The 57,671-nt window shown below is 64.8% G+C and carries 54 protein-coding genes and 1 tRNA gene (1 of these 55 only partly in view); 28 read left to right on the forward strand and 27 right to left on the reverse strand.

The window, feature by feature from the left end:
* Positions 1 to 202 precede the first annotated feature (202 nt).
* Complete coding sequence (locus ACL02S_RS18410; RefSeq protein ID WP_412803683.1) at positions 203 to 484, forward strand: hypothetical protein; 282 nt, start codon at positions 203 to 205, stop codon at positions 482 to 484.
* A 100-nt stretch (positions 485 to 584) separates the two neighbouring features.
* Positions 585 to 998: a hypothetical protein gene (locus ACL02S_RS18415; protein WP_412803684.1), complete on the forward strand. Its 414-nt coding sequence runs from the start codon at positions 585 to 587 to the stop codon at positions 996 to 998.
* Positions 999 to 1,231: 233 nt separating this feature from the next.
* Here ACL02S_RS18415 and ACL02S_RS18420 read toward each other — a convergent pair whose 3' ends face one another.
* The 7 genes from ACL02S_RS18420 to ACL02S_RS18450 form a co-directional block, all read right to left on the reverse strand.
* Entirely contained in the window at positions 1,232 to 2,203 is a 972-nt protein-coding gene (locus ACL02S_RS18420; protein ID WP_412803685.1) for a hypothetical protein, read from the reverse strand.
* Positions 2,203 to 3,354 (reverse strand): beta-ketoacyl synthase N-terminal-like domain-containing protein, encoded by a 1,152-nt coding sequence (locus ACL02S_RS18425; protein WP_412803686.1) that lies wholly within the window; start codon positions 3,352 to 3,354, stop codon positions 2,203 to 2,205. The genes ACL02S_RS18420 and ACL02S_RS18425 overlap by 1 nt, the downstream gene beginning before the upstream one ends.
* A gap of 634 nt (positions 3,355 to 3,988) precedes the next feature.
* Positions 3,989 to 4,064: transfer RNA gene (locus ACL02S_RS18430), tRNA-Ala, on the reverse strand.
* Between the two features lie 92 nt (positions 4,065 to 4,156).
* On the reverse strand, positions 4,157 to 5,233 hold the full coding sequence (sepX, locus tag ACL02S_RS18435; protein ID WP_412803687.1) for a divisome protein SepX/GlpR: 1,077 nt from the start codon (positions 5,231 to 5,233) through the stop codon (positions 4,157 to 4,159).
* Between the two features lie 293 nt (positions 5,234 to 5,526).
* Entirely contained in the window at positions 5,527 to 6,177 is a 651-nt protein-coding gene (locus tag ACL02S_RS18440; protein WP_412803740.1) for a GNAT family N-acetyltransferase, read from the reverse strand.
* Between the two features lie 12 nt (positions 6,178 to 6,189).
* A complete protein-coding gene (gene glp, locus ACL02S_RS18445) occupies positions 6,190 to 7,446 on the reverse strand; it encodes a molybdotransferase-like divisome protein Glp (RefSeq protein ID WP_412803688.1) in 1,257 nt (418 codons plus the stop codon).
* Between the two features lie 155 nt (positions 7,447 to 7,601).
* Complete coding sequence (locus tag ACL02S_RS18450; RefSeq protein WP_412803689.1) at positions 7,602 to 8,558, reverse strand: UTP--glucose-1-phosphate uridylyltransferase; 957 nt, start codon at positions 8,556 to 8,558, stop codon at positions 7,602 to 7,604.
* Positions 8,559 to 8,644: 86 nt separating this feature from the next.
* On the opposite strand from ACL02S_RS18450, the gene ACL02S_RS18455 reads away from it, so the two are divergent.
* From ACL02S_RS18455 to ACL02S_RS18465, 3 genes are all read left to right on the forward strand, one after another.
* Positions 8,645 to 9,235, forward strand: a complete 591-nt coding sequence (locus ACL02S_RS18455; RefSeq protein ID WP_412803741.1) for a 5-formyltetrahydrofolate cyclo-ligase — start codon at positions 8,645 to 8,647, stop codon at positions 9,233 to 9,235.
* A gap of 69 nt (positions 9,236 to 9,304) precedes the next feature.
* Positions 9,305 to 9,625, forward strand: coding sequence for an FmdB family zinc ribbon protein (locus tag ACL02S_RS18460; protein WP_412803690.1), 321 nt, complete (start codon positions 9,305 to 9,307; stop codon positions 9,623 to 9,625).
* An 87-nt stretch (positions 9,626 to 9,712) separates the two neighbouring features.
* Positions 9,713 to 10,378 carry an SAF domain-containing protein gene (locus ACL02S_RS18465; RefSeq protein ID WP_412803691.1) on the forward strand — a complete coding sequence of 222 codons (666 nt, stop codon included), beginning with the start codon at positions 9,713 to 9,715 and terminating at the stop codon, positions 10,376 to 10,378.
* A 115-nt stretch (positions 10,379 to 10,493) separates the two neighbouring features.
* Here the strand turns inward: ACL02S_RS18465 and ACL02S_RS18470 are convergent, their stop codons facing one another.
* The 6 genes from ACL02S_RS18470 to ACL02S_RS18495 form a co-directional block, all read right to left on the reverse strand.
* Complete coding sequence (locus ACL02S_RS18470) at positions 10,494 to 11,171, reverse strand: MspA family porin (RefSeq protein WP_412803692.1); 678 nt, start codon at positions 11,169 to 11,171, stop codon at positions 10,494 to 10,496.
* A gap of 65 nt (positions 11,172 to 11,236) precedes the next feature.
* Positions 11,237 to 11,911, reverse strand: coding sequence for an MspA family porin (locus ACL02S_RS18475; RefSeq protein WP_412803693.1), 675 nt, complete (start codon positions 11,909 to 11,911; stop codon positions 11,237 to 11,239).
* A 707-nt stretch (positions 11,912 to 12,618) separates the two neighbouring features.
* On the reverse strand, positions 12,619 to 13,113 hold the full coding sequence (locus ACL02S_RS18480; RefSeq protein ID WP_412803742.1) for a MogA/MoaB family molybdenum cofactor biosynthesis protein: 495 nt from the start codon (positions 13,111 to 13,113) through the stop codon (positions 12,619 to 12,621).
* A 101-nt stretch (positions 13,114 to 13,214) separates the two neighbouring features.
* Entirely contained in the window at positions 13,215 to 14,642 is a 1,428-nt protein-coding gene (locus ACL02S_RS18485) for a S1C family serine protease (protein ID WP_412803694.1), read from the reverse strand.
* Positions 14,643 to 14,939: 297 nt separating this feature from the next.
* A complete protein-coding gene (locus ACL02S_RS18490; RefSeq protein ID WP_412803743.1) occupies positions 14,940 to 16,349 on the reverse strand; it encodes a HAMP domain-containing sensor histidine kinase in 1,410 nt (469 codons plus the stop codon).
* Positions 16,350 to 16,428: 79 nt separating this feature from the next.
* Positions 16,429 to 17,115, reverse strand: coding sequence for a response regulator transcription factor (locus ACL02S_RS18495; RefSeq protein ID WP_412803695.1), 687 nt, complete (start codon positions 17,113 to 17,115; stop codon positions 16,429 to 16,431).
* Positions 17,116 to 17,466: 351 nt separating this feature from the next.
* On the opposite strand from ACL02S_RS18495, the gene ACL02S_RS18500 reads away from it, so the two are divergent.
* The 8 genes from ACL02S_RS18500 (at position 17,467) to ACL02S_RS18535 (ending at position 24,974) form a co-directional block, all read left to right on the forward strand.
* A complete protein-coding gene (locus tag ACL02S_RS18500) occupies positions 17,467 to 20,289 on the forward strand; it encodes an ATP-binding protein (protein WP_412803696.1) in 2,823 nt (940 codons plus the stop codon).
* Positions 20,286 to 20,696 carry a roadblock/LC7 domain-containing protein gene (locus ACL02S_RS18505; protein ID WP_412803697.1) on the forward strand — a complete coding sequence of 137 codons (411 nt, stop codon included), beginning with the start codon at positions 20,286 to 20,288 and terminating at the stop codon, positions 20,694 to 20,696. Before ACL02S_RS18500 ends, ACL02S_RS18505 begins: the two co-directional genes overlap by 4 nt.
* Before the next feature lie 7 nt (positions 20,697 to 20,703).
* Positions 20,704 to 21,075 carry a DUF742 domain-containing protein gene (locus tag ACL02S_RS18510; protein WP_412803698.1) on the forward strand — a complete coding sequence of 124 codons (372 nt, stop codon included), beginning with the start codon at positions 20,704 to 20,706 and terminating at the stop codon, positions 21,073 to 21,075.
* Positions 21,076 to 21,160: 85 nt separating this feature from the next.
* Entirely contained in the window at positions 21,161 to 21,733 is a 573-nt protein-coding gene (locus ACL02S_RS18515) for a GTP-binding protein (protein WP_412803744.1), read from the forward strand.
* Entirely contained in the window at positions 21,726 to 22,535 is an 810-nt protein-coding gene (locus tag ACL02S_RS18520) for an MHYT domain-containing protein (RefSeq protein ID WP_412803699.1), read from the forward strand. Before ACL02S_RS18515 ends, ACL02S_RS18520 begins: the two co-directional genes overlap by 8 nt.
* A 161-nt stretch (positions 22,536 to 22,696) precedes the next feature.
* On the forward strand, positions 22,697 to 23,740 hold the full coding sequence (locus ACL02S_RS18525; protein WP_412803700.1) for a DUF1906 domain-containing protein: 1,044 nt from the start codon (positions 22,697 to 22,699) through the stop codon (positions 23,738 to 23,740).
* Between the two features lie 415 nt (positions 23,741 to 24,155).
* Positions 24,156 to 24,410, forward strand: coding sequence for a 30S ribosomal protein S18 (gene rpsR, locus ACL02S_RS18530; RefSeq protein ID WP_011211513.1), 255 nt, complete (start codon positions 24,156 to 24,158; stop codon positions 24,408 to 24,410).
* An 81-nt stretch (positions 24,411 to 24,491) separates the two neighbouring features.
* Entirely contained in the window at positions 24,492 to 24,974 is a 483-nt protein-coding gene (locus tag ACL02S_RS18535) for a hypothetical protein (protein WP_412803701.1), read from the forward strand.
* A gap of 96 nt (positions 24,975 to 25,070) precedes the next feature.
* Here ACL02S_RS18535 and purH read toward each other — a convergent pair whose 3' ends face one another.
* From purH to sucC, 6 genes are all read right to left on the reverse strand, one after another.
* Complete coding sequence (gene purH, locus ACL02S_RS18540) at positions 25,071 to 26,642, reverse strand: bifunctional phosphoribosylaminoimidazolecarboxamide formyltransferase/IMP cyclohydrolase (RefSeq protein WP_412803702.1); 1,572 nt, start codon at positions 26,640 to 26,642, stop codon at positions 25,071 to 25,073.
* Entirely contained in the window at positions 26,639 to 27,295 is a 657-nt protein-coding gene (gene purN / locus ACL02S_RS18545; protein WP_412803745.1) for a phosphoribosylglycinamide formyltransferase, read from the reverse strand. Before purN ends, purH begins: the two co-directional genes overlap by 4 nt.
* Before the next feature lie 58 nt (positions 27,296 to 27,353).
* Complete coding sequence (locus ACL02S_RS18550) at positions 27,354 to 28,832, reverse strand: cell division protein PerM (RefSeq protein WP_412803703.1); 1,479 nt, start codon at positions 28,830 to 28,832, stop codon at positions 27,354 to 27,356.
* A gap of 76 nt (positions 28,833 to 28,908) precedes the next feature.
* Positions 28,909 to 29,967, reverse strand: a complete 1,059-nt coding sequence (locus ACL02S_RS18555) for a DUF5336 domain-containing protein (RefSeq protein WP_412803704.1) — start codon at positions 29,965 to 29,967, stop codon at positions 28,909 to 28,911.
* Between the two features lie 290 nt (positions 29,968 to 30,257).
* Positions 30,258 to 31,172: a succinate--CoA ligase subunit alpha gene (gene sucD, locus ACL02S_RS18560; protein WP_412803705.1), complete on the reverse strand. Its 915-nt coding sequence runs from the start codon at positions 31,170 to 31,172 to the stop codon at positions 30,258 to 30,260.
* A gap of 26 nt (positions 31,173 to 31,198) precedes the next feature.
* Positions 31,199 to 32,365, reverse strand: coding sequence for an ADP-forming succinate--CoA ligase subunit beta (sucC, locus tag ACL02S_RS18565; protein WP_412803706.1), 1,167 nt, complete (start codon positions 32,363 to 32,365; stop codon positions 31,199 to 31,201).
* A gap of 560 nt (positions 32,366 to 32,925) precedes the next feature.
* Here sucC and ACL02S_RS18570 point away from each other — a divergent pair.
* The gene (locus ACL02S_RS18570; protein WP_412803707.1) at positions 32,926 to 34,284 is read left to right on the forward strand and encodes a peptidoglycan DD-metalloendopeptidase family protein; all 1,359 of its coding nucleotides are present in this window, start codon (positions 32,926 to 32,928) and stop codon (positions 34,282 to 34,284) included.
* A 29-nt stretch (positions 34,285 to 34,313) separates the two neighbouring features.
* On the opposite strand, the gene ACL02S_RS18575 is transcribed toward ACL02S_RS18570, so the two are convergent.
* Together ACL02S_RS18575 and ACL02S_RS18580 are read right to left on the reverse strand one after the other, a co-directional pair.
* The gene (locus tag ACL02S_RS18575; protein WP_412803708.1) at positions 34,314 to 34,739 is read right to left on the reverse strand and encodes a hypothetical protein; all 426 of its coding nucleotides are present in this window, start codon (positions 34,737 to 34,739) and stop codon (positions 34,314 to 34,316) included.
* A 106-nt stretch (positions 34,740 to 34,845) separates the two neighbouring features.
* Positions 34,846 to 37,368 carry a UvrD-helicase domain-containing protein gene (locus ACL02S_RS18580; protein ID WP_412803709.1) on the reverse strand — a complete coding sequence of 841 codons (2,523 nt, stop codon included), beginning with the start codon at positions 37,366 to 37,368 and terminating at the stop codon, positions 34,846 to 34,848.
* A gap of 391 nt (positions 37,369 to 37,759) precedes the next feature.
* Here ACL02S_RS18580 and ACL02S_RS18585 point away from each other — a divergent pair, with 391 nt between their 5' ends.
* Entirely contained in the window at positions 37,760 to 38,053 is a 294-nt protein-coding gene (locus ACL02S_RS18585; RefSeq protein ID WP_397250305.1) for a chorismate mutase, read from the forward strand.
* Between the two features lie 47 nt (positions 38,054 to 38,100).
* Here the strand turns inward: ACL02S_RS18585 and ACL02S_RS18590 are convergent, their stop codons facing one another.
* Positions 38,101 to 39,555: an NAD-dependent succinate-semialdehyde dehydrogenase gene (locus ACL02S_RS18590; protein ID WP_412803710.1), complete on the reverse strand. Its 1,455-nt coding sequence runs from the start codon at positions 39,553 to 39,555 to the stop codon at positions 38,101 to 38,103.
* A gap of 267 nt (positions 39,556 to 39,822) precedes the next feature.
* Here ACL02S_RS18590 and pgi point away from each other — a divergent pair, with 267 nt between their 5' ends.
* Both pgi and ACL02S_RS18600 read left to right on the forward strand, forming a co-directional pair.
* Positions 39,823 to 41,502, forward strand: coding sequence for a glucose-6-phosphate isomerase (pgi, locus tag ACL02S_RS18595; protein WP_412803711.1), 1,680 nt, complete (start codon positions 39,823 to 39,825; stop codon positions 41,500 to 41,502).
* Between the two features lie 116 nt (positions 41,503 to 41,618).
* On the forward strand, positions 41,619 to 42,356 hold the full coding sequence (locus ACL02S_RS18600; protein ID WP_412803712.1) for a helix-turn-helix domain-containing protein: 738 nt from the start codon (positions 41,619 to 41,621) through the stop codon (positions 42,354 to 42,356).
* On the opposite strand, the gene ACL02S_RS18605 is transcribed toward ACL02S_RS18600, so the two are convergent.
* Complete coding sequence (locus ACL02S_RS18605; RefSeq protein ID WP_412803713.1) at positions 42,311 to 42,886, reverse strand: dihydrofolate reductase family protein; 576 nt, start codon at positions 42,884 to 42,886, stop codon at positions 42,311 to 42,313. The genes ACL02S_RS18600 and ACL02S_RS18605 overlap by 46 nt on opposite strands.
* A gap of 343 nt (positions 42,887 to 43,229) precedes the next feature.
* Here ACL02S_RS18605 and ACL02S_RS18610 point away from each other — a divergent pair, with 343 nt between their 5' ends.
* On the forward strand, positions 43,230 to 43,976 hold the full coding sequence (locus tag ACL02S_RS18610) for a DsbA family protein (RefSeq protein WP_412803714.1): 747 nt from the start codon (positions 43,230 to 43,232) through the stop codon (positions 43,974 to 43,976).
* A 140-nt stretch (positions 43,977 to 44,116) separates the two neighbouring features.
* On the opposite strand, the gene ACL02S_RS18615 is transcribed toward ACL02S_RS18610, so the two are convergent.
* Positions 44,117 to 45,736 (reverse strand): acyl-CoA dehydrogenase family protein, encoded by a 1,620-nt coding sequence (locus ACL02S_RS18615; RefSeq protein ID WP_412803715.1) that lies wholly within the window; start codon positions 45,734 to 45,736, stop codon positions 44,117 to 44,119.
* The gene (locus ACL02S_RS18620) at positions 45,723 to 46,373 is read right to left on the reverse strand and encodes a TetR/AcrR family transcriptional regulator (protein ID WP_412803716.1); all 651 of its coding nucleotides are present in this window, start codon (positions 46,371 to 46,373) and stop codon (positions 45,723 to 45,725) included. Before ACL02S_RS18620 ends, ACL02S_RS18615 begins: the two co-directional genes overlap by 14 nt.
* A gap of 52 nt (positions 46,374 to 46,425) precedes the next feature.
* Between ACL02S_RS18620 and ACL02S_RS18625 the strand changes: the two genes are divergently transcribed.
* From ACL02S_RS18625 to ACL02S_RS18640, 4 genes are all read left to right on the forward strand, one after another.
* A complete protein-coding gene (locus ACL02S_RS18625; protein WP_412803717.1) occupies positions 46,426 to 47,199 on the forward strand; it encodes a crotonase/enoyl-CoA hydratase family protein in 774 nt (257 codons plus the stop codon).
* A 5-nt stretch (positions 47,200 to 47,204) separates the two neighbouring features.
* Positions 47,205 to 48,449, forward strand: a complete 1,245-nt coding sequence (locus tag ACL02S_RS18630; protein WP_412803718.1) for a hypothetical protein — start codon at positions 47,205 to 47,207, stop codon at positions 48,447 to 48,449.
* A 280-nt stretch (positions 48,450 to 48,729) separates the two neighbouring features.
* The gene (locus ACL02S_RS18635; protein ID WP_412803719.1) at positions 48,730 to 49,416 is read left to right on the forward strand and encodes an MspA family porin; all 687 of its coding nucleotides are present in this window, start codon (positions 48,730 to 48,732) and stop codon (positions 49,414 to 49,416) included.
* A 129-nt stretch (positions 49,417 to 49,545) separates the two neighbouring features.
* Positions 49,546 to 50,382, forward strand: coding sequence for an MspA family porin (locus tag ACL02S_RS18640; RefSeq protein ID WP_412803720.1), 837 nt, complete (start codon positions 49,546 to 49,548; stop codon positions 50,380 to 50,382).
* A 70-nt stretch (positions 50,383 to 50,452) separates the two neighbouring features.
* On the opposite strand, the gene ACL02S_RS18645 is transcribed toward ACL02S_RS18640, so the two are convergent.
* On the reverse strand, positions 50,453 to 51,145 hold the full coding sequence (locus ACL02S_RS18645; RefSeq protein ID WP_412803721.1) for a pyridoxamine 5'-phosphate oxidase family protein: 693 nt from the start codon (positions 51,143 to 51,145) through the stop codon (positions 50,453 to 50,455).
* 81 nt (positions 51,146 to 51,226) lie between these two features.
* Here ACL02S_RS18645 and pdxR point away from each other — a divergent pair, with 81 nt between their 5' ends.
* The 3 genes from pdxR (at position 51,227) to ACL02S_RS18660 (ending at position 54,722) form a co-directional block, all read left to right on the forward strand.
* Positions 51,227 to 52,597: a MocR-like pyridoxine biosynthesis transcription factor PdxR gene (gene pdxR / locus ACL02S_RS18650; RefSeq protein ID WP_412803722.1), complete on the forward strand. Its 1,371-nt coding sequence runs from the start codon at positions 51,227 to 51,229 to the stop codon at positions 52,595 to 52,597.
* Between the two features lie 84 nt (positions 52,598 to 52,681).
* Positions 52,682 to 52,927: a DUF2630 family protein gene (locus tag ACL02S_RS18655; RefSeq protein WP_412803723.1), complete on the forward strand. Its 246-nt coding sequence runs from the start codon at positions 52,682 to 52,684 to the stop codon at positions 52,925 to 52,927.
* A gap of 277 nt (positions 52,928 to 53,204) precedes the next feature.
* Positions 53,205 to 54,722, forward strand: coding sequence for a carboxylesterase/lipase family protein (locus ACL02S_RS18660; protein WP_412803724.1), 1,518 nt, complete (start codon positions 53,205 to 53,207; stop codon positions 54,720 to 54,722).
* A 153-nt stretch (positions 54,723 to 54,875) separates the two neighbouring features.
* Here the strand turns inward: ACL02S_RS18660 and cobF are convergent, their stop codons facing one another.
* On the reverse strand, positions 54,876 to 55,619 hold the full coding sequence (cobF, locus tag ACL02S_RS18665) for a precorrin-6A synthase (deacetylating) (protein ID WP_412803725.1): 744 nt from the start codon (positions 55,617 to 55,619) through the stop codon (positions 54,876 to 54,878).
* 44 nt (positions 55,620 to 55,663) lie between these two features.
* Between cobF and ACL02S_RS18670 the strand changes: the two genes are divergently transcribed.
* From ACL02S_RS18670 to ggt, 3 genes are all read left to right on the forward strand, one after another.
* Positions 55,664 to 56,491: a thymidylate synthase gene (locus ACL02S_RS18670; RefSeq protein ID WP_412803726.1), complete on the forward strand. Its 828-nt coding sequence runs from the start codon at positions 55,664 to 55,666 to the stop codon at positions 56,489 to 56,491.
* Entirely contained in the window at positions 56,488 to 56,979 is a 492-nt protein-coding gene (locus ACL02S_RS18675; protein WP_412803727.1) for a dihydrofolate reductase, read from the forward strand. The genes ACL02S_RS18670 and ACL02S_RS18675 overlap by 4 nt, the downstream gene beginning before the upstream one ends.
* A gap of 78 nt (positions 56,980 to 57,057) precedes the next feature.
* Positions 57,058 to 57,671, forward strand: partial view of a gamma-glutamyltransferase gene (ggt, locus tag ACL02S_RS18680; RefSeq protein WP_412803728.1) — the beginning only. It continues 991 nt past the right edge of the window; 614 of the gene's 1,605 nt are visible here — the first part of the coding sequence; its start codon is at positions 57,058 to 57,060; its stop codon lies off the right edge, out of view.

Consider the following 57,671-nt stretch of genomic DNA (forward strand, 5'->3'; position numbering starts at 1 on the left):
GACCCCGGTGTCACCAGCTCACCCCACAGACGGTCACGATGCGAACCTGACCGCCCTACATCGTCCCGGAGCGCTCGATGACGCACTGCCCACGGCGTTCGAGGGACTCTTTCCAAAGGTGGTCGACGAGAACGAACCCGAAAGGTTCTTCTGTGTGTTGTATTGTCCGTCACCGGAATCAGTAGATGTACGCGGGAGCATTTTGGTCAGTACCCGGAACGAGCCGGTCAGTGAACGTGAAGTCACCGAGGAAGCCGATCTGTATCCGGAACCGTTCTTCCACTATGAGCCTGCTCCCGCAGATCGCCGCAGCCGTTACGGTGAGCATGCGTTCATCACCACGACGACAGATGATCTCGACAAGTGGGCTTTGACTGCGGACGCCATGTACATCGCGATCCAGTATCGGCCGGGTGAGGTGACTCCGGAGGAACTGTGGCGGCTCGTCACCGAGATCCATATGCAGGTCCACAACGCCGGATAGCTATTACCCGAATACGAAACACCCTCCGACCTTTGGCGGGTTCATACGGTCGTCTCAACACTCTCGATTAAGAGGTTGCGGCGACCGTGTCGTTTTCAGAATGGCAGGCAACCCCTACACCGAGCAGGGTATGCGCTTGCGCATCCTTGATATGCTCGCCAACCGCGCCGACGTCTGGAACCTCGGCGATGTACTGCCCGACATCACCTCGGTACTGCGCATCCTGCTGCGGGCCCGAGACGTGGTGATGGCCGCCAACCGCGCCTACATCGCCTCAGCCGCTACCGCGGACGCTACCCGCACCACACCGCCGTTCCAGCTCCAAGGCTCCTACCGCGATCCGCGCCTTCGAAGCCACACCACCCACCGGAAATCATGCCGCCACGTACAGCTCGCGACCGAATGGTTCCTGACGACATCCTTCCCTGAACGCTATGCGGCCGACGGCGACATCACGGCCGAACCCGCCATGAAAGGAAGCCCGCCTTCTCATATCGGCGTGGGAGGAAGATAGGGAAAACGCGGCACTGCGTAAGCGAGGCCGGGCGATCTCGAAGATCGCTCGCCATACCCGGCATGACCGTAAGAGGATCCACGCTTATCTGGCCGGGGAACGAAGCCTTGGTGCGCGAAAGCAGCATCCGCCAGATCCGTTCGGCCATTCATCGAGTACGTGACGTGACTGCGCGGCTGACGGAGGCCCCGGCTGGAGCCGGCAAGATGCGCGCTGATCTGGCGAGCGCGGTGTCATGTGCGTGCCCCGATCACGCTCGTCTGTCCCAGCGCCACGGCGACCCGTGCCCGCACCGCCCGGTCGAAGCGTTCTCCGCCGATCAGCCTGGCCAGTGCAAGCACAGGCAACCCGGCGATGATCGCGATACCGAGCCAGATAACGAACGCCATGAGCATCGCGACCCGGGCAGGGGCTCCGATCAGCGATGCACGCCTGATCCCGCCACCCCACCGCCGAAACATTTTCCCCGCCATCAGATCAGCAGCAGCCAATACGGGCATGACGGGGGCGGAGTCGTTATCACGCAGGACCGCAGCGATCTCATCGGCAGACTTCTGCTCGGCGATACGCTCGCCGAGCTCGGCGAGCCTGCTCAATTCTTCTGGCCCCACACCGGCACGCCCGAACCAGCTCCCGTCACGTTTGCCGAACAGCAGCCACCGCAGCGTGCTGACAAGAGTGAGTGCATGCGCCCGCGTGTCGATGGCCGCGACCGCCCCCGCAATGCGAGCGCCCATCTCGGTGAGACGCCGATGCACCTCTACCGCCGCCGAGTACCACTTGTCCCGGCACACGACCAGAGTCAGGACCTCACGCTCAGCGAAGATATCCCGATGCCGGTTCAGTAACGTCCGGATCGGCAGCGATGGCGCCAAGTACCACACCTGATAGGCGAGTATCACCAACTCCCCAGGCTTCGAGTGTAATTCGCTGACCGGAGTAGCCAGATCCACAGTCGCGTCCTCGTCCACGCAAGCGGGGAATACACCGAAAAAACGCGGAACCGGCCAGGGAAACGGAAACGGCCGCACCGGCTCGACCGCTATCCGGCGCACTCGCCATCCGGATGTGATCAAGGGCGCTACCAGCGCATCGACCGATTCGGTCAGCTGACCTGTCTGGCTGTACTCGAATACCACTGCGGTACAAATATTCTCGCCCGCTGCCTGATCCGCCACCCGGTGCGGGGGAGTCGATTCGCTCACTATCCGACATTCTCCTGCTGCCCGATACCCGGGACCGCTGTCAAATGCATGTACGAGATGGCGAAACGACCCGATTCCGGAACCATACACAACAACTTTTCACCGGCTCGGATATAATTTTCCCGAAGCATTTCATCGAGAATGACGAACATGCTGGCACTGCCGAGATTTCCCACCCGGGTGAGATTGCTGAACCACCTCTCGGGATTTCTGATGGGAATACCCCGGCGCTTGATTTCGTCGGCGATCATCACTCTCATTCCCTCGCTCGAATAATGTGCGGGCATCCATGACAGGGTGTCGATGTCGAACTTTCCCTCACGGGAAAGTCGCTCGAACTCATCCAAACCGACCCGAACCAAATGAGGTAGCAGGGATAGTTCCTGCCGGAGCGCCACCGCACCATCGGCCACAGCCGCGAAGGCGTTCGGGTAATCGCCCGAAGTCTTCTCGCACGTGTTATCTTTACTACCGAGATACATACATGCTTTCTCGGTATTCGCATACGACGTCAGCGATATCCAATCGATGCGTAAACTCAACCGATCGGAGGCAGGCGTGTTCGACACCACCACAGCACCCGCGCCATCCGACAGCATATATCGCAGGAAAGCTGTTTCCATGGGCAGCGATCCCTGCTCGACAACTGTCCTCATATCCTTGTAACGCGTGTGTTTCATACCACGCGAGACCAGCTCACTGGCCACCGACACTGCCGTCGACTTCTCCCCGGCTTTTACCTGGAGATAGGCATTCTTCAACGCCATCATCCCCGAGCTGCAGACACCATGCGTCGTAACGATCTCCATAGGCGGGTACCCGAGTTCGCCGTGCACCATGCTGGCATGACCCGGCAGCATCAGATCGGGCATAGTAGTCGCCGCAGCGAGCATCTCCACCTGCTCCGGCTGCAGACCAGCCCGCTCCACCGCGTCCCGAACCGCGCGAGCAGCCATGGCCGTGTTCGAATAGACCGTCTGCTGGTGCTTGTCTATGGCGTAGTACCTGGTCTTTATCCCACAGTTCTGCAGGACCTGATCCTTCAGAATGGACGAAGCCCGACCGACCTTGCCGATGTAATCGTCGATCTCATCGTTGGTAATGGGCTCACCTGGCAGAAAACGTCCAGTTGCCGTGATATAGGCATCCATAGATGCACACTTCCTCGGAAAACCTTCCAACAGTTTACTTATAACGCGGATCCGGTAGCTGCAGGCGAATCAGGTCCATCATATCCGATATTGCACGTACCGAGGCCACACTCTCGATACCTGAGAGTGTACGCACCGAGGCTATACTCTCGTTGCCGAGATATCCCGTATCATTTTCGACAAGATCGGCAATCGACGCCACACTCGGCGGATGCAGCCCACGGTCCTCTATGACGGTATCCATCGGAACGGTAATCAGCTCTATATCTACATATCGCGATGAATTCGCAAGAGTTGGGTGACGCCATCGGCATCGAGGAATCACCGGATAGGATCAACCTTCACACTTTCTTTATATTTCCGCATGATAATGCGATCGGGTAACGAACCAAACCTGACAATCAGGAACATGACCCCGCCTGCAACAACAGGATCTACATACCCCGATCGATGAACACTGCTCTGCCGATGCCATGCCAGGGACCAGGTGGCCGAGCACGATCCCTACACTGCCGGGGCACCGACCCATGTCATATGGATAAAGTCCACCACCAGAAATGTGGTGGTGGACTGTTGAGATTACTCGAAGCCCTGAACTACGGACTCGCCAGAGCGGGCTCGAATAGGAACGATCTGGTGGAGCTAAGGGGAATCGAACCCCTGACCTTCTCGATGCGAACGAGACGCGCTACCAACTGCGCTATAGCCCCGTGCGATTCCCTGGGGAACCGCGCTGTGACACTGTATCAGGCCATCCCCCCTGTCGCCGAATCGACGGCTTGACCTGCGTTGATAGTGATCATCACGCACCAGCCGCTCGGCGGATGTCCCTGCCTGTGCGTGTGCGCAAGGCACGTGCGGCGGCGGGATCGAAGGGGTCGAGGTGGTCGAATACCGGGTCTTCGTCGTCCGGTTCGACGAGCTCCGAACGGCGATGCAGAGTGCGAGCGGTGTCGTGATCCATAGCGTCGAACTCGTGTCCGCCGCGACGCCCGTACGAGTCCGCTCCGCGGTACTGCCTGCCACGAGCGAGGCGGGCGGTGCGCCTGCGGCGGATCTCCTCCTCCATCCGCACTTGCCTACGCAAGTAAGCCAGATAGGTAACCAATGTCACAGTGGTGAACCCAGCGGCCCACCACAGGATCGGAGTGAGCAGGAAAGCCAGGATGCCGCAGCATAGTGCGGTGAGTAGCAAACCGAGGACTGCGCGTTGCCGGAAGGTATAGCGGGCCGCGCGGGCGATGGCGTCGGCTTCAGGGTCGAAGCCACCACGGCCACGCCGGGTAGGAATGAACTCCGGCTCCGCTGGATAGGCGTCGTAATCTTCCTCGGACACCGCGTAGGCGGGCACAGTGGAGCGCGCGGGCGGAATTCTGGCCGCGACTGGTTCCGGGTGGTATACGCCCACGTCGTCATCATCGGCCGCCGCAGCGGTTTTCGTGGCGGATTCGGCGACCGCGATATCGCCTTCCGATTCGCCGTCATCCGGCGCAGCGGTGGCACGGCCGGTGCCGGATGCCCCAGGGTCGTCCGGTACGGCGTCAGCGATGCCGGATGCCGTGGCTTCGATGGGATCGGCCGGGTTTTCCTCGTCGATCTCGGTGACGGGCTCGTCGGCCGGTGTTGTCATCCGGTCCTCCGCATCATCGCTGGGGGGATACTTTCTCGGTACGCGGCGGGGCCGCCAGTTCGGGTCGGTGTCGTGTCCGGCAGCCGGACCTTTCCGCGAACGCTTCGTTCCGTCACCGCGATAGAGGACCCTGGTCGCCAACGCGGCGTCGGTGATCCGGCGAATCCTCGGGTGGCGGTCGGCGAGAATCGGGACAAGGAAGAAGATCCAGAACACGACAAAGCCGATCCACAGAACCGAATTCGGCATCGCGTCAGTACCTCCGTCCCCGCCTGGTAGTCGCCGGTTCGGCCTGCGAGTGGGGCATTACCCGCCCCGTACTCGTCCGGCCGCCGTCCGACGCGGTGGCGTGGACACCGGTCGCCTCGCAGGCTCCCTGTCGATGGCACCTGTGCACCATCGATGTCCGTAGGCTAATTCTGGGTAGTACCAAGTTCCGGCAGGCGCGCCGGACACATCCGCCACACCCGTCACATTTCCACCACCGCGCCATACGCAGCGGCCATGCGGTACCGCGCAGAGACCGTGTACATCGCAGTCATTCACATCAAGGTGACGCGCCCCTCTCGCACCAGCCGGTCCACCACCGGTTCCGGCAGATCCTCTACGGTCATGCCGACCAGCAGGTGATCCCGCCAAGCACCGTCCACATCGAGATAGCGCCGCAGCAGCCCCTCCTCCCGGAAGCCGACATTGCGCAGCACTGCCTGGCTGGCCAGATTCTCCGGTCGTACCGTCGCCTCGACTCGGTGCAGCCCCACCGGCCCGAAGCAGTGGTCCAGCCCGAGAGCCAACGCCGCGGTCGCGACGCCCCGCCCGCCGAGATCCTTGGCCACCCAGTAGCCGATCCAAGCCGAACGCAGTGCGCCGCGCACGATATTGCCGATGGTCAACTGCCCGCTGAAGGCGCCATCCACCTCGATCACCAGCGGGATCATCGCGCCGCGGCGCGCTTCGGTCTTCAGGCTCGACCACAACGAGGGCCAATTGGACGCGTGGTTACGCGCCTCCCATGCCCCACGGCCGGTAGGTTCCCACGGCTCCAGATGCGCCCTGTCCCGCAACCTGATCCGGCTCCACGCCGCAGCGTCACGCAACCGAACCGGCCGCAATGTCACCTGTCCCGCCGGTACCAGGACCGGACCGAGCCGCACCGGCCACCCCGGGTGTTGCGCCACCCGGAAGACATTCATCGCATCCATGTTTCAGCCGCGTTGCGCGAGGAAAGCGACCTGAACCTCATCACCGGTGCGGATTTCGGTGTCATCAGGGTCGATCATAATCAGGCTGTTCGCCTCGGCGAGTGTGGCGAGCAGATACGAGGACGAGTTCGTACCGCCAAGGGGCTGAACCAGATAGTCGCCCGTGGTCTCATCCCGCATGAGTTGCGCGCGTAAGTACCCTTTACGCCCGGCCACAGAACTGATCGGCGTGATGGTGCGGGCTCGGACGATCCGGCGCATGGGATGTCTGCGCCCAAGCGCGATCCGGATCAGTGGGCGCACCATCACTTCGAAGGTCACCAACGCTCCGACCGGATTGGATGGCAACAGAAAAGTCGGCACCTCGTCGCGGCCGAGCTTGCCGAAGCCCTGTACCGAGCCCGGATGCATGGCCACCCGGGTGATTTCGAGCTCGCCGAGACCCTCCAGGGTCTCCCTGATCTGATCAGAAGCCCAACCGCCGACCGCGCCCGCGATAACGACTACTTCGGAGCGCACCAACTGCCCCTCGACCACATCACGTAACTGACGCGGATCGGAGCTGACGATACCGACCCGGTTCACATCCGCGCCCGCGTCCCGCGCGGCCGCGGCCAGCGCGTAGGAGTTCACGTCATAGACCTGCCCTGGGCCCGGCGTGCGATCGATATCGATCAGCTCACCGCCCACCGAGATCACCGAGAGCCTCGGACGGGGGTGCACCAGGACCTTGTCCTGCCCGACCGCGGCCAGCAGGCCGACTTGGGCGGCACCGATGATGGTTCCCGCACGCACCGCCACATCGCCTGGTTGTACATCGTCGCCGACGCGCCGGACATAATCACCGGAGCGCACCGCCTCGTACACCTTGATCCTTGCTCGCCCGCCATCGGTGAAATCCACTGGCAGCACCGCATCGGCAAGTGTCGGCATCGGCGCACCGGTATCCACACGGACGGTCTGCCGCGGCTGCAACCGAATGGGCTGGCGCGACCCGGCGATCACCTCGCCGACCACAGGCAGGGTCAGGTCGACGAGATCACCTGCCTCATCGCGAATCTCGGCACCCGCGGAAGCGACATCGACACTGCGCACCGCGTAGCCGTCGATCGCGGCCTGGTCGAAACCTGGCAGCGACCGCTCGGTAACCACGTCTTCGGCGCACAGCAAGCCCTGGGCCTCGGAAATCGCGACCCGGACCGGCCGCGGCGCGACCGCCGCCGCGGTTACCTTGATCTGCTGATCCTCAACCGAGCGCATCCAGCCCTTCCTGATCTCTTCGCACTCCATTCCCATTCGCGGGCATTCCATTCGCGTGCGCGCGAACCCACCGCGGCGCACGTCGATGCGTGCGCACCACGATGAACCATCATTCGTACCCGAGGGTTCATTCCTGGCGAAACTCGACCGAGCCCTCAGTCTCCTCGAGCCAGCCGCGGATCCCAATCCGGACCGAGCCGGTGGTTCAGCCACTCGCGCAAGGCGGGGCCGTATTCCTCTCGTTCCAATGCGAAATCGACTGCGGCACGCAGATAGCCGCCCGGGTTACCAAGATCGTGCCGCGACCCACGATGCACCACCACATGCACCGGGTGTCCCTCGTCGATCAACAGCGCGATGGCATCGGTGAGCTGCAATTCGCCGCCGGTGCCAGGTTCGATCCGGCGCAGCGCGTCGAAGATGGCGCGGTCGAGCAAGTACCGGCCCGCGGCGGCGAAGGTCGACGGCGCCTCGGCGAGCGTTGGCTTCTCCACCATCCCCTTGACACGCAAAACATTCGGGTTCACCGCATCCGGCACCCGCGCCACATCGAATACGCCGTAGGCGCTGACCTGTTCCTTCGGTACATCGATGGCGCACAGCACCGATCCGCCGCGTTTGCGGCGCACCCGGCTCATCACATCGAGCACTCCGTAGGGCAGTACCAGATCGTCCGGCAGCAGCACCGCGATGGCATCCTCGTCGTCGTCGAGGACTCGCTCGGCCTGCGCGACCGCGTGGCCGAGCCCGAGTGGCTCCTCTTGTACCACCGAAGTGACATCGAGTAATCCCGGCGCCTTGCGCACCTTCTCCAGCAATTGGTACTTCCCGCGCTCGGCGAGCGTGCTCTCCAGCACCAGATCCTCGACGAAATGCGCGACGACGCCATCCTTGCCAGGGGATGTGACGATCACCAAGCGCTCCGCACCGGAGCCTGCCGCCTCGCTGGCGACCAGTTCGATGCCGGGAGTATCCACCACAGGGAGGAGCTCTTTGGGCACCGTCTTGGTCGCGGGCAGAAACCGTGTTCCCAACCCTGCCGCCGGCACCACGGCCGTGCGGAAGCACGACACCGCCGTCGTGTCATCGGGCTGTCCGGCCTTCGCTGTCATGGGTATACCCTATCCGTCCATCCTGCCGCTGGTTCGGCGTCATACCGACTCGCTACCAGGGTGAGCCTATGGTGCTTACTGTGGAAATGCCCGGCGAGCGCGCTAAACACACATTGCGCGTCGAACTATCGGCCCGGCGAGCTGCGTTGAGCGCCCCCGAACTGGAGCGCGAGGCAACCGCTTTGGCCGCGACAGCAGGCACGCTCGGCGCAACGGGATGGGTCTGCGCGTATGTGCCGGTCGGTGGGGAACCCGGATCGACAGCGATGCTGGACGCGCTACGCTCCGGCGGAGCGCGGGTCCTCCTGCCGATCACCGGGAAACCAGGGCCGCTGAACTGGGCCGAGTACACTGGACCGAGTGCGCTTCGCCGCGCCCGCTACGGACTGCTGGAACCCATCGGCCCGGTGCTGTCGCCTGAGGCGGTCGCCGAGGCCGAGCTGATCCTGGTACCCGCCCTCGCGGTGGATCGGCGCGGGGTGCGTCTCGGCCGTGGCGCCGGCTACTACGACCGGACGCTGCCGGGTGCTCACCCCGACGCGCGACTGATCGCCGTGGTCCGGGACGACGAACTGGTCGGCCACCTGCCCGAGCAACCGCACGATATCCGCATGGGCTGGGCACTGACCCCCCACGCGGGCCTGCACCGGCTCGGTGTCGATCGCGCCACGGAATGAAATGCCGATTGGCGGTGTTGGCACTGTCGGCTGTAGAGTGCTAGACCGACGAAAACTGCGGAGGATCCTGTGCCAACTTATTCGTATGCGTGCACCCAGTGTGGCAACCGCTTCGACATCGTTCAGTCCTTCACCGACGAAGCCCTGAGCGTCTGCTCGGAATGCTCGGGAAAGCTACGCAAGCTGTTCAACTCGGTCGGCATCGTGTTCAAGGGCAGCGGCTTCTACCGCACCGACAGCCGTGGTAGCTCCGCCACCGCGAGCGAGCCCGCCAAATCCGACAGCGGTGCCACATCCGACAGCGGTTCGAGCTCCTCCGACTCCGGCTCCGCGAGCTCCGGCTCCTCCAGCGGTTCCGCCGCGTCCACCAGCACTGCCGTAGCCAGCTGATTCACGGGTTGTACACAACCCGTACCGCTATCCACAGACCCCTGCGGCCCGCCCATGCGCGAGGGAATTCCGCCATAGGATCCGGCCATGACTCGCGCACGCATCGAGCTGGGCCGGAATAGCTGGAATCCGTCCGAATGGCGCCGTCCGCCCTGGGCCGATGCGGTACTCGCCCGACGACTGCTCGCTGCCGCCCTCGCCGCATCGGCGGCTTTTCTCCTCTGGCGCGGCGACCCGACCACCGAGCGGGCAACAGTACTCGTCGCGAGCCGGGATCTGGCACCGGGAAAGCTCCTCGAAGCGGACGACCTGCGTGCGGTACCACATGAGGCGCGCACAGTACCCGAGGGCGCGAGTACCGATTCCGCCGCTCTTATCGGCGCGGCATTGGCCGGTGCTATGCGTCAGGGCGAAGTATTCACCGATTTACGCGTCGTCGGTGCCAGACTGGCCGCGGCGGCAACCGGCACCACCGAAGCCAGGATCGTACCCATCCGTCTCGCCGACACCGCGGTCACCGATATTTTGCGCGCAGGCGACCGCATCGATGTGATCGCCGCCGAGGACTCGCACGAACCCACCTCCCAGCCGGCTCGCACCGTGGCCACAGATGCCGCCGTCATCCTGGTCTCAGGCAAAACGGACCGACGAGGCGCCACGGAGCGCGTGGTCCTGCTGGCCATGGACGCCGATCACGCTGTGGCCGTAGCCGCTGCGTCGCTGCGCACCGCGTTGACTGTGGTCTTCCATTGATCCGCCGCGGACCGTGGAACATTCGCACGATCCGGCAGCCCCGACGCCACAATGCGAACGGGTTCGTCGGCATGCCGACGAACCCGTTCGCATTGTACTGATTGATCTTCGGTGCTCAGCCCAGGCTGAACGGCTGACCCCACAGGGTCACCGTGGAAATGACGTTGTCGGTCTCGACCTCGACGTTGACGAACGCCCGCGCCTGCGCGTAACCACCACAGCCCGACAGGCTGATGGTCTGATCAGCCCAGGTCACCGAACCGCTGGTGCCCTTGAACTTGTTACGGCCCGAATGCGATTCACTACCGAAGTCATCGGCACTCTCGCGATCGAGAATATTGAACGACTGCGCCTGCCCCGGGCCCAGCGACAGATTGCCACCGGAATTGGCGCCGAGACTACCTGCCCGGTTTCCATCCTTGTCCGTCGCCCATTCGACGCCGCCGCTGACGCCACCGTTAACAGCTCCACCGGAGATGTTCACCTGGCAGCCGACGACATAACCGGGGTAGATCTTGCCGCCTGCCGCACCGGACAGCTCGACCTGCGCGCTACCGGACACCCACGCGTTGCGGTGTACCGGGGTCGCGCCCATGGACGGGTTGATATTGGCCGACTCACCGACCAGACGGACCGTCACCACAGTGCCGTCCGACAGCGTCTGGGTGATCTCACCGCCCGGCAGCGGAACGAAGGTGTCGGCGTTCGCCGCACCTGTGGAGAACAGGCCCATAGCGATGGTGGCGGCGGCACCGGCACCGGCCATCCGCGCCACGTTCTTACGGTTGATCATGATTGATATCCCTCGAGGGTTGAGTTCGCTTCAGCAGGAGGATGTTTCAGTGGATTCGACAGACGTCAGCCGATGCTGAACGGCATCCCGTAGAGGGTGGTCTTGGAGTAGTGATCGCCGATGATCTCGACAACCGTGTAGGACCGCGCCTGGGCGTAACCCGCGCAACCCTGGATCGCGATCTCGATGTCCTTGTATTCGATCGAGTAGACACCCGGCTTCAGGATGTCCTTGTAATTGACCTGCACGAACTTGACTTCGCCTGGGCCGAGGTTCAGGCCGATCGAGCCACCGGCACTGACGCCCTTGAGGTCGATACCGCCGGACACGCCCGCGGAGATCGCGTCATCGGCGATGCTGACCTGGCAGCCGACAATGTAGCCGGTATTCACCTGCGACGCACCGTGCGTCGAGGAGTTGTTGGTGCCCGGGTTTCCGGTCGGGCCGTTGGTCGGACCGACCTTGCCCTCCGGAGTGACGGTGACATCGGCAGTGGCAGTGCCAGAGACCCAGACGACGCGCCCGGCGCCGTTGGCGGCCATCGACGGCGAAATCAGGGCGTGCTCTCCGGTCCGGGTGATCGTCACGCCAGGGCCCAGCTTCTCGCCGTCCGGCAACGGCACGAAGGTATCGGCATTGGCGGCGCCGGTCGAAAGCAGACCCATGGCCACGGCTGCGGCAGCGCCGACGCCCGCGACGCGGGCACCGCGGCGCGGACCATTGGTGCGGTTCTCGCTCATACTTCCCCTCATCAGGTTCAAACAGTCAACCTCGACCATCGAGGTTGCACAGCGGTCCTCTCAGGCCCAGCTCAGTGTGTCGCCCATTTGTTGCCGTTGCGTAACCTACTGTTATTTCAGCGCAACTTGCTTACCGACCAACGGGACTGAGCCGGGTTCCGCCGAGCGGGTCGAGCAGTTCGTGGGGGCCGACACCTAGGGTCCGGGAGGGTCCATTGCTAGTGGCTCAGTATGGAGATTAAACACTTGGTAACGAGACAGGCAACGCAATGTTTCATAAAGTTTCCGGTGATGTAAATCACAATTGCGTAGATTCGGATATGTCTTGACGTGCATAAATGCCGGATAGCTACAGCCGGGAAGCGGGTGCGATCCGGAGACGGACACGGAAGGCACTGGCGATCACATACGGGAAAGAGCCGTAAAAGATATCGTCCGAATAACTTTCGAACGGAAAAATCACGGGACGGTCGCGGCGCCATCGGGCACGACTACGTAGTTACTCCGTAGATAACGGAATCCTCAGCGGTGGTGCGGGGGAACCTGGGCACGCAACCAGTCCTCCGTAGACCGATCGCCATCGCGCTCATCGCGCTCATCGCTGGTGGTTTCGGGCAGAGCATCGCCGAAGATCGCCGCCAGACGCGCGGCATCCCTCGCCCGGCGATTCGCCGGGCGAGGGATTTCCGGTGGAGTACGCGAGGTGATTATTCGACCGATCCGGAGAGTTCACCGATCACCCGGCTGGCAAGCGGGCCGAGTGTCGCCATACCGTCCCTGACCGCGGACCTGGTGCCGGGCAGATTCACCACAAGGGTACTGCCGGAGACACCGGCCACTCCGCGAGACAGCACTGCGTCCAGCGAGCCTGCCACCCGACCGGAGGAACGTAACGCCTCACTGATTCCAGGCAATTCACGATCGAGCACTTGGGCGGTGGCTTCCGGCGTGACATCACGTGGAGACATCCCCGTGCCGCCGACCGAGATCACCAGATCGACCCCCCCGATCACCGCGGTATTGAGCGCATTGCGGATCTCCACCTCATCGGCCTGCACCGACACCGACGCGTCCACGAGGAAACCCGCCTCGGTGAGCAGTTCGGTGACCAGTGGGCCGAGTGAGTCAACACCTCCATGCGCTGTTCGATCATCGACCACCACCACCAGAGCACGCCCCGCCACAGGAGCATCGATTTCCATAGTGCTCACCGTAGCGCCTGCATCGATCAATTCGGCGGCCACACCGAGAACGTCGGCGTTGATATCGATCAGCGGAGACCATCTGCCCGGCGTTACCCGCATCATCGACCACCCTCCGCGGGCGCGCCGGTAAGAGTCACTTCGACGGTCCTCGGGTTGTTGCCTCGTTCATCGGTGTAAGTAACTTTCACTTTGTCTCCTGGCTGATGCGAACGGACTGCGGCGACCAGCGCGTTCCCGGAATCGATCGGTCGGTCGTCGAGCTTGGTCACGATGGCTCCCGGTGGGATGCCCGCGCGGGCAGCCGGACCGTCTGCCAGGACATCGCGGACCATCGCACCGGAAATCTGCTGTGCCGGGTCCTGCTGACGCGGCACAGTGACGCCGATCTGCGCGTAGGTGGCTTTCCCGGTCTTGATGAGTTCGTCGGCGACACGACGCGCCTGATCCACCGGGATAGCGAACCCGAGGCCGATCGAACCGGTCTGGCCACCGGTTATCTCGGTAGGTCCTAGTGTCGCGATAGCGGTGTTGATGCCGATCAGCTGCCCACGGCCGTTCACAAGCGCACCACCCGAGTTACCCGGGTTGATCGCGGCATCGGTCTGGATCGCGTCGATCACCGGGTTGGCCGCGAAACTCGCTTCGCTTCCATCACCTGAGGTCACAACCGGCCGGTTCAATGCCGACACAATGCCCGTGGTGACCGTGCCTGCCAGGCCGAGCGGTGAGCCGATCGCGACAACCGGCTCGCCAACCTGCAGATTCGCCGAGGTCCCCAGCTCGATCGGAGTCAGACCGCTCTTACCAGAGGCCTGGATGACCGCCAGATCGGATACCGGATCGGCCCCGACCAGTTTCGCCGGTGCACTGCTGCCATCGGAGAACATGACCTCCATCTGCGCGTTCGGCCCACCGCCAGAGGCCACGTGATTGTTGGTCAGGATGAGGCCATCGGAGGACAGGATCACCCCGGATCCCTCCCCTTCGGCCCTGGTGCTGGCCACCTTGATCATGACAACGCTCGGCAACACCTTCTGCGCGACCGCCTGGGTGGATCCGGCCGGAGCGTTGGTGGCGTTGCTGACATTGGGCTTCGGCGCCTCCAATGCGTTGGTGATCGGGGCCCGGCCGTCATCGGTACGGGCGACCAGCGCGCCTACCACGCCACCGACACCACCACTGACCAGTGCGAGCGCGAGCGCGCCTGCGATAAAGCCGGTACGGAGTGGACGCTTCGCCGATGCCGCAGGCACGCCGTAGTCGACACTGTGTGTAGGGGCATGCGGTGTAGGGGGGATACCCTGTGGCCGGCCGGATGCCCCTGGATAACCCGAGAACGGAGCGGCAGGGGCAGACTGCGCCGGATACTGCGCGGTCGGATATCCCGGATGCTCATGGGTGTCGTAACCGTGGTCAGGCGCATTCCCCGGCGCGGATAGGCCGCCGTGGATCGGCGCGGTCGCCTGGTGGTCCGTTCCGCCGCCCTGCGGCCCGGGCTCCCGGTGATCCTTCGAATCCTCGGTCATGGACTCCTCGTTTCTGCTCACGTGCCGACCAGCTTGGCAAGGGCGACTGAGAGCGGACTGAGATCGTGCTTTCAGTTTTCCGAGACCTGCGCGGCAGCCTGCGAGTACGAAACCAACTCGTGACCTGGTACCCCTGGTCTCGCGGTAAGTCGATCGGAACATGATCCGTCAATATCGCACTGCCGATGAATATTCCGCACAGCGTCTATATCCATACAACGCCTATTCCGTACGATGTCTATTCCCTGCGATGCCGAATCGTTCTGCCGTAACACCCTCCTCGCACCCGGTATCGCCTCAGTCGGGCGCGGGTGACCCGGCCTCACCGGGCAGCACGATGCGGACCACGGTGCCACCACGTTCCGATGTATCGATAGCGATGGTGCCGCCGTGCTTCGTCACCACCTGCTTCACAATCGCCAGGCCGAGACCGGAACCCGGCATGGAGCGCGATGAGGTGATCCGGTAGAACCGCTCGAACACCAGCTCCCGCTCGGCGATGGGGATGCCGGGCCCCGCGTCGTCGATGGACAACTCGAGCAGACCCGAACCGCTCTCCCGCATGACGATACGGACCTGGGCCCCGCTCGGGCTCCACTTGGCCGCGTTATCGAGCACGTTCAACACCGCGCGCTCCAGTCCAGCCTCATGTCCGTAGACGAACCATGGACGTAGATCGGCGACGAACTCGATGCCGGTCCTGCGGCGCCTGGCCCGCTCGAGAGCACGTTCCACCACCTCGCCGAGATCAACCCGTTCGTAGACGGTTTCCGGGGCGTCTTCCCGCGCGAGATCGACCAGATCGCCCACCAGCGTCGACAACTCTTCGATCTGGGCCACGACATCCGCGCGCAGCCCGGCCATATCCTCATCCGGTATGTGGGGTGCGCCCGGCCTGCTCGAGGCGATGAGCAACTCCATATTGGTCCGTAAGGACGTCAGTGGCGTACGCAATTCGTGACCGGCGTCGGCGACGAGCCTGCGCTGTCGATCGCGGGACTCGGCAAGGGCTCGCAACATCGTGTTGAAACTCTCCGTCAGCCTTGCCAGTTCGTCGTCGCCGGTCACCGGGATCGGCGTCAGATCGTCGGTACGGGCGATTCGCTCGGTAGCCGCGGTGAGCCGCGCGATGGGCCGCAGACCGGTCCGGCCGACCGTTGTGCCCGCGGCGGCGGCCAGCACGACACCGCAACCGCCGACAACGAACAACAACCAGGCGAGCCGATCCAGCACCTCCCTCGTCCGGTCCAGCCGTTGCGAAATGACCAGTGTGGTGCCCGAGGTCGTGTGGATGGCCAGCACTCGTTGATTACTCACGGTGCGCAACGAAGAACTTCGCTGCCCTTTCGCGACGGCGAGTTCCTCGGCACCGATCGGCGGTTCTGTCGATTGCGGGGGCCGGTAACGCTGGAGGTCGGAATAGATCAGTCCGATACCGGTGTCATCGTAGAAGGCGGTGGCGACCATCAGATTGAGGTTGTTGAACCCATACGGATTGCTGGCGATCACGGCGGCAGCCCGATTGCGCAGCTGAGCGTCTACATCGGCGTATAACGCGCGTGCGACCAGCGCGTAGGCCGCGATCGAGGTGAAAGCCACCGCGATCGCCACCACGGAGGCGGCCAAGAGCGTCACCCGCCAGCGCAACGACACCGAGCGGGTCAACGGCATAGGTGGCCGGATGTCCACTGGCTCCGGCATCCGCATATCCGCCGATTCCAGCGGCCGCTGGCCGAGCGCGGCGATAGTCGGTCGTTTGGGAACTGTCCGTGCCATGAACTCCCGCCTACGGAGGTGTCTCACGCAGTACATAGCCGACGCCGCGCACAGTGTGGATCAGCCGAGGCTCACTCTCGGCCTCGGTCTTGCGGCGCAGATAACCGATATAGACCTCCAGCGCGTTTCCCGAAGTCGGGAAATCGTAGCCCCAGACCTCCTCGAGAATTCGACTGCGGGTCAGTACTCGGCGCGGGTTCGCCATGAGCATCTCCAGCAGTGAGAACTCGGTGCGGGTGAGGCTGATCTGGCGAGCACCGCGGGATACCTCGCGCGTCACCGGGTCCAGCGAAAGATCGGCGAACTTCATCGTCTCCGACGCCTCGGCCGGATCAGCGGTGGTACGCCGGAGCAGGGCACGCAGCCGCGCCAATAATTCCTCCAGCGCGAAAGGCTTCGGCAAGTAGTCATCGGCCCCGGCGTCGAGCCCGGCGACGCGCTCGGAGACCGAATCGCGCGCCGTCAGAACCAGAATTGGCAAATCGTCACCGGTACTACGGAGCCGCCTGCATACCTCCAGCCCATCCAGCCTCGGCATCATCACGTCCAGCACGAGCGCATCCGGTCGCTGCGCAGTCGCCTTCTCCAGCGCATCCATTCCGTCTACCGCGAGTTCGACAGCGTAGCCGTTGAAGGTGAGTGATCGGCGCAGCGATTCCCGGACTGCCCGATCGTCGTCGACCACCAGAATGCGCATATCACCAGTTTGACGGTGCCGACTGAGAGGTAACTGAGAGACCCGCCCCGACACGCCGCGACGAGTTCGCGAACAGCGATTCCCATGCCGCCGCCCCGCGAGCCCGAACGGCAGGCAGCCGCTCCAGGAGTGTCGCTGATAAGCCGAGGCGCCTATAACATATTTCGCCGCGAAACACGTTCTCTACAACTGTATTCGACAATTGCAGATCAAGTACCCCGGATTGCCGATGCTCACGCTGCACGGTATGTTCCGTGCGGTAAAAAGAAGACCTCGAGTTTGCGGGTTGAATCAATACTGAACAGCCACGTGCAGCCGAGGTCACTGGTGAAGCGGAGGCGACAGAAGCGGATGGAAGCTGCACCGCGGTCCTGGCGATTCAGCCTGTTGAACTGGTCGGTCACCCGCAAGGTCGGCGTGGTGCTCGTGCTTCCGGTGCTCCTGGCCACGGTGTTCGCCGTACTCCGCATCAACAACGAACTGCGGATTCTGACGCAGTTGGACGCGGCCACCGAACAAGCGGTCATCATCCGGCCGATCATCAAGTTCGGTTCGGCCACCGAACAACTCGGTGTCACCGCGATCTCGACCTGGGGTAACACCGCCGACCCACAGACTGATGCCGCGCTGACCACGTTCGACCAAGCCCTGGCCGAGCTGGAAACCGCGATGCAGACCACGAAGACCAGCGGCCGGGTCACCTCCGAGCTCACCTCAGCCATTGCGACCGGCACCACGTTGCGCAACAGTTTGCGCAACGGCTCGCCCGCGATGATCAATGAGCAGACCGACGAGATCATGGTGCGCATCGGCAACGCGCTCGCGCTGTCGCCTTCCGTGGACGACCTGATCATCCAGCGGTACTTTCTGCAGCTGGCCTCGGTGGAGACCGCTCGACGCGTACTCACGCAGCAACGCATGCTGATCGGCTCGCCGGACGCGAGCCGTAACCCGAGCATCCGCCCTCGCGTGCTGATCGCCGCAGGCGCCGAAACCACGATGATCTACCAGTACGCGCAGATCCTGCCGGATTCCGCGGGCAGCATGAGTGGGCTGTTGGACGCGGTACAGACTCGAATGAACGTCTTCAGCCAGAACATCGCCGATCCGGCGACCGACCCCGCTGTGCTCGATTCGCTGTTGATCAGCTCGGAGACCTACCGGAAGACCACCGCGCATCTGATCGACACCATCGACAGCGCGCTCGCCGAGCGGACCACCGAAGCGCAGACCGGCGCGCTACGCGAGACGACAGTCGTCATCGGCATGCTGCTCGCCGGCCTGGCATTGGCCTTGTCGGTTGCGCGCACCCTGGTCGTCCCGATCCGCCGTCTACGGCGCGACGCGCTGGAAGTAGCACATGTCAAGCTGCCCGATGAGCTCGCCGTGGTACGCGCGGGCGGCACCACCCCGAGCATCACTCCAGTCGCGGTGCACACCTCCGATGAGGTCGGCCAGCTGGCCCGCGCCGTCGATGAGATCCACGAGCAGGCGCTCAATCTCGCCGCCGATCAAGCCCGCCTGCGCTTGCAGATCGGGAACATGTTCGAAACCCTCTCCCGCCGCAGCCAATCGCTGGTCGAGCAGCAGCTGACGCTGATCGAGGAGCTGGAGCACGACGAGGACAACGCCGACCGGCTACAGACCCTTTTCCGTCTCGATCACCTGGCCACCCGTATGCGTCGCAACGGCGACAATCTGCTCGTGCTCGCGGGCACCGCGCTACGCCGCGGCCAGCTGCACCCGGTACCGCTGTCGGATATGCTCTGGAGCGCGGTCTCGCAGGTGGAGGACTATCAGAGAGTCGAGATCGGCACGGTGCCCGAGGGCATCGTCGCCGGTGAGCCCGCAGTCGACATCGAGCACCTGCTCGCCGAACTGATCGACAACGCGCTGCGCTACTCCCCACCGACTACGCCGGTCACCGTGACGGTATCGCGCGCGGTGGACGGTGGCTATCTGATCGAAATCACCGACCGCGGTCTCGGCATGTCTCAGGAAGACCTGCAGATGACCAATGACCGGCTCGCATCCGGTGGTGAGGTCACCGTCGAGACGGCACGCCGCATGGGTTTGTTCGTCATCGGTAGGCTGGCCAAGCGCCACGCCATGACCGTAAGCCTGCGCCGTACCTCCACAATGGCACAACAGCCCGGTATCACCGCCAGCGTGCATCTACCCGGCGCTCTGGTCGCACCGCCGATGAACACCATCGACCCAGCGGACAAACCGCTCGACCGCACCGGCGAGCATGCGCTCGGATTCGCCGCACCTGCCACCGATACGCCGCCACAGAACCTGGTGCCGCTGCCGAAACCGCCCCAGCACGACACCGACCGTTTCGGCGTAACAAGTTCCGGGCTGCCCCAGCGACGACCGGCCGTGCGCAGCGTGGATACCGCCGACCAGCCCGCACTACCGGCTGGAGCGGGCCGGATACTCCCCCCGAAAGATCAGCCGCCCACCCAGCCATGGTCCGGGGGCACCGACCGGATGGAGTCCGACCGCACCGCATCCGGCCCATTCGGTCCGCCGATGCCTGCCGGACCCGAGCGATCCGGCACCGAAACACCTGGCCCGGCACGCATCGATTTGTGGACCGAGATCCAGGACGACACGTCGGATCCCGACCCGACCACGGCGACGGAACTCCCCGTAGCAGCGGAACCACCCATCACAAGGACCACTGCCCAGTCCGGTCTCCCGATCCGTAAGCCTGCCGCCGGATCCACCGAGATGCCATCGAAGACGGCAGCGCAACCGACGACAACCGATTCGACCGCGACACAGCCGGGCTCGGGCACCACCCAGCCCGAGTCCGGCGCGACACCACCGGGCTCTGGCGCTACCCCCACCCCGATCTATCAACGCATGGTTTCCGAGTGGCTGGTAGAGCCGGCGACCGCGCAGTCGACAGATAACGCGTGGTCATCACCAGGGGACGCGGGATGGCTTGCTGCTGAGGATGCCAGCCGCCCGACGACAACCGCACGCACCTCAGGCGGACTGCCGATCCGAAGGCCGGGCGCCCAACTGGTGCCAGGCGGCCTCAACCAGGCCGGGGATGCCGGAGCTCGTGATCCCAAGGAAATTCGCACCAACTTGACCAGACATCTCAGTGGGGTCCGCAGTGGACGGGCCGATGCGCAGCACAATGAGGGAGGGCTTGTATGACCAACGCGAACAACGCCACCACAGACGAGAATCTGAACTGGCTGGTTGCCCGCTTCACCCGAGATGTGCCCGGGGTGTCCCACGCCGTGCTGGTATCGGCAGACGGCTTGTTACAGGCCACCAGCCCGCACCTGCCCAGCGACCGCGCCGAGCAGCTCTCCGCTGTCACCGCGGGACTCGCCAGCCTTTCCATGGGCGCGGCCTCCCTGTTCGACGGCGGCAAAGTGATGCAGTCGATCGTCGAAATGCAGCGCGGCTATCTGCTGGTGATGAGCGTGGGCAACGGCTCGCATCTGGCTGTGCTGGCGAACAAGTCGCATGATATCGGCCGCATCGGCTACGAGATGGCGCTGCTGGTCGATCGGGTGGGCTCGGTGGTCACCGCCACCGCACGTACCGCCGTCTGAGTGTGCGATGTCCACCCCACACGGCCATGGACCGCGGCCGACGACACGTGTGCGGCCCTATGCCCTTACCTCGGGGCGTACCGAGCCCGCGATCGACCTCCCATTAGAGGCGGTAATCGAAACTTTGTCGTACACTGCCCATCTCGACTGGCCGTCAGGTGATATCCGCACCGAGATACTCCGGCTCGGCACGCACCGGCTGTCGGTCGCGGAAATCGCGGCACATGTGGACCGGCCACTCGGTTTGGTCCGGGTAGTGATCGGCGATCTCGTCGTCGACGGCACCATGCGCGTGCATTCGACCCTGACCGAAGAGGCAAGCTATGACGAGCGACGTTCGCTGATGGAGAGGACATTGCGTGGACTCCGCGCCCTTTAGGAATCTGGGGCCCAGTAGAGATCTCGGGCCGAGCGGGAATACTATGCCGGGTGCCCCCCCGGGAGCCGACGGCTTCGAAAACCGGATGGCCTCGACGAAGATCGTGGTCGCAGGCGGCTTCGGCGCGGGCAAGACAACGTTCGTCGGTGCGGTATCCGAAATCGTTCCGCTGCGTACCGAAGCGATGGTGACTCGTTTCTCCGATGGCATCGACGATCTCGCCGAAACGCCGGAGAAGGAAACCACTACCGTCGCGATGGATTTCGGCCGGATCATCCTGCCGGGTGATCTGGTGCTCTATCTTTTCGGTACGCCGGGACAGCGACGGTTCTGGTTCATGTGGGACGATCTGATCCGCGGCGCGATCGGTGCCGTAGTGCTGATCGATACCCGGCGACTGGAAGACAGTTTCGCCGCGGTCGACTTCTTCGAGGCGCGCAAGCTCCCGTTCTTGATCGCGGTGAACCGTTTCCCCGATGCGCCACGCTTTCCCATCGCCGAGCTGCGCGAAGCGCTGTCGGTTCGCGAGGGCGTACCGATCGTGGATATCGACGCGCGCAATGCGGTAGAGGTGCGCCAAGCACTGGCCGCGGTCACCGAATACGCGATCAACCAGCTGAAAGCGAGCGAACTGGAAGGAACCCTCCGGCATGCATGAGGTCACGATGCTGGCCTCGGGTACGGGAACCGGGACTACCGTCGACCAGTTCGCCCTCGGCTATTGGCTGGTCCCGCTGTCTCTGGGGATCTCGGTGCTCGGCGCGACGATCGGTCTCGCCTGTATCAGGCATGGGGCGCGCTCGGTCAAGTTCCGGCTCGTATGGCTGGCCACGGCGGCGATGTCACTCGGTGGTGTCGGGGCATGGCTGGCCACAGCGGTGGCCATGCTCGGGCTCAAAGTGCCTGGCAGTGTGATGTACTACGACTCCGGCAAGCTGACCGCGGCCTTGGCAGTGGCGATCGTGACGGTCTTCGCGGCGCTGCTGGTCGTCGGACGCACCCCGCAACTGCCGCTGCTGCTTTCCGGCGGGCTGATCCTCGGCCTCGGCCTCGGCCTCACGAACTACCTGGGTATCGGATCGATCATGATCCAGGGATCGGTCGAAGTATCTGTCTGGCTGGTCATTGTCTCCGTCGCCATCGGGGTGCTCACGGCGATGGCGACACTGTGGTTATTCTATATGGGGAGCTTCCCGCTGGCCCAGGCCGCGGCAGCACTGTTATTCGGCATCGGCGTGACCGCGACGTACTACACCGCGCTGGCCGCACTGCATTTCGATGTGATTCCCGGATCGGGAGTGCCGGAGGGCACGAAGTTGTTCGACTTCGTGTTCCCGATGTTCATCATCGGATTGCTCTCCCTTGCGGTGCCGATCTCGGCGGTGCTGATCGCGCCGGACCGCAGGGCTGAAACGGCCCTGCCTGTACCACATCAGCCCACCTTGGAACCTGCTCGCTGATCCGCGCCAACACTCATCGATCGCGCTGCGGTGGTCTGTTTTCTCCGCGGCTATCCGGCCCGGCCTCCGTTGCCGATTCTCCGCTGCGCGATACCACTGCCCGAAGCGGATTCCCCGCGATGCCCCACGCACACTGACCCCGCCGACTTACAGTGGAAGCCATGCGTTTCGGTCTGGAGTACACCGCTGGACGCCCGGGGGGTGCGGCGATACGCGCGGCGGGGTTCGACTTCGTCGTACGGTATCTCGCCGATGGGGGGCCGCGCCTTCCCGGCAAGCTACTCACTCCGGCCGAGGCCGATGACTTGCGCACACACGATATCTCGATCGTGTCGAACTGGGAGATCACGGCCGCTCGGATGCTGGAGGGCTATCCGGCAGGCGTTATGGATGCGCGCGCGGGCCTCGCGCAGGTGCTCGACTGCGGTGGCCGTGCGGATCGTCCGATCTATTTCTCCGCCGACTTCGATGTCACACCGCAGGACCAACCGCGTATCAATGCCTATCTGGCCGGTGCGGCGACCGTGCTCGGGCGCGCGAACGTCGGCATCTATGGCGGATATTGGCCGATCAGCCGCGCACTGGACGCGGGATACGCGGCATGGGCATGGCAGACCGACGCATGGTCCGGCAACACCGTGGAGAGCAGACGCGCCATCCATCAGACCCACCGCCAAATGACTGTCGACGGCGTGCTCTGTGCTGTGCACGAGGCCGAACCGACCGATTTCGGCCAGTGGGATTTCATCGGACAGGAGGATCCGGATGTGATCCAGGAACACGAGGCGGTACTGCGCGATATCCAGGTTCAGTTGCGTGGGCCGAGCCAGGCCGGGTGGCCGCAACTCGGGACCACCTCCGATGGCAGGCACCGAACCCTGGTCGACGCGCTGGCCGCGGCACTCGCACAACTCGGCGAGGTGGACAACCGATCCACCGAGTTACGCATACATATCGCTGAATTACGCACCGAGATCAGTGAATTGGAAGCGACTGTGGCCGAGCTCGTCGAACAGGTGCGACGGTGGGATCGGCCGGACTTGCCGTGGCCGCTGTCTCTGCTCACCGGTCCCGTCGCCCTGGTGGGTACGCAGTTGGCCCGACTGGAGCCCCTGTGGCCGGATTTCTTTCCCCGCTTGCCAGGACATGACCGGAATGAACAACGAAACGGGCCGAATGCCCATAGCTCGCAAGAGTGGCGATGAGCGGGTTCTCCTAGGTCCAAGAAGAACCCGCCCTCGTGGGTGAGGGTACCGACAACCTCATACGAATGCAGCCGTTTTCAGCCGAAACACGGTCACGCGTCACGCTGGACCCGGTATTGGTCACCTCTTTCGCGCAGAGCGCCGGAGGAGATTAGCGCACAACGGCGGGCACAACGGGTGGATCGGCGAGGCAGTCACCGATCCACTTCTCCGCCCGAGCGCAAGACAGCGAACCTGGTTATCGTGGTCCGGTACGATGGCGTAATCGGGATGCCACCGACGGACGATCGCGCCGTCAGCTGAGGAAGTTCGGACCTGTGTGCGTATGCGCGAGATGGTCCACCCGGGCGAAGGTCCGGTATACACACATCTAGCTGGTAGACAACCACTGATCTCGTGATAAGGAACTCGTCATATGGCAGTCAAGCGAGCACCCTCGAAGAAGGTTCGCGCCGAGCAGGCCCGCCGTCCGAAGAAGAATCCGCTCATCGCCGCGGGCATCGAGACAGTCGACTACAAAGATGTGAACCTGCTTCGCACATTCATCTCCGACCGCGGCAAGATTCGCAGCCGCCGGGTTACCGGTCTCACCCCACAGCAGCAACGACAGGTCGCTGTCGCGGTGAAGAACGCTCGTGAGATGGCGTTGCTGCCGTTCACCAGCCGGTAGACAGCGCGGCAGGCCTACTGGACCGGGTGGTCGTCGGCTCCGGTCGATCACCCGGACAGCCACCCCGGCTAGGGTGACGATATGCATCGGATCCGGGCCGGATACATCACCACCGCTATGGCCGCGGTACTTGTCTGCCTCACCGCCACCGGCTGTGGCGACTCGAACACGGGTGGCACGAATTCGAGTGAGGCGCAGCAAAGTACCGCGAGCTCGACTACCTCGACTACGGAGCCGGATACGCCGACCGAAGATCCGAATGGAAACAGGGGCAACCAGTTCACTGCCGACCCGACCATCGTGGGCGCCCGCCCGATCCCGTTCCAATCGTGGACCCGGTTGCCTGGCGACAAGATAGCGGTGAACTTCCAAACCGGTACACCGGAGTGTTACGGGGTCGATGCCACAGTCACCGAAACCACCACCACCGTCACGGTCGAGCTGCGCTCGGGCAGGCGCGCCGATGCGGCAGGCCGAATGTGCACGATGGTCGCGGTCTACGGCACCCTGGAAGTACCGTTGAAAGCACCGCTGGGCAGCCGAACGGTACTCAGCGCGGTGTAGACCGCTTGGTTCGTCCAGCCGCCCGGCCGGACGGCATGGCACACACGTCGCGCCGGACCAGCGGCCCGGCGCGACGGCAACCGAACGTCGTCTGTCTCAGTGAGCGAAATGGCGGGCGCCCGTGAGGTAGACGGTCACGCCTGCCTCACGGGCGAGATCAATGGTTTCCTGGTCGCGTACCGAGCCACCGGGCTGGACGATCGCACGGACACCGGCTTGGATCAGCGTCTGCGGTCCGTCCGGGAACGGGAAATAGGCATCGGAAGCGGCCACCGCGCCCTTGGCCCGGTCACCGGCCCGCTGGACCGCGAGACCGACCGCATCCACCCGGTTGACCTGCCCCATGCCGACGCCGACCGCAGCCCCATCCTGCGCGAGCAGGATCGCATTCGACTTCACCGCACGGCAGGCACGCCATGCGAACGCCAGGTCGGTAATGGTCTGTTCATCCGCTGGCGCACCCGCGACCAGAGTCCAGGCGGCCGGATCATCGCCCTCGGCATCGAGCACATCGCGCTGCTGCAGCAGAACACCGCCACTGATCGGACGCAGTTCGGCACCCGCGCGCTGCGGCGGCGTGGCGATGAGGATGCGCACGTTCTTCTTGCGCTGCAAGACTTCTACCGCACCGTCGGCATAGGACGGCGCGACGATCACTTCGGTGAAGACCTCGGCGACCTGCTCGGCCATTTCCAGGGTGACCTCACGGTTCGCGGCGATCACCCCGCCGAACGCGCTGACCGGATCGCATGCGTGCGCCTTACGATGCGCGTCGGCGATATCAGCGCCGAGCGCGATACCGCAGGGGTTCGCATGTTTGATGATCGCGACCGCCGGAGCCTCGTGGTCGAATGCCGCGCGCCATGCGGCATCGGCATCGACATAGTTGTTGTACGACATCTCCTTGCCGTGCACCTGCCGCGCCTGCGCCAGTCCTGGAACGCCACTGCCATCGGTGTACAGCGCGGCAGCCTGATGCGGATTCTCCCCATAGCGCAGCACCGCCGACCGTTCCCACGTCCCACCGAGCCATTCGGGCAACCGCGTCGCCGTATCGCCTGCCGCCCCCTCGGCGGCAAGCACGGTGGTCATCCAACCGGCCACTGCGACGTCATAACTCGCGGTGTGCTGGAAAGCCTTGGCTGCCAAAGCCGTTCGTTCGGCCAACGTGAAACCACCCGACTTCACCGCAGCCAGCACCCCGTCGTAGTCGCCGCTGTCGACCACTACCGCCACCGAGGGATGGTTCTTCGCCGCGGCACGCACCATGGATGGCCCGCCGATATCGATCTGCTCTACACACTCGTCCTGGCTCGCCCCGCTTGCCACGGTCTGTGTGAAGGGGTAAAGGTTCACCACCACCAATTGGAACGCTTCGACACCGAGTTCGACCAGCTGGTCGATATGCTCCTGCTTACGCGAATCGGCCAAAATACCCGCGTGCACCCGCGGGTGCAATGTCTTGACCCGGCCGTCGAGGGCCTCCGGAAATCCGGTGAGATCCTCGATCTTGGTCACCGGAATACCCGCGTCGGCGATCCTGCCTGCGGTGGACCCGGTCGAGACCAGTTCGATACCCGCGGCATGCAGACCGGTCGCGAGCTCGATGAGGCCGGTCTTGTCGTAGACGCTCACCAGCGCCCTGCTGATCGGTGTGCGTTCACTCACCGGAGAACTCGCTCATCTGGGATAACTGCCTTTCGTCCATCGGAGACAATGCCTCGTGTCGCGACGGCGGCGACAACCTCCGCCAGCAACCGCCGCTCGACCACCTTGATGCGCTCATGCAGGGTGTCCTCATCATCACCGGGTAACACCCTGACCGCTTCCTGCGCGAGAATCGGCCCGGTATCCACACCCGCGTCGACCAGATGCACTGTGCAGCCGGTTACCCGCACCCCATAGGAAAGCGCGTCACGGACTCCGTGCGCACCGGGAAACGCGGGCAGCAACGCTGGATGCGTATTGATGATCCGGCCACCGAATCTGCGCAGGAAAGCGGGGCCGAGCAGCTTCATGAACCCCGCCGATACCACGAGATCCGGGTTGTAGGTCGCGACAGCGTCGGTGAGCGCGGCATCCCACGCGGCACGATCGGAATAGTCCTGCAACCGCACCAGGAAATGCGGCACACCCACAGTGTCCGCGTGGTCGGTTGCGGCGCAGCTGCGGTCGACGCCCACAGCGATGATCTTCGCCGGGTAGCCGGGTACAGCGGCGGCCTCCAGCAATGCGCGCAGTAGCGAGCCGGTACCAGAGGCCAGCACAACGACGGTGGTCGGCGCCGAGGCCGGCTTCCACGGGGCGTGCGGTGACGTCAGCGCTCTACTCCTGCGATCGTTCGTATGGCGGACGGATGCGGCACCGCCGGGTTAGAGCCTAACGACCGTCCATCCGGTCACTGTCCGGCAGGTCCGCCTCCACCACCTCGGCATCGACGATGTCCGGCGTAGCGTCGTAGCCGGAGCCGATCCCGATGACAGCGGGCTCATCGACGAATTCGGCGTCGAGTTCTCGCCCGCGGTAGTCGCCGTAGTCCGGATTCAACTGACCGTCGTGGTATTCGTATTCATCTTCCGCGTAGTACCCGGTATAGCGCTGGTCCGCGTCGGTGCCGTACTCACCATAAGGATCGCGGTAGCTCGCTGGTAACGAGCCGACCGGAACGAGGAACCACCGCGCGAACGCCAAACCCACGCAACCGGATATCGCGAGCCAGCCGAAGGTGATCAGCGCGAAGATCGGTGGCTCGAGTCCGACCCTGCCGAACGTGCCAAGCTCACCCCCTGCGATCGAGCCTGCCACCGCCAGCATGAGTGCCGCCGATGCCGCCGAGGTCACCGTGGCCAACGGCGCGGTGATCCGATCAGTGGAGGTACGGGCACAATCCAGCCCGCCGAGCACACCGACAGCCGCGGGGAGGACCAACAACACCGGCCACCATCCCGCTGCCGGACCGACCGGCGCCGCGGCAAGCAGCGGCACCGCCGGAATCGGGCCATCGATCACGGCGAACACCCCGAAAGACGCATCACCGATATGGGCACTGGAGCCGACCAGCACGCCGACAGCGTGGACCACCAGATTCGGCAGATAGACCAACGAGAGCAGAGTCAAGCCGAGCACATCCACGGCGTCGCCCGCCGATTGATAGGTATCGATGACCCGTGCACCGTGCGCGAGCAGCGATACCAGGGCTACCACAGCGGCGCAGCCGAGCAGGCGCAGCACGGACCTGCTCGCACCGTAGAGTCCGGAGATAGCCCAGTCGGGCAAGCGCAGCAATACGAACAGCTGCCCGCGGGTCCGGCTCGCGATACCTCCGATGGCAGCGAGCGCATACAATCCGACGACCCACGCGAATGCCGCGAGCGTATTCGGCGGACGCAGAGCGAGGGCAGCCGAGGCATCCGCGATGACCGCGAGGCAGATCGAGGTCACCACCAGCGGACCACCTATCGCGGCGCCGAGGATCCAGCCGAGATCCGCTCTGGTGTGATGTGGCGGCACGGCCCGCGCGCATTCGCGGCCGGCCAGCCAGACCAGTAATACGGTCGGCAACAGCGGAAGCAGCCCGAGCCGGGTACTGCCGATGACCAACGGGACCTGGTGCGTACCCAGCCACCCGGCGGCGATAACACCCGAAGCGTTCTCCAGATCGCCGCCCGAAGTCAGCAACGTGCCGAACGCGAGGACGATGATAGCGGTCAGCCCGAACAGGGCAGGGCGGCTCGCGACCGAGACGAGGACCCTGGCCCGTTCCGGGGACAGCGACAGAAAGCTCACCTCGTGGGGGTGCGGCTGCGGCGCGCGGGCACCATCGGTCCGGCGCGCCAAGGCATTTCTCGGGGAGCTCATGGCTTGTCAGGGTGGCAGCAGGCCCGGCGCGAACGGGGCAGGCGCGCCGCAGCGCCGGGGAGAGCTGCCACTGGTCTTACTTGTTGTCTTCCGAAGAGCGGAATGCCTGGGTGGCATCGGACGAATCGCCACTCTGCTCACCCTCGAACGGTCTGTTCTGCTGGCTCGGCGGAGTCTGCTGCTGCCCGAATCCCGGCGAACCATACGGCGACTGCGCGCCGGACGACTGCCCACCGAAAGGCTGGTTCATGCTCTCATCCGTATGCGCCTGCGCGCCGTAGGGCGAATTCTGCTGGGGCGCACCGTAGGCCGTGGTCGGCTGACCCTGCCCATAGGCAGGCTGCTGCTGGGCATAGGGCTGCCCCTGCCCGTAAGCCGGCTGGCCCTGCCCGTAACTCGGCTGGCCCTGGCCGTACGGCGAAGGCTGCCCCTGGAACTGCGCCGGGGCGGACTGTCCGTAACCGGGCTGTCCGTAGCTCGGCTGTCCCTGCCCATAACCGGGCTGGCCCTGCTGTCGCTGCGCGAAAGGCTGCTGCCCCTGCCCGAAAGGCTGCTGCCCGTAGCCACCCTGGCCGAAGCCACTCGACGCGGTGGCCGGGCGGGCCGCAGGGGCCTTCAGGATGCCTACCTCGAACAGCACCGCGGTGATCGCGAGCGCGGCCTGCACGAACGCGAGCACGAGCAGGACGAACGCACCGGCCTTCAGTTCGGTGCCTTCACCGAAGCTGAACGACTGGAACAGCAGTGCGAAGAAACCCGCGGCTGAGGCCGCGGCGGCCGCACCGGTCCAGCTCTGCTTCGGCAACAGCGACAGGCCTGCGAGCAGACCGCCGAGTAGCAACAGGCCGAGCAACGCCGAGCCGGAGCCCACTTCGAACAGATTGGCTGATTCCGGCGCAGTGACCTGAGTACCGCCGAAATCGATCGGCTTGGCGCCGAGGAACGGCAGGAAGCCGAGCACAAAGTTGATCACGCCGAGTGCTGCCACACCCACCACCAGGAAGAACGGCAGACCTTTGGCATCGGAACCGGCATCGCTCGAACCTGAACTGGTGCCACCCGAGGCCGGGTCGTGGCTGGATGGTGTTGCGGGTGAGGGTGTGTTGTACCCGGAGCCCCCGGTCGGGTAAGACATGTCGTCGTCTCCTAATCGAGTCGTCTTCATTCACGCGGCTGGATTACTTCTGACGCTACTGCACTTCCCCGGGCAGGTCACACCCCGCACTACCGGCAGGCGCGGGTGAACTCGCCCGCATTCAGGCAGGTCGGACACACCTGCTCGAGCAGGACAAGCACATAACGACATAACTACGCGGTCAGGAAACAACAATTACCGGGCCGGCACGCGGCCGTCCATACATACTCCGTCACACACAGCGAAGGCCGCCTCCGGATCCGGAGGCGGCCTTCGAGCCGATACCAGGGTCAGGCGCTGATGCTGGCCTTCTCCAAGATCTCGCGAGCCAATGCGGCGGTCTCGGACGGCGTCTTGCCGACCTTAACGCCCGCGGCCTCCAGCGCGTCCTTCTTTGCCTGGGCGGTGCCCGACGAGCCGGACACGATGGCACCCGCGTGGCCCATCGTCTTGCCCTCCGGAGCGGTGAAACCGGCCACGTAGCCGACCACCGGCTTGGTGACATTGGCCTTGATATAGGCCGCGGCCCGCTCCTCGGCATCACCGCCGATCTCACCGATCATCACGATCAGCGAGGTCTCCGGGTCCTGCTCGAACGCCTCGATGGCATCGATATGGGTGGTGCCGATGACCGGGTCGCCACCGATACCGATGGAGGTCGAGAAGCCGAAATCACGCAGCTCGTACATCATCTGGTAGGTCAGTGTGCCGGACTTGGAGACCAGGCCGATCGGACCCTTGCCGGTGATATCGGCCGGGGTGATGCCGACCAGCGACTCACCAGGAGTGATGATGCCGGGGCAGTTGGGACCGATGATCCGAGTCTTGGTGCCCTTGTCCACGTTGTAGGCCCATGCGTAGGCGGTGTCCTGTACCGGGATGCCCTCGGTGATGACCACCAGCAGCGGGATCTCCGCGTCGATGGCTTCGAGGATGGCGCTCTTGGCAGCCTTCGGCGGCACGAAAACGATGGAGACATCGGCGCCGGTCTCCTTCATGGCCTCGGCGACAGTGCCGAACACCGGCAGCTCGATCGCGTTGCCATCCTTGTCGAGATGGCTGACCGTGGTGCCCGCCTTGCGCGCGTTCACACCGCCGACGACCTGGGTGCCCGCCTTCAGCATCAGCGCGGTGTGCTTGGTGCCCTCACCGCCGGTGATGCCTTGGACGATGACCTTGGAATCCTTGTTCAGGAAGATAGACATTACTTTTCGTCCTTACTCGGCCGTCGTTATCGGGCGGCTGCCAGTTCGGCGGCCTTATCGGCGCCTTCGTCCATTGTCTGTGCCAGCGTCACCAGCGGGTGCGCGGCATCGACGAGGATCTTGCGGCCCTCGTCCACCCGGTTGCCGTCGAGGCGGACCACCAGCGGCTTGTCGGCGCTGTCACCCAGGATCTCCAGCGCCTTCACGATGCCGTTGGCGACCGCGTCGCAGGCAGTGATCCCACCGAACACATTGACGAACACGCTCTTGACCTGCTCGTCGTTCAGGATGACATCGAGCCCGGCGGCCATCACCTCGGCCGAGGCGCCACCGCCGATATCCAAGAAGTTGGCAGGCTTCACACCGCCGTGGCGCTCACCCGCGTAGGCGACCACGTCCAGGGTCGACATGACCAGACCCGCGCCATTGCCGATGATACCGACCGCGCCGTCGAGCTTGACGTAGTTGAGATCGTTCTCCTTGGCCTTGACCTCGAGTGGGTCGGTCGCGTCTTTGTCCGCGTACGCCGCGTGGTCTTCGTGGCGGAATTCGGCGTTCTCGTCCAGCGTGACCTTGCCGTCGAGCGCGAGGATCTCATCCTGCGGCGTACGCACCAGCGGATTGACCTCGACCAGGGTGGCGTCCTCGGAGACGAACACCTCCCACAGTTTCTGGATGGTCACGGCCGCGGCGTCGAGCACCTCGGCGGGCAGATGGCCTTGTTCGGCAATCGATCGCGCGAATGCCAGGTCGACGCCCTCGACCGCGTCGACGGGGACTTTGGCCAACCGCTCCGGTTTGGTCGCGGCGACCTCTTCGATCTCCATACCGCCCTCGACCGAACACATGGCCAGATAGGTCCGGTTGGCCCGGTCGAGCAGGAAGGAGATGTAGTACTCCTCCGCGATATCCTTGGCCTCGGCGACAAGGAGCTTCTTGACGATGTGGCCCTTGATGTCCAGGCCGAGAATGTTCTGTGCGTGAGTGAACGCGTCATCCGTGTCCGCGGCGTATTTGACGCCGCCGGCTTTACCGCGGCCACCCGTTTTCACCTGGGCCTTGACCATCACCGGCTTACCGATTTCCGCCGCGATGGCGCGGGCGTCCTCGGCTGTATCCGTAACGCGGCCCTCGGACGAAGGCACTCCGTGCTTAACGAAGAGCTCCTTCGCCTGATATTCGAAGAGATCCATGTACTCACCGTCTCGTCTGCGTTGTGATGACAACGTCTTTGTTGGCGGCCCGACGTCGGAAGCGGGTCGGGTCGGACTCTAACCAGTCACATGGACGGCCAATCGGCCACATACATCCTAAGTGGCGCAGGTCACGCGATGGCGCCGGGAGGGACAAAAGCGCTGGCCAACGCTACTGGCGAGTAGGGTGCCCGCACCGCGCCAGGTGGGGGCCATCGACCCCGGAGCCGAGCCAGGAACTACTACAACTTGTCGTCGAAGAGCCTCTCTGCTATGCCCGATTCGCGGTGAGCTATTCCGGAGTATTTAGTGATCAATCTCACATGTTTGTTGTGGAATGTGCACACCGCTTGTGAGCACGCAATCGTTTCGTTACCGTCATTCCCGGTTGATGTCACAGCACGGTCACGAAAGCACGGCAGGAGGACGGCAAGCTTGACGCAGCACAACGCTCCGCGGACGGAGAGCCGCTCCGCATCCCATCGCTCGGCATCTCACCGATCGGCATCGCCGGCTGAGCGACAGCCGGGCTTCCTTCGCGGCACGATGCGGCACCGCCGATGAACCACAGCTCCTCATCCGTTTCCGGCGAGCGGACCCGGTCGAAACACAGATACCGGCCGGACGATGAGCCGTTCGCCGTAGGCGGCAGGCCCCTCGACCCCACTGTCGACCGGCCACGCAATTCCAGGCACAGCTCGGTGATACCCGATAGCTACGACTCGTACGGCAGCTACGGCTCCCACAGCGACTACGCGGACAGCGGACCGGATTACGCTGCGGATACTCCGGCCGCGGACTACGCCTACGACCAACCGACCCATGGCTACGAACAACCGGCGGCCTATGGCTACGACCAGCCCGCCTGTAGCTACGAACAACCGGTCGACAACGCCTCCTGGGGCGCCGACGACACGTTCATGGCCGATCCGGCCGCCGACAGCGTATGGGCCCAGCCCGATTGGGCGCAGGAGAACTCCTGGTCCGACGGCGATGCGTGGGACTCCGGCGCCGCATGGAACGACCAGGAATCCTGGGCGCCTGCCGATGCCTGGTCGAACGAGCGGGAGATAGCCGAGCCTGGCTACGAATCGCCTTGGGGCACCGAGCCGGGGACCGCCGATCAGGAGTCCGGCATTCCGGCCACACCGACCGTGATTCCCCCTCGCCGTGCGGCGGGTAGACGAAGCGGGGCACACCGAGTACCCGCGCCACCCGCTGCCCTCAAAGGTCGCGCCGCGGTCGCCGCGGTCGCAGCAGGCGCGGTCGTCGCCGCCGGGCAGGCCACCTTCGCCTCACCCGAACAGTCCTCGAAGTCCATCGACTACGAAGCCGCTGGGCAGATCCATGAGATCGCCGCGCAGGCGATGAACGTATCCGACCCTGATCCCTCCCCGGAATCACCGCAGATGCTGAATGTTTCGGCATCAGCCGATCTCGACCAATTCAACGACATTCTGCAGAAGGGCCAGAAGTACGCCGAAGACCTCGCCGCTCAGGAGGCCGCGAAGCTCCGCCCGCTGTTCACCAGGTTCACCTCGGGCACCTTCACCTCCGGATACGGCGCCCGCTGGGGAGTACAGCACCTCGGCATCGACATCGCAGGCCCGGTCGGCACCCCGATCTACGCTGTCGCCGACGGCACTGTGCTCGAAGCCGGTCCCGCCGGGGGCTTCGGCATGTGGGTCCGGCTGCTGCACGATGACGGCACCGTTACCGTCTACGGCCACATCGATACCGCTACGGTGTCTCAGGGACAGCGAGTTCTGGCCGGTGACCAGATCGCCACCATGGGTAACCGCGGATTCTCCACAGGACCGCACTGCCACTTCGAGGTCTGGCTGAACGGCACCAATAAGGTCGACCCGGTTCCTTGGCTGGCCACCCGTGGCATCAGCCTCAATTCAGGACGTGACTGAACACGGGCACCCCTGCTGCGCACACACCCCTACGGTGCCGCGGCGATAGCAAGGCCTAATAGCGCGACGACCTTGACGACTTCCAAACCGATGTACCAGTAGTGGGCGTGTGAGCGCGGCAGGTCCTCACCAGCAAGGACCCGGTCCGATCGGCGGGTCAAGGGCGGACGCACCACCAGAATCTGCACAGCGAGCAGCATCACCGCTGCGCCGAGCCACAGCCAGACTGCCGTATCCGGTATCACGATCGATGCCGCGAGCACCAGCAATACGGCGAGCACAGCCTCGATGCTGTTCAACGCCCGGAACACCAAGCGGCCGATACCGAGACCGAGCGGCACGGTGATCCCTGGCGCGCGAAACTTCAGCGGCGCTTCCACGAAGGAGATGGCCAGCACCATACCGAGCCATAGCAGGGGAAGAAACCATACGACGTGTTGCGCGACCGTGTTCATACCACGGACCCTACCGATGTGGCACGACCATGATCAGGGCCGAAAGGCACCAGGGCCGAAAGACTCTGTGATACCGGCCGACTGGTCCTCGCGGTAGCCGACGCGCTCAGAGCTTGACCAGGGTTCGGCTGTACTGCGGGATCAGCCGGATCTTACCCGCGGTACCGAAGTCGATGGTCACAGTGGCCAGCGGTCCGAAACCCTCGGCGGCGATCACGCGACCGAGACCGTATTTGTCGTCACTGACCCGATCGCCCACGGCGAACACCACATTCGTATTGTTGCGGGTCGCCCCGGCGGACGTCGGCCTACGCGACCCACCATCACGCAGGCCGGGGCGTGTCGAGGGCCAACCGTCACCCCGCGTCCAATCCCGCGCCAACCCATCATGATCACCACCGCGGCGGCGGCTCCCCCCGGTTGCGATCTGCTCGACCGGCTCCAGTCGTCGCCAGTCGATGAGATGTCCCGGAATCTCCTGCAAGAAACGTGATTCCGGATTGGAAACCGGCTGCCCCCAACCGGAACGCACCATCGCACGCGTGACATACAGCCGCCGCCGTGCTCTGGTGATGCCGACATAGGCGAGGCGGCGTTCCTCGGCCAATTCGGCCGGATCACCCAGTGCCCGCATATGCGGGAACTGCCCATCCTCCCAACCGGTGACGAACACCACCGGGAACTCGAGGCCTTTGGCTGTGTGCAGCGTCATCATCGTGACGACGCCGGAGCCTTCATCCGGGATCTGGTCGGTATCGGCCACCAACGAGACTCGTTCGAGGAATGCGGCGAGCGAACCGGGCTCCGGCTCCCCTTCGCCTGTCTCCGGCAGCAAGCCTTCGTCCCGAGCCGCCGCTATGTTGTTGTACGCCTCGGAACTGAATTCTCTGGCAACACTGACCAATTCGTTGAGGTTGTCCAGCCGGGCGCCATCCTGCGGATCATCGGATGCCGCCAGCTCGGCACGGTAGCCGGTACGCTCCAGCACCGCGTCGACAATGTTGCCCACATCCGGGAAATCCCCCTCCTGGCGTTCCCCTGCCGCCCGGATCTCATCGAGCAGGTCGAGGAAGCCCGCGATGGCCCGCTGCGCGCGGGTGTTCAGCAGCGCCACTTTGCCCTCGGCAGCAGCCCGCAATGCGGCGGCGAAACCGATGCCCTGCTGTTCGGCGTGTACCGCGACGCACGCTTCGGCCCGATCGCCGATTCCGCGACGCGGTGTATTCAGGATTCGGCGCAAGCTCACCGCATCGTCGGAGTTCTCCAGTACTCGCAGGTAGGCGACGATGTCGCGGACCTCTTTGCGCTCGTAGAAGCGGACCCCACCGACCACCTTGTAGGGCAAGCCCATCCGGATGAAGATCTCTTCCAGCGCCCTGGAGTTGTTGTTGGTGCGATAGAACACCGCGACATCGCGGTAACCGACCTCGCCCTGATCGACAAGTCGATCGATCTCGCGCGCCACGAACGACGCCTCATCGTGCTCATTGTCGGCGACGTAACCGGTAATCAGGTCACCCGCGCCCGAATCCGTCCAGAGCTTCTTCTCGCGCCGGTTCTCGTTGCGCGAGATCACCGCGTTGGCGGCGGTGAGGATGTGCTGGGTGGAACGATAGTTCTGCTCCAGCAGAATGGTCTCCGCCTCGGGAAAATCGCGCTCGAACTCTTCGATATTACGAATAGTGGCACCGCGGAAAGCGTAGATGGACTGATCCGCGTCGCCGACCACACACAGTTCGCTCGGCGGCACCCGCCCCTCGGCACCCGCGTCGTCCAGGTGATGACCGACCAGCTCGCGCACCAAAACGTACTGTGCGTGGTTGGTGTCCTGGTACTCATCCACCAGCACATGCCGGAAACGGCGCCGATAGTACTCGGCGACCTGCGGGTGGTTACGCAGCAGCGCCACCGTCTCGCCGATCAGATCGTCGAAGTCCATCGCGTTCGCCGTGCGCAACCGGTGCTGATACTCGGTATAGACCTTGGCAACCAGGCCGGGTAGTTCGGCATCGTCCGCTTCGGCGTCCGCCACGGCTCCGGCCGGATCGATGAGTTCGTTCTTCAGATTCGAGATCGCGGTCGCCAACAAGCGCGCCGAATACTTCTTGGTGTCGATGCCCAGATCGCGGCTGATCATGGTGAGCAGGCGCCGCGAATCGTCGGCATCGTAGATCGTGAAATTCGAATTGCGTCCCGGCAGCAGCGCGGCCTGCGTCCGCAGTATCCGGACACAGCTGGAGTGGAAGGTGGACACCCACATAGCGCCCCCGCGCGGGCCGACGAGTCCGGTCACCCGTTCCCACATCTCCGCGGCGGCTTTATTGGTGAAGGTGATGGCGAGCACTTGGCCAGGAGTCACCCCGCGGGCGGCGAGCAGGTAGGCGATGCGGCGAGTGAGCACGGCGGTCTTCCCTGATCCGGCGCCTGCCACGATCAGCAGAGGCGATCCCGTATGCACGACTGCCGCGCGCTGCTGCGGGTTCAGACCGGTGAGCAATCGCTCGGCATCCGCCTCCGGTGCAGCGGCATGCCGCTGCACGGCTTCTCCGCCGACGGCCTGCGATTTCGCTGCCGGAGCAGGCCGCAGGACCTGATCGGCCTTCGTATCGGGAACCACCGTGATGTCCATCGTCCACCCACGCTACCGGCGGGCACCGACATTGTTGAAGTCCTTGATCATGGTCAAACCCTGATCACGGTGATATCGGTTCGGTACCGGGCACTCCAACAGCGGATGAACTCCCGCGGGTGGGGAGTCGAGTGGGACGACATAGTATTTACAAATGCAATCGTTTTGCATACTTTCCGGCCCATGGCAGACTAACGGCATGCTCAGCGCTCCAGCGATACCCCCGCGCCTGCGCCAGGACAGATGCCGCTATCGCGGGGCCGGTACCTGAGCACCTTTTCTGGGGGGACGATACGAGGCCCCTCCAGGTCTGTTTCACGGTGAAAGAACCGGTCGGTACCGGGGCCGAGCGCACGGGCCCGATCGATGTTCTGACGCGAGGAGATTAATGATGAGCACCCCTGCCACGACGACCGGGTCCGATTCCGCGTTGCCGCAGACCGAGGCCGAGATCGACAAACTCCGCAAGGAAATCGACCAGCTCGATGCGGAGATCCTGGCCGCGATCAAACGCCGGACAGAGATCTCCAGGATCATCGGCCGGACCCGGATGGCGTCGGGCGGGCCCCGCCTGGTGCACAGCCGCGAAATGAAAGTGCTCGAGCGGTTCAGCGAACTCGGGCAGGAGGGCCACACCCTCGCCATGCTGCTGCTGCGCCTCGGCCGCGGCCGCCTCGGCCACTGATCATCCCCCGAGCTGCCCGGATGCCCGCGGGCATCCGGGCAGCTCGTTCAGGTGAGAGCGATGTACTTGGTCGACAAGTATTCCTCGATCCCCTCGGTTCCACCCTCACGGCCGAAGCCGGACTGTTTGACACCACCGAAGGGAGCCGCTGGGTCGGAGATAACTCCGCGGTTGACGCCGACCATGCCCGATTCCAGCCCTTCCGCAATCCGGAGGGCGCGGTCGAGATCGCGCGTGTAGACGTAGCTGACCAGGCCGAATTCGGTATCGTTCGCGGCATCGAGTCCCTCTTGCTCGGTCTCGAAACCGATGATCGGCGCCACCGGGCCGAATACCTCCTCACGCAGAATCCTGGCCTGTGACGGAACGTCACCGAGGATGGTGGCCGGGTAGAACCAGCCTGGTCCCGGCTGCGCCTTACCGCCGAGCAGCACCGTGGCGCCTGCCGCGACGGCGTCGTCGACCAATTCCCCGACGGTCTGCAGCTGGTCCTCGTTGATCAGTGGACCGAGCGTCGTGTCCGGATCGGTCCCCGGCCCGAGCCGGGCACCATGTGTCATCGCCTCGACCAGTTTGGCAGTGAATTCCTCGCGGACACCGTTCTGCACGTGGAAGCGATTGGCCGCGGTGCACGCCTCGCCGCCATTGCGCAGCTTCGCCGCCATCGCACCCTGCACCGCCGCGTCCACATCAGCGTCGTCGAACACCACGAACGGCGCGTTTCCGCCGAGTTCCATCGAGGTACGCAGCAACCGATGCGCGGACTTCTCCACCAACGTCTTGCCGACCTCGGTGGAACCGGTGAACGTCAGCTTGCGCAGCCGGGCATCGTCGAGCAGCGGTTGGGTCACCGCGCTGGACCGGCTGGAGGTGAGCACCGAAAGCACACCATCGGGGAGGCCGGCCGCACTGCACAGCTCGGCCAGCAGCAACATGGTCAGTGGCGTAGCGGAAGCGGGCTTGACGATCATCGTGCAGCCCGCGGCCAGCGCGGGGCCGATTTTGCGCGTGCCCATCGCCAGCGGGAAGTTCCACGGCGTGATCGCAAGGCAGGGGCCGACCGGTTGCTTGTGCACCATGATCCGACCCGTGCCGGACGGCGCCTGTAGGTAGCGTCCGTGCACCCGCACGGCCTCCTCGCTGAACCACCGGAAGAACTCGGCGCCGTAGCGCACCTCATTGCGGCTCTCCGGCAGCGCCTTGCCCATCTCCAGCGTCATCAACAGCGCGAATTCCTCCGCGCGAGCAGTGATCTGCTCGAACACCTTCCGCAGGATCTCCCCCCGTGCTCGCGCAGGCGTAGCCGCCCATTCCGCTTGTACTGCGACAGCGGCGTCGAGCGCGCGCATCGCGTCGTCCGGCGTCGCGTCCGCGACGTGTGTCAGCACCTCCCCTGTCGCCGGATTGTGCACCGGGAACGTACCCCCGCCGGTGGCATCGACGGGGCCGCCGATCCACAGTCGCTTCGGTACGGCTTCGATAACTTCGCGTTCGGACACCATGCGGCCAGCCTAAGTCGTGCGGTAACGCACATCCCGAACACATGGCCGACACACCAGACGCGGAGCAACCGAAGGCACTGCTGCCGCACCGCGCCTGCCGGGACAACGCGAAAGGGAGACCGTGAGAAGTGCGGCATCACCTGGGATGTGATCGGTAATTCCCGATGCGGCACAGTCGAATTTCGATTCGGTGACGATACCGAGACACCCGACGCGCCACAGATGTTCCCGTGCACCACGCCGCGCCTGCTTGTACTCTCGGCGAACGTGAGCAGCGATATCACCGCGACGGCGGCATGGCGGAAACTACGCGAGCATCACAGCGCTATCGCCGGGCGACACCTCAGAGAGTTCTTCGCCGACGATCCGAACCGGGGCAGCGAACTGACCGTCCAGGTGGCAGACCTGCGCATCGATTACAGCAAGCATCGGGTGACCAGGGAAACCCTGCACCTGCTCGTGGAATTGGCGCGCGAGGCCGATGTGCCGGGACGCCGGGACGCGATGTACCGCGGCGAGCACATCAACACCTCGGAGGACCGCGCGGTCGGCCATATCGCGTTGCGGCTGCCCAAGAGTGAGTCGATGAGCATCGACGGGGTCGACGCGGGCGCCGAGGTACACGCGGTGCTCGAGCGGATGGGTGCGTTCGCCGACGCACTGCGCTCCGGGCAGTGGCGCGGCGCGACCGGCGAGCGGATCACGACAGTGGTCAATATCGGCATCGGTGGATCGGACCTCGGACCGGCGATGGTGCATCAGGCACTGCGGCACTATGCGGGAGGTGCGGCGGGAACAGACGCCGCGGCCATCGACGCGCGGTTCGTCTCGAACGTCGATCCCGCGGACCTGGTCGCGAAGCTGACCGGGCTCGATCCGGCTACCACGTTGTTCATCGTGGCCTCCAAGACCTTCTCCACGCTGGAGACGCTGACCAACGCGACCGCGGCCCGGCGCTGGCTGGTCGACGCGCTCGGCGCGGACGCCGTCGCCAAGCACTTCGTCGCGGTCTCCACCAATACCGAGCGGGTAGCGCAATTCGGTATCGACACCGACAATATGTTCGGTTTCTGGGACTGGGTCGGCGGCCGCTACTCGGTGGACTCGGCGATCGGGCTTTCGGTGATGGTTACCATCGGTAAGGAGCGATTCGCGGAGTTCCTCGCCGGAATGCACGCCGTGGACCGGCATTTCGCCACCGCTCCACTGGAGCAGAACGCGCCGGTGCTGCTCGGCCTGCTCGGCGTCTGGTACTCGAATTTCTTCGACGCGCAATCACGTGCGGTGCTGCCGTATTCGAACGATCTGGCCCGTTTCCCGGCATACCTGCAACAACTGACCATGGAGTCCAACGGCAAGTCGGTACGCGCGGATGGCACGCCGGTCACCACTTCCACCGGCGAGATCTTCTGGGGCGAGCCAGGCACCAACGGCCAGCACGCCTTCTACCAGCTGCTGCACCAGGGAACGCGGTTGGTTCCCGCCGATTTCATCGGATTCGCCCGCCCCACCGATGATCTGCCGACCAGCGATGGCACCGGCAGCATGCACGACATCCTGATGAGCAATCTGTTCGCGCAGACCAAAGTGCTCGCCTTCGGTAAAACCGCCGAGGAGATCAGCGCCGAAATGCACGCTGACGCCACGGAGAACTCCGATCACGCGCTGGTACCGCACAAGGTGATGCCGGGCAACCGTCCGTCCACCACCATCCTGGCGCCACAGCTCACCCCGTCGGTGCTCGGCCAGCTCATCGCCCTCTACGAACATCAGGTCTTCGTCGAAGGAACCATCTGGGGCATCGACAGTTTCGACCAGTGGGGGGTTGAGCTCGGCAAGCAGCAGGCGCTTGCCCTCGCCCCGCTGCTCACCGCCGAGGAAGAGCCCGATGCGCAGGACGATTCGTCAACCGATGCGCTGATCCGCTGGTACCGCGCCCATCGTTGACCTCGGCCCGCCTGTGTCCGCAGCTGCTGGATCGCTCTGGACAGACCTGGTGAGGCCATGATGCCCGAGTTCGCGACCATCCTCCGGTAAACGCGGTTCTGTCTAGGATTTCGAGGGTGGGATTACTGTTCGGAACGCGTGAGTCCGATTCGCCGTGGGTCGAATCCGTGTGGACCTGCCGCAGCGAGTACGTCTCGGAGATGACCTCGGTCGCCTCCGAGACGTGGGGACTGGTGTTCTGGGAACAGGCAGGGCGCCGGTATGCGGCGATCACCGGCCCGGAGAGCCGCACCGGCACCGCGCCGGTGCCCGAGAGCGCGAGTTTCGTCGGTATCCATTTCGCGGTCGGGACCGCCCTGCGGGCGACAGCCCCGTCGACCGTGGTGGACGGCGGGATCGTGCTGCCCGATGTGACCAGCCGGACCTTCTGGCTCGACGGCGCCCATCGGGAGATACCTCGGCCCGAGGATGCCGAGGCGCTCGTCGACCGGCTCGTCCGGGATGGAGTCGTGGTCCGCGACCCTTTAGTCGCGGCGGCGCTACAGGGGATGCCGCCGGAGGTGACCGAGCGGACGTTAGAGCGCCGTTTCCGGGCGGCGACGGGACTCACGCAGGGCGCCGTCCGGCAGATCAGGCGCGCCCGCACCGCCGCCCGCCTGCTGAGCTCGGGTGATACGCCCGGCGATGTCGTCGACAAGCTCGGGTATTACGACGAGCCGCATCTCGCCCGCGCGCTGCGCCGGTATGTCGGGCGGACAGCTCAGCAACTGCGGACCCGGACCGATGACGCGATTGCGCTCGATCTCGATCAGCGCACCACGTCATATACGAGTTTGGTCACGCCGTTGGAGTAGGTCGCCGAATCCCGTACGCGCAATGTCTGCTTATCGCGGTCCGCGCGGCTGAACAGGCTCTTACCCGCACCGAGCAGTACCGGGAAGACGAGCAGGTTGTAGCGGTCGATCAGATCGGCATCCGACAGGCACCTGGCCAATTCGGCACTGCCGTGGATGTAGATCGCGCCGCCTTCGGTCTGCTTGAGCTCCGCGATGTCGTCCGCCGAGCGCAGGATCGTGATCGGCCCCCACCCGTCGATCAGCGCATCGTCGGCCAAGCTCGCGGAGACGACGTATTTGGGCAGGTCCTTGTACGCGGCGTGATCCACGGAATCGCGCCAGATCGGGGCGAACGCCTCGTAGCTGCGGCGGCCGAACATCAACGCGGAGGTATCGGCGAGTTCCTCGCTCTTGAGCGAGTACGCCTCGGGCACGAACTCGGTGTCCATCACCCAGCCACCGCTGCGATGCCCCTCGACCTTGCCGCCCGGCGAGTCCACGACGCCGTCCAGCGACATGAAGCCGGTGTAGACGAGTTCGCGTGTCATCAGTTCCTCCTAGTTGTCAAGCACTCGAGCGTGCCGGTGATCAGCCTAGAAACCGCCGCCGCCGGTGTCTTGGACGAAACCGACACAGTCGGCCGGGACACGAAACGCCGGGCACATCGACTACGACCAGGCGTGCGACTCCGGCGCTGTCCGACACCGCAATCACGCATCGCCGCGCCCGACAACGGAACTACCGTTAGCGAGAAGTTTCATATCCGAGCCGCCTTCCGGTGGGCGAACCCACCCAGGCGCTGTTCGATGGCCACAGCTGTGCGCGGTCGCGCTGGTCGCGAAGCGCGCACTAGGCTGGCACGAACTATCGGACGAGCGGAAAGCATCTGATTTGAGCAACTATCCGAGCTACCAGCAGCCATCCCCGCATCAGGCCCCGAACAGACGACTGTTCGTCATCCTGACTCCGTTTCTGGTGCTGCTCGTGGTCGCCGCAGCAGCGGGCATCGGATTGTTGGCCCGCCCCGCGGTGGCCGATAAGATCCCCGGTGTCGCGACAGTGGCCAACAATAGCTCCATCCCCGCGAACGTCTCGGCCGACGGCTCGGTCCTGGTCGGCTCACCGGACGCGCAAGTCACCGTCCGCGTGGTCATGGACCTGCAATGCCCCGCCTGCAAAGCCTTCGAGCAGGCCAACGGCGAGGTGCTGGAGGAATCCGTCGACAACGACACCGCCGCAGTGGAGTACAGCGTCATCACCTTCCTCGACCGCATGAGCACCACCGAGTACTCCTCCCGCGCCGGTAACGCGTCGTTCTGCGTCGCGAACTCCGGCGTGGACAATTACCAGACCTGGCTCTCGGATATGTTCACCCTCCAGCCGAGCGAGGGCGGCAGTGGCCTGCCCGACAGCGCACTGATCGATATCGCCGAATCCGCGGGCTACACCGATCCCGCAGTGGCCGAATGCATCACCGAACGCCGGTACGACGCCTATCTGCGCACGAAGACCGACGAGGTACTGAACAGCGGCGTGCACTCCACCCCGACCGTAACCGTGAACGGTGAGCGGGTAACCGACACCGCCGCCCTGATGGGCCGCAACGGCCTCGCCGCCGTCATCGCGGCCGCGCGCTGAACCAACCGTCCCACAGCGCAGGGCACGCCACCTCGATGACGGCTTGGTTGCCCGGATTTCGCTCGCCTCGACGCCGAAGCCCCTGTTACCTCCCACGGGTGGATCATCCGTCAGAGGTAACAGGCGGCGGACGGCAGATATCAGACGAAGGCGCGCTCGATGACGGCGCCGGTGTCGACCCCGGTCGGCAGGGTGCCGAACGCGATACCCCAGTCGTCGCCGAGCCGAGTGGCACAGAAGGCGTCGGCGACGGCGGCGTGGCCGTGGCGCACCAGCTGCGCACCCTGCAGCACCAGCGCCATCAGCTCGACAACGCGCCGTGCGCGGTATTCGATATCGGCGAGATCCGACAGTTCCTTGCCGACCCTCGCGATCGCGTCGTCGAGCCGGGGATTCGCGCCCTTCGCCAGAGTCACCTCATTGAAGTACGCCTCGACGGTCTCCGGCTGGCGCCCCATAGCACGCAACGCATCCAGTGCCGCGACATTGCCAGACCCCTCCCAGATGGACATCAGCGGCGCCTCCCGATACAGCCGGGGCATACCCGATTCCTCGGCATACCCGTTACCGCCGAGGCATTCCAGCGCCTCGGCCGCATGCGCGGGCGCCCGTTTGCACACCCAGTACTTGGTGACCGCCAAGGCAATGCGCCGCAGTGCCGCCTCGGCTGGGTCCGAGGTCGCCCGGTCGGTGGCCCCGGCAAGGCGCATCATCACCGTGGTCGCCGCCTCGGATTCGATCACCAGATCGGCCAGCACATTGCGCATAGCGGGCTGATCGATCAGCTTGGCGCCGAAGGCTTCCCGATGCCTGGCGTGGTGCACCGCGTAGACCGTGCTCGACCGCATACCGGTTGCCGAGCCGATCACACAGTCCAGCCTGGTCATATTCACCATTTCGATAATGGTCTTGACCCCGGCGCCTTCCGCGCCGACCAACCAGCCGATGGCGTTCTCGTACTCGATCTCCGAAGAGGCATTGGACTTGTTGCCCAGCTTCTCTTTGAGGCGTTGGATCCGGATCGGATTGCGCGTGTCGTCCGGTAACACCCGTGGCAACAGGAAACAGGACAGCCCGCCCGGCGCCTGGGCCAGCGTGAGGAACATATCCGACATGGGGGCGGAAGTGAACCACTTGTGCCCGACGATCCGGTACGAACCGTCCGGCTGCGGTGTCGCGGTGGTGGTGTTGGCGCGGACATCCGAGCCACCCTGCTTCTCGGTCATCGACATGCCCGCGATGAGCCCGGCCTTGGTGGACGGCTCGCGTAGGCCGAATTCATAGCTGCGGGAGCCGAGTAGTGGTTCGTACTTCGCCGCCAGCTCGCGATTGTGCCGCAACGCGGGCACCACCGCGTACGTCATCGAGATCGGGCACATATGCCCCGCCTCGGCCGCACCCCAGGTATAGAACTTCGCCGCGCGCGCCACATGCGCACCCCGGCGCTCGTCCAGCCATGGTGAGCCGTGCAGACCGTACTCGACCGCGACGCGCATCAGATCGTGCCAATGCGGATGGAACTCGACCTCGTCGATACGGTGGCCATAGCGATCATGGGTGCGCAGCACCGGTGGGTACTCGTTGGCCAGCCTGCCCCATTCCTGCGCCTCGGCACCGCCTGCGAGCGCGCCGAGTTCCCGCACCTCGGGTTCGGCCCAGCCGGCGCCTTCCCGGTGCAGACCCTCGATCAGCGACGGATGGCGCGCCGCATCGAAAGGCACGATGCCCGGCACCTGGTTGAAGACTTCATGCGTCTGCATCTGACACTCCTGATTCCAGCCGAGCACGGTCGGCACCCGGGTCGTCACGCACACCTAGCGCGCGTATCGAGAAAGCGATGAGCTGAGGGACGACACAGTCCCCGTGCAGGGCTTCGGCGAGCGGGCCGACCAGCACCTCGCCGATCGCGCCGACCAAGGCTGCGGCGCTGATCCTCGGTTCCTGTGGCGGTAGTTCACCCCGCGAAACCCCCTCCGCCACAGCTATTTCGAACTTCTCGGCGAATGCGCGCCGGAAGTGTAGCCGTTCACTGTCGACAGCGGCGTCGACAGGTTCGGCGAGCAGCACATAGGCCAGGTTCGGATTCTTCAGCGCACGACTCGCGAAGGTCTCCACCGCCGCGGTCACCCGTTCGAGCACCGTTCCGTTCGCACCGGCCGCCGCGACCGCGGCGACCTCACGGGCAACCACCGTCCGGAAGACCGCGCGTACCAGATCGGCCTTGCCCTCGAAGTTCTTGTAGACGGTCCCTGTGGCCACACCGGCCTCGGCCGCGACCGCGGCCATGGAAAGCGCGGCGTACCCGCCCCGAGAAAGCACTGCGGTCGCAGCCTGCACGATCAGCTCCGCCTGTGCGTCCAGACGGGCCTGCACAGCGGCGGTTCTGCGGTAAGCCACACAAGAAGTGAATCATAAATTCATTTCTTCACACAAGGGCATCACTCGTCGTATGGTCGAGCAGGTGAGCGTATTGATCGAGCGCAATGGTCCGGTGACCACTGTGATCCTGCACCGCCCCGAAGCACGCAACGCTGTCGACGGGCCGACCGCCGCCGCGCTGGCCGATGCCTTCCGCGCCTTCGATGCCGACCCCGATGCGGCGGTCGCCGTCTTATGGGGCGATGGTGGCACGTTCTGCGCGGGTGCCGACTTGAAAGCGCTCGGCACCGAGCACGCCAACCAGGTCACCGAGGATGGCGACGGGCCGATGGGACCGACTCGGATGCGGCTGTCCAAACCGGTGATCGCCGCGGTCTCCGGCTTCGCGGTGGCAGGCGGACTCGAACTCGCACTATGGTGCGACCTGCGGGTGGCCGAGCACGACAGCACCTTCGGAGTGTTCTGCCGCCGCTGGGGCGTCCCGCTGATCGACGGCGGCACCATCCGGCTACCGCGTATCGTCGGTACCGGCCGCGCGATGGACCTGGTGCTCACCGGGCGCGCGGTCGGCGCCGATGAAGCGTTGCAGATGGGGTTGGTCAATCGCGTTGTGCCTACCGGCGAGGCCCGCGCGGCCGCGGAGGAACTCGCCGCGGAACTGGCCGCGCTGCCACAGACCTGCCTGCGCTCGGACCGGATGTCGCTATTGGAACAGGATGGGATGAGCGAGGAGTCCGCGCTGCGCAACGAGTTGCGACACGGTCTGACGGCACTGGCCGACGGTGCGCTGGCAGGCGCGGCGCGCTTCACGGCAGGTGCGGGCAGGCACGGCGAACGCGCCTGAACCCGATGGCCCGCCTGAATGTCCTCGACGAGATCTTTCTGCGCACCCACCGTGGGCTCGGCACCCCGATCGCACTGCAGGGCCTGTGGCGGACAACCGACCGAGTCGACCCAGCGCTGCTGACCCGGGTGCACGATGCTCTGCGTCGCGGCCCCCTTGGACGCAGGGTAGTACCGCCACGCGTACCCGGGGCGCGACGAGCCTGGCAACCGAACATCCGCGCGTACCCTGTCGCCCACGCCACGAGTGTCCTGCCAGTCGCCGAGCTACTCGACTGGGCCGATACCCAGGGCGAGGCACTCGATCCGGAATACGGCCCCGGATGGCGGCTTTCGACCGCGATGCTCGACGACGGCGGTTCGGTCATTTCACTCACCTGCTCCCATGCGCTGGCCGATGGCCGCGCGCTGATCCTCGCAGTGGACGACGCACTATCCGGTACAGCGGGGAAACGGCCGAACCACACTGCGCGAGAATCGGATTGGTCCGACGCACGACGCCAGTGGATGACCGTGCTGCGCGGTACCGCCGCGGCGCTGCGACAGGGGATACCCTCGCTGCCGGCCGCAGCGTCCCGCGCACAAGAGCCGACGGCCACCGGCTCGGCACCGACACACAGCGCGATCCTGCAATGTTGCGCTCCGGAGTGGGAGCGCGCTGCCGCGCGACACCGCGGCACCGTCAACAGCTTGTTCATCCAGCTCGTCGCAACCGTACTGTGGCACAGCGGGTTCCCCGGCGAGACCATCGAGGCGAGCCTACCGATCGACACCCGCGAAGAACCGAGGATCGATAACGACATCGCCATGACACAGCTCGCGATCAGCAGGGCCGACACGCCCGCATCGATCCGCGCCCTTGCCCGCTCGGCCTACGCGCGCCGCATATCCGCGCCGGGTGGTATGCCCGAAGAACTGCTCCAGCTGATCCCGGACCGCTGGGCGTACGCCCTGTCCAAGGGGGCGGGCGAACGGGATATTCTGTGTTCCAATATCGGAACGCTGCCCGCCTCGGTGCGTACTCTCGGTCCACACCGCTGCACCGGTATCGCCGCCCGCGCCATCCATCCCGGCCTTTCCGCCGCACAGTTGCCACGCACCAGGCTTTCAGGCTATCTGTGCCGGATCGGAGACGACTACGTACTGAGCCTGGTGAGCTCGGATCCAGCACGGGTAGCGTCCGCTGCCGCGCTCCGCGAACTGGCCGTGCGCACGGCGATGGCTACCGGCCTGCCCGCTCGCGCGTGGTGAGATCGCCGCGCACGACCGCCGTACTGTATGCGTAGTTCCGGCCGGAACGCATCACGTCAGCGAGGCCGCGCTCATGAGTTCGGCACCGAATCAACGCGATACCCCGCCCCCACCGGCAGACTCGCGGGTGCGGCCATACCACAACCCTGCCGCGACGACCGGTAGCATTCGGCCCGCGGACCGCCGTACGAAGTCACGGCAATCGCCGAGATAGCAGTAGTTCCGTTGTCAAGTTCCGTTGTGACGTTCAGTTTCTGATGATCCACTCGACGGGAGCACGATGAACCGCAGACATTCCCATACCCTGGCCATGATCACCGCGGTGATACTGGCCATGACCGGCGCCATCGCCGCGGTCGACACACCGGCCGCCGCCGCGCCAGGGGAAGTGCGCTCCGGCGGCCTCCATCTGATCGCGTCCGTGGATTCCAATACCGTCACACCGGCAGGCGGAGACACCGCCACCGGGATCCCCTTCGCGCACACAGTCAAAGTCGCCGGAAACTACTCGGTCACCTTCGACGGGACCTCACCGCTGCGACACGGACAGATCATCGCCGGATATCTGATCGGGTGCGCTGTGAACGTCGCCGACGGCATCACGATCGGTATCGTCCCGCAGGTCAATTTCGGTGTCGGATTCGCCCCCTTTGTCGCGCTCAATCTGGCAATAGACGCACCACCCAGTATCACCGTCGGCTTTTCTCCCCAGGTCTTCATGGGGGTCGGCCTCGCAGGCCAGTTCGCGATGTTCCTGGCGCCGGGTAATGTGACCGCAGTCGTAGTCGGCGCGGCCGAACTCGATTCGGAATCAGAATTCCCCTATACTTTCGCGCACAACAACACCCCGCTGAATATCAGCGGATGCCTTTCTCCGGCTACGGCTATGCCATTCGTCACCGTCCGTGCCGACGGTATCAACAGCAGTGTGCAAACGACAGGCTACGGCGACCAATTCGTATTCTGAAGACGCATCGGCCTGCGACTTCCTGCCCTCGGAATGTCATGCGGGACCACGGTGATCGCCGCGATAGAAGTTCTTTTGCGAAGTTCCGTTGTGACGTTCTGTTCCAATGATCAACCCGACGGGAGCACGATGAACCGCAGACATTCCCATACCCTGGCCATGATCACCGCGGTGATACTGGCCATGACCGGCGCCATCGCCGCGGTCGACACACCGGCCGCCGCCGCGCCAGGGGAAGTGCGCTCCGGCGGCCTCCGTCTGATCGCGTCCGTGGATTCCAATACCGTCACACCGGCAGGCGGAGACACCGCCACCGGGATCCCCTTCGTACACTCGGTCAAGCTCTCCGGAAACTACTCGGTCGGACTCGACCGAACCTCACCGCTGCGGCACGGGCGGATCGTCGCCGGATATCTGATCGGGTGCGCCGTGAGCGTCGCCGACGGCATCTCGATCGGCCTCATCCCCGAAGTCGGTGTCGAAGCGGGCTTCGGCACCGACTTCGGTCTCGACCTGGTGCTGGAAGAACCCGAAATACCGGAGAAAGAGGAGAAAGAGCACGACATGCCCTGGGGCATGATGCAACCCCATATGCCCTGGGACATGATGCAACCCCATATGCCCTGGGACATGATGAAGCCGCATATGCCCTGGGACAAGCCTTCCTTCGGAATCAACATCGGCGGGATCACTCTCGGCGCGGGGACCGAATTCGGCGTCGTATCCGGCCTCGGCGGCCAGCTGCTGATGAGTCTGGACCCAGGTAGTGTGGTCGCGGCGGTGATCAGCACGTCTGTGCTGGACCGGGACGCGAGCTTCCCATACACCTTCACGCACACCAACACCCCGCTGAATATCAGCGGATGCCTCGCACCGGCCACGGCCATGCCATTCGTCACCGTCCTCGCCGACAGCGTCAACGGCAGCGCGCAGACAACCGGCTACGGCGACCAATTCGTATTCTGACCACCACCCGACCACAACACCGGCATTACGAAAGAAAGCAGGCCACCCCGCGATATCGAGTCCACGATGATCAGCGCGCCTCGACTCGTCCTGATGCGATGCGCTGAAGCACATCGGCGGGGACAGCGATCCCTGGAGTGAGGTCGCCGGAATCTATCGGCGCATCCCACACCTGACGCACCGGGAGCACCCCGGCCCACACGCCACCCGTTTCGATATCGGCCTCATCGTCTCTGGGGCCACCGGTGCGGATCTTCACCGATGCCTCGGTGAGATCGATGGCGAGCACTACCGTAGCGGCGAGCTCTTTCCGGTTCGGGTGTCGCACCCGAGACCAGGAGCCGGGAGCCGTGTGCTCGACGATCACGCGCAGCCCGTGCTCACGCTCGGCACGGCCGGTCACCTCCACCGCACGGCCCAGCACAACCGCACTGCGGTAGTTCATGGAGAAGTGCATCGCCGAACGGGCGTACACCACACCGTCGACCAGCGTCACCGCCACCGAGACAGCACTGCCGATCGCGGCACGCAGGTTCCCCGCGCCGGTCGATCCGTGAATGTAGAGCGTATCGCCGTCCCGCCCGTACACAGTCGGCAATACCACCGGCGTACCGTCGAGCAGCACACCGAGATGGCAGATCAGCGCGGCGTCGAGCACCGCATCCAGATCGGCGCGGTCGGTGCGCGCACGCTCCCGCAATCGGGTCGGAGTGCTGCGCGGCGTCGGGGAAAGCGGGGTCCGTGAACTGACTGGTTCGGGCATATACCCAGGATCGGGCCGCGGATGGCATCATCACAGTGCCAATTCAACTGAGTTTCAGTAGTCCACTTCGAGGAGGCTCCCGTGCTGGACGAGCTTCCCCTCATCCTGGATCGCGATTCACCGGACCCGCTCGCGGCACAGATCGCCGACCAGCTGCGCCATGCCGCGACCACCGGGGCGCTACGTAGCGGCGACCGGCTGCCCGCCACTCGCGCACTTTCCATTCAGCTCGGGGTGAGCCGTACCGTGGTGGTCGCGGCCTACGATCAACTACACGCCGAAGGCTGGATCAGCGGTAAACGTGGCTCCGGTACCTACCTGACCACCGCCCCGGCCACCCCGCCCGTACATACCGCCGCGTTCTCCGCCGCGGCGGCCGACCCGCGGCTCTACGATCTCACTCCCGGCGCCCCGTGCACCCAGGCCATCGATCCGGCCGCATGGCGCCGCGCGTGGCGAGCTGCCGCCGACCCTGCACCGCTGGTGCGCAAGAATCACGCCGGGGAACCGGAATTCCGCACAGTGGTCATGGAGCATCTGCTCCGCCACCGCGGGATCACCATGAGCGCGGGCAGCGTATTACTCGCCACCGGGGGAACCAGTTCCGCCGTAGCCGAACTGGCCGCGGCCGTGCTACATCCCGGTGCCACCGTCGCTATCGAGGACCCCGGTTACCAGCGGGCCGCCTCGGCCTTCGAAGCAGCCGGAATCGAGGTGGTCCCGGTCCCGGTAGATGCGCACGGACTGCGTACCGATCTGCTCCCGCCGGGGATCGACGCGGTCTATTGCACTCCCGCACATCAGTTTCCGCTCGGCGCACGGATGCCAGCGGTACGCAGGGTCGAACTGATCGAGCACGCACGACGATCCGGGATCGTCGTCATCGAAGACGACTACGACGGTGAACTGCGCTATAGCACCGCGCCGCTGCCATTGCTCGCCACCATGGCACCTGATGTCGTCATCCACCTGGGCACGACGAGCAAAATCCTGTCGCCGAGCCTTGGCGTCGGCTGGCTGCTCGCCGCACCGGAGATCGCCGAGGCAGTACTCACGCATCGGCAGCGCACCGGTACCAGTCCAAGCCCGGCAGGCCAGCGGGTACTGGTGGCCTTCGCCGTACATGGCGATCTGGCCAGGCACCTGCGCCGATTGCGCCGCACCCTGCCGTCACGTCGAGCGCTGGCCGTCAGCGAGCTGCGCCGCCGCGGCCTCGACGTGCGCGGCGACGACGCTGGCTCGCATATCGTGGTCCCGGTGGACTCGGCCGAGACCGAACGGCACGCACTCGCGGCCGGACAGGAACGTGGTGTGGCACTCGACGGCTTGGCCAGGCATTATCGCCGACCGGAGCGCGAGCACTTCGGGATCGCACTCGGATACACCGCGCTGCCCTGGTCGGACCTGGTCACCGCGGTTCCACTCGCCGCCGAGAGCCTCTCAGGCCCGTAGCATAGTCCGCATGAGCGGTCAGGCCCGAAGGCGGCAGCGCAGCGTAACCACGTAGGGCCCCGCTCATGCGGGAAAGGACACAGCATGAGCGAACAAGACATCTTGGCGCGCATCAAGGATCTGGTCGACCAGGAGCATCAGCTGCGCTCGCAGGCCACTCGGGGTGAGCTGGACCCGAAGACCGAGCGCAGGCGCTTGGCCGAACTCGAGGTACTACTGGATCAGGCGTGGGATCTGCTCCGGCATCGCAGGGCGGGTATCGACCTGGGCGAATCTCCGGATGGAGTCCAGACCAATTCCGTCGCGCAGGTCGAGGGCTATCTGCAGTAGGCCCGGCCGATAACCTCGGTCGCGCTCTGACGGCCACCGGGACATCGCACTGCCCGGTGTGCCGCTGACGCCCGGACATATCCCCCAGTGCCGCAGCTGTCCCCCACGTTTCCGATCAACCACACTGCTTTCGGCGCGTAGTGCCGAATTCCAGCGCGTTCATTGCTGTGCAACAGCTCTCATGGGTGCGGAAGCTCTCAGCGATGTGACAATTCTCAGTAGTGCGACAGCTCACCTGTCCCTGCCTGATCCGAGCGGACTCCTATACCATCGGCAGATGGTGGCAACAACGGAAATCACGACCGCCGACGGAATCGTCCGCGGTCACCGTGGCCGCCGCGTACTTCGCTGGCGGTCCATTCCCTACGCAGCTCCTCCGGTGGGAGAATTACGATTCCGCGCTCCGCAGCCGGTCCGGCCGTGGTCTGGTGTCCTGGATGCTACGAAGTTCACCTCCGCCGCGATGCAGCACCGAGCCGGAGCGCGAATCGGGCCGCGCGCCTACCAGCCGACCAGCGAAGACGCGCTGACACTGAATATCACCGCCCCTGCGCTGCCTGCCAGGAGCCCGCGACCGGTACTTGTCTTCATCCACGGGGGCGGCTACCTCATCGGTACCTCCGCGCTGCCCCTGTATTCGGGCACGCGGCTGGCGGAGCGCGGCGATGTGGTCGTGGTGTCACTGAATTACCGGCTCGGCACCTTCGGCTATGTCGATTTCAGCGAGTTCGGCACGCCGGACCGCCCATTCGACTCCAATCTGGGCCTGCGCGACCAGGTTGCCGCACTGCAGTGGGTGCGAACCAATATCGCGGCCTTCGGCGGCGACCCGGACAATGTGACGATCTTCGGCGAGTCTGCCGGGGCACACGCCGTGCTCAGCCTGATGGCGACTCCAGCTGCGAAAGGTCTGTTCCGCCGGGCCATCTCGCAGAGCCCGCCCGCGGACTGGGCGATTACCAAAGAGGAGGCATACGCCTTCGCTCGCCGCTGCGTCGCGGCGCTCGGCGCCACACCGGACACTGCCAACGCCGCCCTGTGCACCGCGCCTGCCAACGACATCCGCCGCGCGGTCGATCACACCCTCAGCCAGGTAGGGCGCGAGCAACCGGGGGTATTCCCCGCCTGTCCGGTCACCGACGGCGAGTTCCTGCCTCGCGCTCCTATCGACGCGATCCTCGAGGGCTCAGCACACCGGGTACCGCTGATCATCGGCACGAACCTGGAGGAAGGCGCACTGTTCGCCAAATTCGCCCCCGGTAGGCTTCCCACCACACCGGATCGGCTCCGCGCCGCGCTCACTCGCTCCGGCGCGGCCGCCGAATCGCGCATTGCCGCGGCCTATCCCGGCTATCCCGACGCGAAAGCCGCGATCCTCGCCGGCGGCGACTTCGTCTTCTGGCGGCCTTCGCTGAGCATTATGGAAGGCCACAGCCGATATGCGCCGACCTACGCCTACCGCTACGACTTCGCCCCACGAGCATTGTCCCTGGCCGGACTCGGCGCCACCCACGCGACCGACCTCATCCCGGTTTTCGGCGTCGGCAACTCCCCGTTCGGCCGGGCCCTCACCGCGGCGGGTGGCAGGCAGGGGCTGCGCGCGGTGACCGACCAGTTCCAGGACAATTGGCTCGCCTTCGCCCGCACCGGCGCCCCGCTACCATCCTGGCCCGCCTATACCGAGGCCAGAAGGTCCACCTTGATCATCGATTCCCCCACCCGCATGGAACATGATCCCGACCAAGCGAAAAGACTTGCCTGGCAGGACGTACGAGTGCCCACATTCGCCGGATAGCCACGGCGGTTCCGCACAGCGGGACAGCCGCCGGTCCGCGAGCACCGCGCGCATGGCCGCGCAAGATCTCGGCGAACCGGGTTCGGTCACCGTCGGCGGGCCGGGGCGAACCGAGCCCCGGTCCGCCGACGGTTCGTCCCGGCCCCGGATCGCTCATGCACCGCGGCGCAGCAGATAGATATCCATAATCCAACCCTTACGCGCCCGTAGCTCGGCGCGGCGGCGGACGATCTCATCACACACCACGGGCAACGGGCCCTCGATCAGGGTCTCATCCGGCATGCCGAGGTAGGCGCCCCACCAGATATGTACATCGGCATCGGACAACGTACGGAACGAACAGTCGCCGTCCAGCATCACCAGCGCGTTCTCGGCACCGAGCCCCTCCTCGCGCAAACGACGGCCGGTGGTGATCCGTACCGGTTCCCCGATACCGTGCAGCACGATGCGATGCCGTGCGGCCAAGGCCTGCGCACTGGTGATGCCAGGAATCACCTCGTGGTCGAAGCGCACCACACCGCGGTCGAGCACCCGCTCGATCATCCGCAGCGTGCTGTCGTACAGCGCGGGGTCACCCCAGACCAGAATGCCACCGACCCCGTCGACCTCGGCGAAGGCCGATTCCAGCAATGCCGACCTGCGATCGTGCCAATCCTCGACAACATCCAGATAAGCAGCGGGTGTCCGATCACGCGGGGGGTCGGCGATCGGCACCACCCGATACGGCCGGTCCAGATGCGTGTCCAGGATCGCGGTCCGCACATCGAGCAGCTCCCTGGTCGCCTCACCCTTGCCGATGACGAAGAACGTGTCCACCTGCCGCATCGCCTTGACCGCCTGCACGGTGATCTGGTCGGGATCACCGGCACCTATCCCGATGACATAGAGCTTGCGCATGGGGCCGAGCTTGCCAGGCCCGCGCACGACTAGAGTGGCCAGGCGTGGCCCATGACGCGCGCGAAACGGCTTGCTCACCCGATACCCAGTACGAGGACCTGCTGCGGCTGGTACTGGCGTCCGGCACGCACAAGGCCGATCGCACCGGGACCGGGACGCGGAGCATCTTCGGTCATCAGTTGCGCTATGACCTTTCGGCGGGCTTCCCACTGATCACCACCAAAAAGGTCCATCTGAAGTCGATCGTCTACGAGTTGCTGTGGTTTCTACGCGGTGATTCCAATATCGGCTGGCTCCACGAGCACGGTGTCTCCATCTGGGACGAATGGGCCGATACCGATGGCGAGCTCGGCCCGGTCTACGGCGTGCAGTGGCGGTCGTGGCCCGCGCCGGACGGTACCCATATCGACCAGATCGGCCAGGTCTTGCAGACACTACGCACCGATCCGGATTCCCGCCGCATGATCGTATCGGCCTGGAATGTGGCCGAGCTGGACAAAATGGCGCTGGCCCCCTGCCACGCGTTCTTCCAGTTCTATGTCGCCGATGGCACCTTGTCCTGTCAGCTCTACCAGCGCAGTGCCGATCTGTTCCTCGGTGTGCCGTTCAATATCGCCAGCTATGCGCTGCTGACCAGGATGGTCGCCCAGCAGACCGGGCTCACCCCCGGCGATTTCATCTGGACCGGCGGCGACTGCCATATCTACGACAACCACCTCGACCAGGTCACCGAGCAGCTGACCCGCGAGCCCTACCCGTTCCCGACGCTGCGCCTGCATCCCGCGCCGACCCTGTTCGACTACCGCTACCAGGACATCGAAGTGGTCGGCTACCGGCACCACCCCGCTATCAAGGCGCCGGTGGCGGTATGAGCCGCACCATAGGACTTATCTGGGCACAGACCCTGGACGGAGTGATCGGGTCGCATAATGCCATCCCCTGGCGGATACCCGAGGATATGGCGCACTTCAAGAACGTCACCTCAGGTCATCCCGTGGTGATGGGCAGAAGAACCTGGGATTCGATACCGCCCGGATCCCGGCCATTGCCCGGTCGCCGCAATATCGTGGTGACCAGACAACCCGACTGGTCGGCTGAAGGAGCCGAACGCGTCGGTTCGGTGCCAGAGGCGCTCGACCGGTGCGCACCCGATACCGTCTGGGTGGCCGGTGGCGGCCAGATCTATCGCACCGCGCTGAATTTCGCGACCGAGCTGTGCGTCACCGAGATCGATGCCACGATCGAAGGCGATGCCTTCGCGCCGCCGATCGGACCGGAATGGCAATCCGACACCCCGGAGCCTTGGCGCACGTCGAGTACGGGACTGCGCTTCCGGGTCCGGCATTACGGCCGCGCGTGATTCGCCTACCGGCGAGGAGCTCAGGGCCGGTGTCCGATAGCAGGCATCGGAGGATGCGCACCGGAACCCGAACAGATCATGCGTGACTTCCACCTGCCTGGTCGTTCGGTGGTGCTCGGCCGCCATGGTGCCGCCGCCACATCGCACAGCCTCGCCACCCGCACCGCCATCGACATACTCGGCCGTGGCGGCAACGCCGCCGACGCCGCGATCGCCGCATGCGCGGTGCAATGCGTGGTCGAGCCGGGTTCCACCGGTATCGGCGGCGACAACTTCGTTCTCTACGCGCCAACCGGAACCGGCACCGCCGAAGGTGGCAAGGTCTACGGTCTGAACGGCTCGGGGCGTGCGCCGAGCGGCCTCGACGCAGACTTCCTGCTACGGCAAGGCATCAAAAAGATCGCGCGCACCTCACCCCATGCCGTCACCATTCCGGGGGCGGTCGATTCCTGGAGCAAACTGAACAAACGTTTCGGCACCATGCCGCTGGGCGAACTGCTGCGACCAGCCATCGAATACGCCGAACACGGCTTCCCTGTCACCGAGCGCGTCGCCTTCGACTGGCGCTGCAATACAGCTGCGCTGCAGCGCGATCCGAACGCTGCCCGTATGTGGTTGACCGGAGGCACGGCACCTCGATACGGAGAGGTTTTCCAGCAACCCGAACACGCGAAGGTACTTCGCGAGATCGC

Source organism: Nocardia spongicola, assembly GCF_047200775.1.
GTDB lineage: Bacteria > Actinomycetota > Actinomycetes > Mycobacteriales > Mycobacteriaceae > Nocardia.

Excerpts from the sequence above, each read along its gene's own strand:
- ACL02S_RS18415 (WP_412803684.1), top strand. The coding sequence starts at position 585 with ATGGCAGGCAACCCCTACACCGAGCAGGGTATGCGCTTGCGCATCCTT.
- ACL02S_RS18425 (WP_412803686.1), bottom strand. The coding sequence starts at position 3,354 with ATGGATGCCTATATCACGGCAACTGGACGTTTTCTGCCAGGTGAGCCC.
- sepX (WP_412803687.1), bottom strand. The coding sequence starts at position 5,233 with ATGCCGAATTCGGTTCTGTGGATCGGCTTTGTCGTGTTCTGGATCTTC.
- ACL02S_RS18440 (WP_412803740.1), bottom strand. The coding sequence starts at position 6,177 with ATGAATGTCTTCCGGGTGGCGCAACACCCGGGGTGGCCGGTGCGGCTC.
- glp (WP_412803688.1), bottom strand. The coding sequence starts at position 7,446 with ATGCGCTCGGTTGAGGATCAGCAGATCAAGGTAACCGCGGCGGCGGTC.
- ACL02S_RS18450 (WP_412803689.1), bottom strand. The coding sequence starts at position 8,558 with ATGACAGCGAAGGCCGGACAGCCCGATGACACGACGGCGGTGTCGTGC.
- ACL02S_RS18455 (WP_412803741.1), top strand. The coding sequence starts at position 8,645 with ATGCCCGGCGAGCGCGCTAAACACACATTGCGCGTCGAACTATCGGCC.
- ACL02S_RS18465 (WP_412803691.1), top strand. The coding sequence starts at position 9,713 with ATGACTCGCGCACGCATCGAGCTGGGCCGGAATAGCTGGAATCCGTCC.
- ACL02S_RS18470 (WP_412803692.1), bottom strand. The coding sequence starts at position 11,171 with ATGATCAACCGTAAGAACGTGGCGCGGATGGCCGGTGCCGGTGCCGCC.
- ACL02S_RS18475 (WP_412803693.1), bottom strand. The coding sequence starts at position 11,911 with ATGAGCGAGAACCGCACCAATGGTCCGCGCCGCGGTGCCCGCGTCGCG.
- ACL02S_RS18480 (WP_412803742.1), bottom strand. The coding sequence starts at position 13,113 with ATGGAAATCGATGCTCCTGTGGCGGGGCGTGCTCTGGTGGTGGTGGTC.
- ACL02S_RS18485 (WP_412803694.1), bottom strand. The coding sequence starts at position 14,642 with ATGACCGAGGATTCGAAGGATCACCGGGAGCCCGGGCCGCAGGGCGGC.
- ACL02S_RS18490 (WP_412803743.1), bottom strand. The coding sequence starts at position 16,349 with ATGCGGATGCCGGAGCCAGTGGACATCCGGCCACCTATGCCGTTGACC.
- ACL02S_RS18495 (WP_412803695.1), bottom strand. The coding sequence starts at position 17,115 with ATGCGCATTCTGGTGGTCGACGACGATCGGGCAGTCCGGGAATCGCTG.
- ACL02S_RS18500 (WP_412803696.1), top strand. The coding sequence starts at position 17,467 with ATGGAAGCTGCACCGCGGTCCTGGCGATTCAGCCTGTTGAACTGGTCG.
- ACL02S_RS18505 (WP_412803697.1), top strand. The coding sequence starts at position 20,286 with ATGACCAACGCGAACAACGCCACCACAGACGAGAATCTGAACTGGCTG.
- ACL02S_RS18510 (WP_412803698.1), top strand. The coding sequence starts at position 20,704 with ATGTCCACCCCACACGGCCATGGACCGCGGCCGACGACACGTGTGCGG.
- ACL02S_RS18515 (WP_412803744.1), top strand. The coding sequence starts at position 21,161 with ATGGCCTCGACGAAGATCGTGGTCGCAGGCGGCTTCGGCGCGGGCAAG.
- ACL02S_RS18520 (WP_412803699.1), top strand. The coding sequence starts at position 21,726 with ATGCATGAGGTCACGATGCTGGCCTCGGGTACGGGAACCGGGACTACC.
- ACL02S_RS18525 (WP_412803700.1), top strand. The coding sequence starts at position 22,697 with ATGCGTTTCGGTCTGGAGTACACCGCTGGACGCCCGGGGGGTGCGGCG.
- rpsR (WP_011211513.1), top strand. The coding sequence starts at position 24,156 with ATGGCAGTCAAGCGAGCACCCTCGAAGAAGGTTCGCGCCGAGCAGGCC.
- ACL02S_RS18535 (WP_412803701.1), top strand. The coding sequence starts at position 24,492 with ATGCATCGGATCCGGGCCGGATACATCACCACCGCTATGGCCGCGGTA.
- ACL02S_RS18550 (WP_412803703.1), bottom strand. The coding sequence starts at position 28,832 with ATGAGCTCCCCGAGAAATGCCTTGGCGCGCCGGACCGATGGTGCCCGC.
- ACL02S_RS18555 (WP_412803704.1), bottom strand. The coding sequence starts at position 29,967 with ATGTCTTACCCGACCGGGGGCTCCGGGTACAACACACCCTCACCCGCA.
- sucD (WP_412803705.1), bottom strand. The coding sequence starts at position 31,172 with ATGTCTATCTTCCTGAACAAGGATTCCAAGGTCATCGTCCAAGGCATC.
- sucC (WP_412803706.1), bottom strand. The coding sequence starts at position 32,365 with ATGGATCTCTTCGAATATCAGGCGAAGGAGCTCTTCGTTAAGCACGGA.
- ACL02S_RS18570 (WP_412803707.1), top strand. The coding sequence starts at position 32,926 with ATGAACCACAGCTCCTCATCCGTTTCCGGCGAGCGGACCCGGTCGAAA.
- ACL02S_RS18575 (WP_412803708.1), bottom strand. The coding sequence starts at position 34,739 with ATGAACACGGTCGCGCAACACGTCGTATGGTTTCTTCCCCTGCTATGG.
- ACL02S_RS18580 (WP_412803709.1), bottom strand. The coding sequence starts at position 37,368 with ATGGACATCACGGTGGTTCCCGATACGAAGGCCGATCAGGTCCTGCGG.
- ACL02S_RS18585 (WP_397250305.1), top strand. The coding sequence starts at position 37,760 with ATGAGCACCCCTGCCACGACGACCGGGTCCGATTCCGCGTTGCCGCAG.
- ACL02S_RS18590 (WP_412803710.1), bottom strand. The coding sequence starts at position 39,555 with ATGGTGTCCGAACGCGAAGTTATCGAAGCCGTACCGAAGCGACTGTGG.
- ACL02S_RS18605 (WP_412803713.1), bottom strand. The coding sequence starts at position 42,886 with ATGACACGCGAACTCGTCTACACCGGCTTCATGTCGCTGGACGGCGTC.
- ACL02S_RS18615 (WP_412803715.1), bottom strand. The coding sequence starts at position 45,736 with ATGCAGACGCATGAAGTCTTCAACCAGGTGCCGGGCATCGTGCCTTTC.
- ACL02S_RS18625 (WP_412803717.1), top strand. The coding sequence starts at position 46,426 with ATGGTCGAGCAGGTGAGCGTATTGATCGAGCGCAATGGTCCGGTGACC.
- ACL02S_RS18630 (WP_412803718.1), top strand. The coding sequence starts at position 47,205 with ATGGCCCGCCTGAATGTCCTCGACGAGATCTTTCTGCGCACCCACCGT.
- ACL02S_RS18635 (WP_412803719.1), top strand. The coding sequence starts at position 48,730 with ATGAACCGCAGACATTCCCATACCCTGGCCATGATCACCGCGGTGATA.
- ACL02S_RS18640 (WP_412803720.1), top strand. The coding sequence starts at position 49,546 with ATGAACCGCAGACATTCCCATACCCTGGCCATGATCACCGCGGTGATA.
- ACL02S_RS18645 (WP_412803721.1), bottom strand. The coding sequence starts at position 51,145 with ATGCCCGAACCAGTCAGTTCACGGACCCCGCTTTCCCCGACGCCGCGC.
- ACL02S_RS18655 (WP_412803723.1), top strand. The coding sequence starts at position 52,682 with ATGAGCGAACAAGACATCTTGGCGCGCATCAAGGATCTGGTCGACCAG.
- ACL02S_RS18660 (WP_412803724.1), top strand. The coding sequence starts at position 53,205 with ATGGTGGCAACAACGGAAATCACGACCGCCGACGGAATCGTCCGCGGT.
- cobF (WP_412803725.1), bottom strand. The coding sequence starts at position 55,619 with ATGCGCAAGCTCTATGTCATCGGGATAGGTGCCGGTGATCCCGACCAG.
- ACL02S_RS18675 (WP_412803727.1), top strand. The coding sequence starts at position 56,488 with ATGAGCCGCACCATAGGACTTATCTGGGCACAGACCCTGGACGGAGTG.